Origin of the sequence: Meridianimarinicoccus sp. MJW13, assembly GCF_014901205.1 — a bacterium.
Lineage (GTDB): Bacteria > Pseudomonadota > Alphaproteobacteria > Rhodobacterales > Rhodobacteraceae > Meridianimarinicoccus.
The window spans coordinates 385,945-442,057 of record NZ_JACNMU010000002.1; the positions used below are offsets into that span (position 1 = coordinate 385,945).

Sequence of the window (56,113 nt, forward strand, 5' to 3'; positions counted from 1 at the left end):
CCGCGAAAAACCGCCCTGACAGGCATTTGTGATCGCCCCGGCCTTTGACCTTTTGCGACGCTGGGTTACCGTTTCAGCGTGAAACGCTGTATCCCAGCGCCGCGGAGGTCGGCATGACTTCTCCCTCCACCCGGATCCTCGATCCGGCCAAGCGTCTGCGCTGGCCGTTGCGGCTGACCCTTCTGGGGCTGGTGGCCGAACGTGGGGTGCGCGCCTTCTGGCCGCTCTGGGCCGTTCTGCTGACGGTCGTCGCGGTGGCCATGCTGGGGGTGCTGGAGCAGGCGCCGGTTGAACTCTACTGGGGTGCCTACCTGGGGGCTTCGCTGGCCGGGGTCTGGAGCCTGTGGTGGGCGCTGCGCCGGTTCCGCTGGCCGTCCTGGGTCGAGGCCGAAGAGCGGCTGGATGCCTCGCTGTCCGGACGCCCGATTGCGGCGCTGCGCGATGCGCAGGCAATCGGTGCCGGGGATGCCGGGTCGGAGCAGGTCTGGGCCGCGCATCGCTCGCGCATGGCGGCCAGGCTGTCCCGCGCCCGCGCCGTGGTGCCCGATCTGCACCTGTCGCGATTTGACCGCTATGGGCTGCGCTACACCGCGCTGACCCTGTTTGCGATAGCGCTTCTGTTCGGCTCGGTCCTGCGGCTCGATCCGGCGCACAACAGCCCGCTGGCGGGCTCGGGCACGGTGATCGCGGGCCCGTCTTGGGAAGGCTGGCTGACCCCGCCCGCCTATACCGGGCGGCCCAGCCTGTATCTGAACGACCTGCCGCCCGGCGCGCTGACCCTGCCTGCGGGCACCCGGATCGACCTGCGGCTCTACGGCAGGCCGGGCGATCTGGCGGTCTCGGAAACCGTCTCGGGCCGCACCGGCGAGCTGGACAGCGCCGCGGCCCCGTCGCAGGCCTTCGAAGTGACGCAAGCGGGCGAGTTGGCCATCCTTGGCGAAGGCGGGGCGGAATGGATCATCACGCTGGCCACCGATGCGCCGCCGCAGGTCGCGCCCGAGGGGCCGCTGGAAGTCAAAGTCGACGGCGAGTTTTCGCAGCCCTTTGCCGCCAGCGATGACTATGGCGTCGAGGCCGGAGAGGTCGAGTTCGCCCTTGATCTGCCGGCGGTGCCGCGCAGCTACGGTCTGGCCGCCGACCCCGACCCGCGCGCGCCGGTGATCGCCGCCCTGCCGATGCCGATCACCGGTGGGCGCGAGGCGTTCTCCGAGATCCTAGTCGAGGATTTCTCGAAACATCCCTGGGCCGGGCTGCCGGTGGTGATGACTTTCCGGGTGACCGATGCCGCCGGCAACACGGGCGCCAGCGATCCCCTGACCCTGACCCTGCCGGCGCGCCGGTTCTTCGAACCGCTGGCGCAGGCGCTGATCGAACAACGCCGCGATCTGCTGTGGGCGCGGGCCAACGCGCCGCGCGTGGCGCAGCTCTTGCGGGCGATTTCGCATCGGCCCGAAGACCTGTTCCAGATCCAGACCGATTATCTGCGGGTCCGCACCATCGCCCGCGCGCTGGAAGCCTCGGCACCCGCCGACATCGACCAGGAGTTGCAGGAGGACATGGCCGAAACCCTGTGGGAACTGGCCCTCAAGATCGAAGAAGGCGATCTATCCGATGCCATGGCGCGACTGCGCCGCGCGCAGGAAAAGCTGGCCGAAGCGATGCGCGACGGCGCCACGGACAGCGAAATCGATCAGTTGATGCAGGAACTGCGCGAAGCGATGCAGGACGTCATGCGCCAACTGGCACAGCAGCAGCGCGACAACGATCAGGAGCGTGAGTTCGCCGAAGGGCAGGAGATTACCGGCCAGCAGCTGGAAGACCTGCTCGACCGCCTGCAACAGCTGATGCAGGAAGGCCGGATGGCCGAGGCGCAGCAGTTGCTCGATCAGATCGCCCGGATGATGCAGAACATGCAGATGGCCCAGGGCCAGCCCGGCGGGCAGGGAAGCCAGGGCCAGCAGGCGCTGAACGGCTTGCGCGAGACCCTGCGCGACCAGCAGAACCTGTCCGACGATTCGTTCCAGGGGCTGCAGGGGCAGCAGCCGGGGCGCGAGCTGGGGCAAGGTCAGGGACAGCCCGGACAAGGCCAGCCCGGCCAGCCGGGGGGCGAAAACGGCGCCCCGCAGGGCACCGAGGGGCTGGCGCAGGATCTGGCCGACCGCCAGCAGGCGCTGCGCGACACCCTGCGCAACCAGCAGCAATCGCTGCCGGGTACCGGCGAAGGCTCGGACGCCGCGCGCGAGGCGCTGGAAGGGGCGGGCCGCGCCATGGATGAGGCCGAAGAGGCCTTGCGCCGCAACGATCTGGCCGGGGCCATGGACAGCCAGTCCGAGGCCATGGACCGCCTGCGCGACGGCATCCGCGATCTGGGCCGTGAACTGGCGCAGGAACAGCCGGGTCAGGGGCAGGGCGGCGAGCAGCTGGGCGAGACCGCCCCCGGCAACCGCCTTGATCCGCTGGGCCGCGAGGCCACTGGCGACGGTCAGTTCGGCACGCGCGAACGGCTGTTGCAGAACGAGGATGTCTATCGCCGCGCCCGCGACCTGCTGGACGAAATCCGCCGCCGGTCGGGCGACCAGTCCCGCCCCGAGGTCGAGTTGGACTACCTGCGCCGTTTGCTGGACCGGTTCTAGAGCGCCGAGCGTGGGGCCAGAAGCTGGCTGAGCGCCTCGATCAGTTGCGCCTGTACCCGGTTGCCATGGGCAATCACCAGATCCGCATAGGGCGTGCCTTGCGGCAGGATGGCCGCCACATGCGGCGCGGCCAGATATGCCCCCACCGCCAGACAGGCCAGCCCGGCGGTCAGCCCGAATCCCAGACGAAAGCCGGTCCGCCGCCGCCGTTGCGCGATCACCGCCAATTCGGTCGAGGAGATCGGCACTGGCAGATCGCGTCCAGGCCTTGCCTGTTCAGCGGTGGCCCCGGCCGCGGTCAGAAGCGGCGGCTGCGGGCTGCGGGTGGCAGCACCGGGATCTTCCACTGCCGCTTCGGTATCGGGCGTCAGCGGCGTCCCAGAGGTCTCTGCGGCCTTCAGGCGGGCCAGACGGGCGCTGGCGCCCGAGGGCGCGGCGGGTTCCGGCGTTGCGGCAGCGGGCGGCAGGACGTCCTCCTTGCCGGCGCGCACCGCCGCCTCGCGCTTGGCTTCTTCGCGCAGCACCGACAACAGGCTTGGGTCCAGTTCCCGCCGGGGCGAGGGCGCGCCGGTTTCCGTGTCCAGCCGGGCTGTCGTGTCGGGGGGCAGGGCGTCTTCGGCGTCTTCGGCGTCTTCTTCGTCACGCGCCTTGTCACGCGGCGCCACAACCGCTGCCGCGCCGGTCAGCGGAAGCTGGTACCAGGCGTGGGCGCAGCGGGCACATTGGACCTCGCGCCCGGCGGCGGGGATGGCCGCGTCGGGTATGTCGTATTTCGCCTGACAGTCAGGACAGATGATCCGCATGTGCTCGCTCAAGCGCCCTTTCGGTTCGGTGCGGCGACTATAGGCTTCCCGCCGCGCCGGCGCAAAGCATCGTGCGGTTGCGCTTGGCAGGGCGGGCAGGCATAGACAGGCGGAATTGACGCGGGAGGGGAACGGCGTGCAGGCGATTCAATGGCTTCGGTCACTGATCTTCAACGGCCAGATGTATCTGATGATGGCGGTTCTGGCGGTGGTCTATACCCCTTGGGCCATTTTCGACCGACGTGGCGCCTTCGCTGGCATCCGGGCCTATTGCCGCTATGTGCGCTGGTCGGCTGGCTGGATGATCGGCCTGAAGTCCGAGATTCGCGGCGAGGTCCCCCGCGACGAGGTGATGATCGCCTCGAAACATCAGAGTTTCTTCGACATCATCATGATCTGCTCGGTCGTGCCGCGGCCCAAGTTCATCATGAAGAAGCAACTGGTGCGGGCGCCGATCCTGGGCTGGTACGCCCTGCGCATCGGCTGCGTGCCGGTAGATCGCGGCAAGCGCGGGCCGGCGATGGAACAGATGGTCCGGGACGTGGCCGCCGGGCGCAGCTTGCCGGGCCAGCTTATCATCTATCCGCAGGGCACCCGCGTCGCACCGCGCGCCACGCTGCCGTACAAGATCGGCACCGGGGTGCTGTACCGCAAGCTGGGCCAGCCCTGCGTGCCCGCGGCCACCAATGTCGGGGTGTTCTGGCCGCGGTCGGGGGTGTTGCGCAAACCCGGTACTGCGGTGGTGGACTTTCTGGATCCGATCCCGCCGGGTCAGGAAATCGGGACCTTCATGACCGCGCTTGAGGAGGTTGTCGAGACCCGCTCGAAGCTTCTGATGGCCGAGGCCGGCCTGAAGTTTGACGCAACGTAATTTTTTTGCATCAGACGGCGTTCCGGCGGATCTATCACGTGGTTTTCACATGACTTGTTAGGGATTCTCGGTCTTAGTGGACGTATGGATTTCTCAGCTGCCAAGATGATTCCATGGAAAACGTGACCAAAGCCCTGATCCTCATCGCCGCTGGCGTTGTGCCCGTCGCCACTCTTGCGCAAGAGCCGGGGGAGTTCGGACTGGGCTTCGGCCTGTCCACCCTGGGCGCCACGCTGGAAGGCACCTATCGCGTCAGCGATCGCTTTGGCCTGCGCGTGCCGGTGGGCTACCTGTCGGTCGACGACAAGGAAACCGACGACGGCATCAAGTATGATTACGAGGCTCAGCTGGGCGGCATTGGCCTGCTGGGGGACTACTACACCGGGATCGGTGGGCTCAGGGTCACCGGCGGCGCCATGTTCAGCGGCTATGACGTGGATGGCACCGGGCGCGGCAGCGGAACCGTGGGCAACAACAGCTACAACAACGTGAACCTGCGCTACAGCGCCGACACCACGAACTCGGTGATGCCGATGATTTCGCTGGGCTACGACGGCCAGGTCAGCCCGCGCTGGACCCTCAGCGCCGATCTTGGGGCGATGTACACCGGGGGTTTTGATGTGTCGCTGACGGACAAGTCGGGGCAGGTGTCGCAAGCCGACCTGAACAAGGAAATCAAGGACGCCGAGGATGATGCCCCCAATGTCCTGCCCTATGTGAAGTTCACCGCGACCTTCCGCTTCTGACCGGCCCGCCGGATCAGCCGGCCAGCCCCTGACGGCCCATGTCCAGGTATTTCTTGCGCCGCGCTTTCACCAGCGCTGCGGCATCCATGCCTTCCATCTCTTCCAGAAGTTCCGAGATTGCACGGCCGACACGGCGGATGGTCTTCTTGGGATCGCGCTGCGCGCCGCCGACGGGTTCGGCGATGATCTGATCGATGACGCCCAGCTGCTGCAGGTCTTGCGCGGTCAGGCGCAGGGCCTCGGCGGCTTCACGCATCTTCTGGGCGTTCTTCCACAGGATCGAGGCGCAGCCTTCGGGCGAGATCACCGAATAGACCGAATGTTCCAGCATCGCGACCTTGTTGGCGGTGGCAAAGGCCACGGCGCCGCCCGAGCCGCCTTCGCCGATGATGACCGAGACCAGCGGCACGCCGATCTGCAGGCATTTTTCGGTTGAACGGGCAATGGCTTCGGACTGGCCGCGCTCTTCGGCACCCTTGCCGGGATAGGCACCGGGGGTATCCACCAGCGTCACCACCGGCAGGCGGAAGCGGTCGGCCAGATCCATCAGTCGCACGGCCTTGCGATAGCCTTCGGGCCGCGCCATGCCGAAATTGTGGTGCAGGCGGGTCTGGGTGTCATGGCCCTTTTCATGGCCGATCACCATCACCGGCTGATCGTTGAACCGCGCCAGCCCGCCCAGGACCGCCTGATCGTCGGCGAAGTTCCGGTCGCCGGCCAGCGGCGTGTATTCCGTGAACAGCTCGCGGATGTAGTCCTTGCAGTTCGGCCGGTCGGGATGCCGCGCCACCTGGCATTTGCGCCAGGGCGTCAGGTCGGAATAGAGCGTTTTCAGAAGGTCGGCGGCTTTCTTGTCCAGCCCCGCGGCCTCGCCCGCCACATCCATCCCTTCATTGGACCGCGCCAGGGCGCGCAACTCTTCGGCTTTGCCTTCGATTTCGGCGAGCGGTTTTTCGAAGTCGAGATAGGTATGCATGGCCACTCCAGGGATCGTCGGGCGGTATATGACCCTGCCGGCGGCGGATTGCAACGGCGGTACGCGGCGACCTTCACGGATCAGGGGTCAGGACCGATGGACGGGGGCCGAGTGGCCCCCGCCGGAACGCAGCCTTATTCGGCGGCGTCCTGGTAGTCTTCCAGCGGTGGGCAGGTGCACACCAGGTGGCGGTCGCCATAGACATTGTCCACCCGGCCCACGGGTGGCCAGTACTTGTCCACCCGGAACGCGCCCGCCGGGAAGCAGGCGGCCTCGCGGGTATAGGGGCGGTCCCATTCGGCCACCAGGTCGGCGGTGGTGTGGGGGGCGTTCTTCAGCGGGTTGTTGTCCCGGTCGATCCGCCCCTCGGCCACATCGGCGATCTCGTCGCGGATCGCCAGCATCGCCGCACAAAAGCGGTCCAGCTCGGCCTTGGTTTCCGATTCGGTGGGCTCGACCATCAGCGTGCCGGACACCGGCCAGCTCATGGTCGGGGCGTGGAAGCCGTGATCGATCAGCCGCTTGGCAATGTCATCGACGGTGATGCCCGCCTCGGCATAGGGGCGGGTGTCGAGGATGCACTCATGCGCCACGCGCCCGTTCTGGCCCTTGAACAGGATGTCGAAGGCGCCCTCCAGCCGCTTGGCGATGTAGTTGGCGTTCAGGATCGCCACCTTGGTCGCCTGCGTCAGCCCCTCGCCGCCCATCATCAGCACATAGGCCCAGGAAATCGGCAGGATCGAGGGCGAGCCATAGGGCGCGGCACTGACCGGGCCTTCACTGCCACCGGTGGCCGGATGGCCGGGCAGATAGGGCGCCAGATGTGCCTTTACGCCGATGGGGCCCATGCCGGGGCCGCCGCCGCCATGCGGGATGCAGAAGGTCTTGTGCAGGTTCAGGTGGCTGACGTCCGAGCCGATCTCGCCGGGTTTCGACAGGCCGACCATGGCGTTCAGGTTGGCGCCGTCCAGATAGACTTGGCCCCCGTACTTGTGGGTGATGTCGCAGACCTCGCGCACCGTGTCCTCGAACACGCCGTGGGTCGAGGGATAGGTGATCATGCAGGCGGCCAGGTTGTCGCCCGCCGCCTCGGCCTTCTTGCGGAAGTCGCCAAGGTCGATATCGCCGTTGGCGGTGCAGGCCACCACAACCACTTTCATGCCGCACATCTGCGCCGAGGCCGGGTTGGTGCCATGGGCATTGACCGGGATCAGGCAGATGTTGCGAAGGCTGTCGCCGCGCGCCCTGTGATAGGCGGCGATGGTCAGAAGTCCCGCGTATTCGCCCTGCGCGCCCGAATTGGGCTGCATCGACATGTCGTCATAGCCGGTGATGGTGCACAACGCTGCGCTGAGTTCCCTGATCAGGGTGGTATAGCCCTTCACCTGATCCACCGGGGCAAAGGGGTGGATCTTGGAAAACTCGGGCCAGCTCACCGGCATCATCTCGGCCGCCGAGTTCAGCTTCATGGTGCAGGAGCCCAGCGGAATCATCGCCCGGTCCAGCGCCAGATCGCGATCCGACAGACGGCGCATATAGCGCATCATCTCGGTCTCGGCCCGGTTCATGTGGAACACCGGATGGGTCATGAACGCGCTTTCACGGATCAGCCCGTCGGGCACCCGGTAGTGCGGGGTCCAGTCGTCATCCTTGCGGTCGATGCCGAAGGCGCGCCAGACGGCCTCGATGGTGGCGGGGCGGGTGCATTCGTCCAGCGAAATGCCGATGCGGTCCTCGCCGATCTTGCGCAGGTTGATGCCCTCGGCCAGTGCCGATTTCAGGATCACCCCCTGCATCGGACCGGTGTTGACGGTGACGGTGTCGAAATAGGCTTCCGGCTCCACCTGGAAGCCGCCTTCTTCCAGCCCGCGCACCATGCGCACGGTCTTGCGATGGATCCGCTGGGCGATGGCCTTCAGCCCCTTGGGCCCGTGGAACACACCGTAGAACGACGCGATAACCGCCAGCAGCGCCTGCGCGGTGCAGACGTTGGATGTCGCCTTCTCGCGCCGGATGTGCTGTTCGCGGGTCTGCAGCGACAGCCGGTAGGCGAGGTCGCCGTGGCTGTCCACCGAGACCCCCACCAGCCGACCGGGCATCGACCGCTTGTAGTTGTCGCGGCAGGCCAGATAGGCCGCGTGCGGACCGCCATAGCCCAGCGGCACCCCGAAACGCTGGGTCGAGCCGACGGCGATGTCGGCCCCCATGGCACCGGGTTCCTTCAGGATGGTCAGCGCCAGCGGATCGGCGGACAGGATGGCCGCTGCCTTGGCTGCGTGCAGGTCCGCGATCACATCGGTGAAGTCGCGCAGGTGGCCATAGGTGCCCGGATACTGGAAGATCGCACCAAAGACGGATCCCGGGTCCAGATCCTCGGGCGCGCCCACGACAATCTCGATCCCCAGCGGCGCGGCGCGGGTCTGCATGACGGCGATACTCTGCGGATGGCAGTTTTCGTCGACGAAGAAGGCCGTGGCCTTCGATTTCGACCCGCGTTGCGCCATGGTCATCGCTTCGGCACAGGCCGTGGCCTCGTCCAGCAGCGAGGCATTGGCGATCTCAAGCCCGGTCAGGTCCGAAATCATGGTCTGGTAGTTCAGCAGCGCCTCAAGGCGGCCCTGGCTGATTTCGGGCTGGTAGGGCGTATACGAGGTGTACCACGCCGGGTTCTCGAACACGTTGCGCTGGATCGCCGGGGGCATGACGGTGTCATGGTAGCCCATGCCGATCAGCGAGGTCAGAACCGTGTTCTGCTTGGCCACCTCGGCCATGTGATACAGAAGCTCGCGCTCCGACTTGGGGCGGCCCAGCTTCAGAGGCTCGGCCTGGCGGATGCTGGCCGGGACGGTTTCGTCGATCAGGTCGTCCAGGGACGCCGCACCGACCACTTTCAGCATCTCGGCCATTTCTTCCGGCGAAGGGCCGATATGGCGCCTGTTGGCAAAGTCATAGGGCAGGTAATCGGTGGGCGTGAAGGGCATGTCGCGGTCCTTATCCGATGAATTTCGCGTAGCCGTCGGCATCCATCATGTCATCCATCTGGGATGCATCCGATGCCTTCATCTTGAAGAACCAGCCGTCGCCTTGCGGGTCTTCGTTCACCAGTTCGGGGTTGGCAACGATGGCGTCGTTGACCTCGACGATGGTGCCGTCGATGGGGGCCATGATGTCCGAGGCGGCCTTGACCGACTCGATCACCACGATCTCGTCATCCTTGGCGACCTCGATATCGGTGTCGGGCATTTCGACGAACACCAGATCGCCCAATTGGGTGGCCGCATGTTCGGTGATGCCGACCACGATCAGACCATCTTCCTCGCGCAGCCATTCATGTTCTTCGGTGAATTTCATCTCGGATCTCCAGTGGGTCAGCGTTTATAGGTGGCAGGGCGGAACGGCATGTCCACCACGGTGGCGGGCAGGCGTTTGCCGCGCACCTCGCCATAGATCGTGCCGCCCGTGTCTGCGTGGGCGGCGGTGACATAGCCCATGGACATGGGCGCCTCGATGGTGGGGCCAAAGGCGCCCGAAGTGATCTGCCCGATGGGTTCGCCGCCGTCGGCCTCGGCAAAAAGCGGCGTGCCGGCGCGCATCGGCGCACGGCCGTCGGGGCGCAGGCCGACAAGCTTGCGGGCGGGACCGCCCGTCAGTTCGGCCAGGATGCGCGCGGCGCCGGGAAATCCGCCTTCGCGGGCACCCCCTGTGCGGCGCACCTTCTGGATGGCCCATGTCAGACCGGCCTCGACCGGGCTGGTGGTGGTGTCCAGATCCGAGCCGTAAAGGCACAGCCCGGCTTCCAGCCGCAGGCTGTCGCGGGCGCCAAGGCCGATGGGCGCCACCGCGTCGTTGTCCAGCAGGGCACGGGCGAAAGCCTCGGCCTGATCGCCGGGCATGGAAATCTCGAACCCGTCCTCGCCGGTGTAGCCCGAGCGCGAGATCCACAGCTCGCCGAAGGCGTTGTCTGTCACGATCACATCCATGAACCGCATGTCGCGCGCGGCGGGCGCAAGAGCGGCCAGCGCCTCCTCGGCTGCGGGGCCTTGCAGGGCGATCAGGCCGCGGTCGGGGATCGGGGTGATTTCGCAGGTGTCCGACAGATGCGCTTGCAGATGCGCCAGATCGGCGTCCTTGCAGGCGGCGTTGACCACAAGGAACAGGTGATCGCCGCGATTGGCGATCATCAGGTCATCCAGAATGCCGCCTTCGTCGTTGGTGAACATGCCATAGCGTTGCCGCCCGTCGGCCAGTCCGGCGATGGCGGCCGGCACCAGCGTTTCCAGCGCCAGCGCGGCATCGGCCACATCGCCCGATTTCGGCGTCAGCAGGATCTGACCCATGTGGCTGACATCGAACAACCCGGCTTCGGCGCGGCAATGCAGGTGTTCCTTCAGCACGCCGGGCTTGTATTGCACCGGCATGTCATAGCCCGCGAAGGCCGTCATCTTGGCCCCCAGCGACAGGTGCATGGCGTGTAGCGGTGTCTGTTTCAAATCGCCCATGTCGGCTCCTCTGGTCGGCGCCGGGCAGGGGACCGGCATCAGGCAGGTGCCATGCACCCGAGATGCCCCCTCTGTCCGATTGCCTGAGATCGTTATCCCTTCGGCGGACGCGTTTTGCGCCTCTCTCCAGAGTCTCTCTGCACGACGGTCCGGTTGCCTGAGAGTTTACCGGGGCGGTTGCTCCTTCGGCACTGGATCAGTCCAGATTCTCCCACCGTGCCTGAATCTGCTAGCCCAGCAAATTCGCTCAGGCAAGAGAAAATGTCTGATTTGCGTGCTGTTACGGCGCTGGTGCCCTTGCCCGTGGCGGTGGTGGCTGGAAGTCCCGCATTCTGGACTGTATGTAGCCCCGAAATCGGCACGCGACGGGCGTGGCGTCCAAGGCACCGGACAGGGGGTTTCATGTCGGGATCGAAGGAACTGGAAACAGAAGCGAACAAGCGCATTCTGGTGCTGGACGGGGCCATGGGGACGATGATTCAGCGGCACAAGCCCGATGAGTCCAGTTACCGGGGAACCCGATTCGCCGACCATCCGCGCGACGTGGGCGGCAACAACGAGTTGCTGAGCCTGACCCAGCCGCAAATGATCCGCGACATTCACGAGGATTTCCTGCGCGCCGGGGCCGATATCCTGACCACCAACACCTTCGGGGCCAACCGGATCAGCCAGGCCGATTATGGCATGGAGGAGCTGTCCTACGAGATGAACCGGGCCTCGGTGGAACTTGCGCGCGAGGCCATCGCCCGCGTCGGTGGCAAGCGGCGCTGGGTCGCGGGCGGCATCGGGCCGACCAACCAGACCGCCTCGATCAGCCCGGATGTGAACGATCCGGGCTATCGCGGGGTGACGTTCGACCAGCTGGCCGCCGCCTATGGCGAGGCCGCGCGGGGGCTGATCGAAGGCGGCTGCGATATCCTTCTGGTGGAAACCATCTTCGACACGCTGAACGCCAAGGCCGCGCTGTTCGCGATCGACAGCCTGCGCGACGAAGGGCTGGAGATTCCGCCCATCATCATCTCGGGCACCATCACCGACCGTTCGGGCCGGACCCTGACCGGGCAGACGCCCGAGGCCTTCTGGGTCTCCATGTCCCACGCCAAACCCTTTGCGGTGGGCCTGAACTGCGCCCTTGGCGCGGCCGAGATGCGCGCCCATGTGCGCACCATCGGCGAGGTCGCGGACACGTTGATCAGTGCCTATCCCAATGCCGGATTGCCCAATGAAATGGGCGGCTATGACGAGACGCCGGAAGAAACCGCCGCGCATCTGGAAGAATGGGCCAACAGTGGGCTTGTGAACCTTGTGGGCGGTTGCTGCGGCACCACGCCCGAACACATCGCGGCGATTGCCAAGGCGGTGGAGGGCAAATCGCCCCGCAAGGTGCCGGCCTCGCGTCAGCGCCTGCGCCTGTCAGGGCTTGAGATGTTCGAAGCGGAGGGCGCGGCATGAGCATCGCACGCTTCATCAACATCGGCGAACGCACCAACGTCACCGGCTCGGCCAAGTTCAAGAAATTGATCATGGCCGATGACTATCCCGCCGCGCTGGACGTGGCGCGGCAACAGGTGGAAAACGGCGCCCAGATCATCGACATCAACATGGACGAGGGATTGCTGGACGCCGAGAAGGCGATGACCACCTTCCTCAACCTGATTGCGGCGGAGCCCGACATTTCCCGCGTGCCGATCATGCTGGACAGCTCGAAATTCGAGGTGATCGAGGCCGGGCTGAAATGCGTGCAGGGACGCTGTGTGGTCAATTCGATCTCGCTGAAGGAAGGCGAAGCGGCGTTTCTGGAACAGGCCCGGATCGTGCGCCGTTATGGTGCGGCCGTGGTGGTCATGGCCTTCGACGAGGGCGGACAGGCCGAAACCGCCCAGCACAAGTTCGAGATCTGCAAACGGTCCTATGACCTGCTGACCCAGAAGGCGGGCTTCGATCCGTGGGACATCATCTTCGATCCCAACATCTTCGCCGTGGCGACCGGGATCGAAGAGCACAACGACTATGCGGTGGCATTCTTCGACGCCACGCGGATGATCAAGGAAGCGATGCCGCTGACCCATGTGTCGGGCGGTCTGTCGAACGTCTCGTTCAGTTTCCGGGGCAACAACGCGGTGCGCGAGGCGATGCATTCGGCCTTCCTGTACCACGCCATCCCGCTGGGGCTGGACATGGCCATCGTCAACGCCGGACAGATCACCGTCTATGACGACATCCCCGAGGAACTGCGCGAGCGGGTCGAGGATGTGCTGCTGAACCGCCGCGATGATGCCACCGACCGCCTGCTGGAGATCGCCGACAAGTACAAGGGCGCCGGAGAGGCGTCGAAGAAGGCCGATCCGAAATGGCGCGAGGCGCCGGTACAGGAGCGTCTGCGCCACGCACTGGTGCATGGCATCACCGATTTCGTCATCGCCGATACCGAAGAATGCCGTCTGGCCGCCGACAAGCCGCTGGACGTGATCGAAGGCCCGTTGATGGACGGGATGAACGTGGTCGGCGACCTGTTCGGCGAAGGCAAGATGTTCCTGCCGCAGGTGGTGAAATCGGCCCGCGTGATGAAGGCCGCCGTGGGCCATCTGATCCCCTATATGGAAGAAGAAAAGAAGCGTTCGGGCGACACGTCGGCCAAGGGCAAGATCCTGATGGCGACGGTGAAGGGCGATGTGCATGACATCGGCAAGAACATCGTCGGCGTCGTCTTGCAGTGCAACAATTACGACGTGGTCGATCTGGGCGTGATGGTGCCCGCCGAGGATATCCTGAACCGCGCGCGGGAAGAAAAGGCCGATATCATCGGGCTGTCGGGGCTGATCACGCCCTCGCTGGACCGGATGGTCGATGTGGCCTCGGAAATGACCCGGCAGGGCATGGATCTGCCGCTGCTGATCGGCGGGGCGACGACCTCGAAGAAGCACACGGCGCTGAAGGTTGCGCCGGAGTATGATCATGGCGTTGTGCATGTGGATGATGCCTCCAAGGCCGTTGGCGTGGTCTCGACCCTGCTCAGCGCCGCCCGCAAGCCCGATTTCCTGGCCCAGATCGCGGCCCAGCAGGAAGCCTTGCGTGTGGGCCGCGCCGATGCCGGGGACCGCGTCGGCACCAATCTGACCGACGCCCGCGCCAATGCCTTCGATGGCGGGTGGAAGACCTATTCGCCGCCCGCGCCGCAAACGCCGGGTCTGTCGGTCATTGACGACATGAGCATCGCGGATATCGAGCCCTACATCGACTGGTCGCCGTTCTTCTGGACCTGGGAAATGCGCGGCAAGTACCCGCAGATCCTTAAGCATCCGCAGATGGGGCCGACGGCGCGGGATCTGTTCGAAAACGCGCAGGCGATGCTGGCCCGGATCAAGGAAGAAGGCTGGTTCACCCCGCGCGGGGTGGTGGGCTTGTGGCCGGCCAACAGCGACGGCGACGACATCATCGTCTGGAGCGACGAGTCCCGCACGGCCGAGGCCACGCGCTTCCCGATGCTGCGCCAACAGGGCGGAAAATCCGCCGGACGGGCCAACATGTGCCTGTCGGATTTCGTCGCACCCATTGGCACGCCGGACTGGGTTGGCGGCTTCGCGGTCAACACCGGCCCCGAGGTTCACGAGATCGCCGAACGCTACAAGGCCGAGGGCAACGACTACGACTCGATCCTGGTGCAATCGCTGGGCGACCGACTGGCCGAGGCCTTTGCCGAGGCGCTGCATGCGCGCGTGCGCCGGGCGCTTTGGGGGTATGCGGCAGACGAAAAACTGTCGAATGACGATTTGATTTCAGAGACCTACCGGGGCATCCGCCCGGCGGCGGGCTATCCGGCCAGCCCCGATCACAGCGAAAAACGGCGCCTGTTCGACATGTTGGGCGCACCGGAGAACGCCGGTCTGGTCCTGACCGAAAGCTGCGCCATGTGGCCGGCCTCGGCGGTGTCGGGCCTGTATTTTGCCCATCCCGACAGCGCCTATTTCGGCATCGGTCGCATTGGCGAGGATCAGGCAGTGGACTATGCCCGGCGCAAGGGCGTTACCCTTGAGGAAATCGAGGGCTGGCTTGCGCCGAATTTGGGGTATAAGCCGAAATCGAAGCCAAGGACGACCGACAGCGCCGCCTGACCTTGCCCCACCCCGGTTCTGGCCGTGCCCAAGGAGAGATGAGATATGAGTGCGAAAAGCTGGCTGTTTACCAGTGAATCCGTGTCCGAAGGGCATCCCGACAAAGTTTGCGACCGCATTTCGGACGCCGTATTGGATGCTTTCCTGACAGCAGACCCGCATTCCCGTGTGGCCTGCGAAACCCTGGCCACCACCGATCATGTGACCATCGCCGGCGAGGTGCGCGGCCCCAATGAAGTGCGCCAGCGCGTCGAGGAAATCGCCCGCGATGCGATCCGCGACATCGGGTATGAGCAGGACGGGTTTTCGTGGAAGACCTGCGCCGTTGAAAACCTGCTGCACGAGCAATCCGCCGACATCGCGCAGGGCGTGGATGAAGGCAGCAAGGGCGAAGAGGGTGCCGGCGATCAGGGCATCATGTTCGGCTATGCCTGCACTGAAACCCCGGAACTGATGCCGGCACCGATCCTGCTGGCCCACCGCATTCTGCGGACCATGGCCGAGGATCGCAAATCCGGCGTGCAGCAGGGCTTTGGCCCCGATGCCAAAAGCCAGGTCACCCTGCGCTATGAAGATGGCAAGCCGGTTGCGGTGGATGCCGTCGTGGTCTCGACCCAGCACGCCGAGGAACTGGGCACCGAAGGCGTGCGCGAACTGGTCCGCCCCTATGTGACCGCCGCCATGCCCGAAGGCTGGCAGGTGTCCGACAAGCGCCTGATCGTGAACCCCACCGGGCGCTTCGTGATCGGCGGCCCCGATGGCGACGCCGGTCTGACCGGGCGCAAGATCATCGTCGACACCTATGGCGGCGCGGCTCCGCATGGCGGCGGCGCGTTCTCGGGCAAGGATCCCACCAAGGTGGACCGCTCGGCGGCCTATGTGGCGCGCTACCTGGCCAAGAACGTCGTCGCGGCGGGTCTGGCCGAGAAATGCCTGATCCAGTTGGCCTATGCCATCGGCGTACCGGAACCCGTGGCGGTCTATGTGGACACGCAAGGCACCGGCCGGGCGGATGAAGACGCGATCTCGAAGACCTTGCAGGAGATGGTGCGCCTGACCCCGCGCGGCATCCGCAACCAGCTGGACCTGCTGAAACCGATCTATGCCCGCACCTCGGCCTACGGCCACTTCGGTCGCGCCCCGGATCCCGATGGCGGGTTTTCCTGGGAAAAGACCGATCTGGCCGACGAACTGGCCCGGATCTACGGCACCGACAAGATCAGCGCCTGACCCAAGACCCGCGCCGTCCCATTGGGGCGGCGCGCGCGGTTTGGCGGGGTGCCCGCCTTGCCGGGTCCGGTGCGGGGTGCTAGCTGCACCTCCAACACACATGAAATGATGAGCTGCGGAGCAAGCACGTGACCGATTACATCGTCAAGGATATTTCGCTGGCCGGATTCGGCCGCAAGGAACTGAACATCGCCGAAACCGAAATGCCGGGGCTGATGTCCCTGCGCGAGGAATACGGCGAGAGCAAACCGCTGAAGGGTGCCCGTATCGTCGGCTCGCTGCACATGACCATCCAGACCGCGGTTCTGATCGAAACACTGGTCGATCTGGGCGCCGATGTCCGCTGGGCTTCGTGCAACATCTTTTCGACGCAGGACCACGCCGCCGCGGCCATCGCCGAGGCCGGTGTGCCGGTCTTTGCCGTCAAGGGCCAGTCGCTGGAAGAGCATTGGGACTACCTGGATCGCTCCTTCATGTTCCCGGACGGTCCGAACCTGATCCTCGACGATGGCGGCGACGCGACGCTGTATGTTCTGCTGGGCGCGCGCGCCGAAGCCGGCGAAGACATCATCCCGGTGCCGACCTCGGAAGAGGAAGAGGCCATCAAGGCGCAGATCGCCAAGCGCATGGCCGCAAGCCCCGGCTGGTTCACCAAGACCCGTGACCAGATCGTTGGTGTTTCGGAAGAAACCACCACCGGCGTGCACCGCCTGTACGAACTGGTCAAGGAAGGCCAGCTTCCGTTCCCGGCAATCAACGTCAACGACAGCGTCACCAAGTCGAAATTCGACAACAAGTACGGCTGCAAGGAATCGCTGGTCGACGGCATCCGCCGCGCCACCGACACCATGATGGCCGGCAAGGTTGCCGTGGTCTGCGGCTATGGCGACGTGGGCAAGGGCTCGGCGGCCTCGCTGCGTGGCGCCGGTGCCCGCGTGAAGGTGACCGAGGTTGACCCGATCTGCGCGCTGCAAGCTGCCATGGACGGGTTCGAAGTGGTGACGCTGGAGGACGAGGTCGCCAGCGCCGATATCTTCATCACCACCACCGGCAACAAGGACATCATCCGCATCGAGCATATGCGCGAGATGAAGGATATGGCCATCGTCGGCAACATCGGCCACTTCGACAACGAGATCCAGGTCGCGGCCCTGAAGAACCACAAGTGGACCAACATCAAGGAACAGGTGGACATGATCGAGATGCCCTCGGGCAACCGCATCATCCTGCTGTCCGAAGGCCGCCTGCTGAACCTCGGCAATGCCACCGGCCACCCGTCCTTCGTGATGTCGGCCAGCTTCACCAATCAGGTGCTGGCGCAGATCGAATTGTGGACGCGGGGCGACGCCTACAAGAACGACGTCTACATCCTGCCCAAGCACCTGGATGAAAAGGTCGCGCGCCTGCATCTCAAGCGGATCGGCGTGAAGCTGACGGAACTGAGCGCCGAACAGGCCGCCTATATCGGCGTGAAGCCGGAAGGCCCGTTCAAGCCCGAGCACTACCGCTACTGAGGCGGCCCGGGCAGCGCGGCCCCGCCCCGCTGCCCGTCACTTGCGAAAAACGAAGAACCCGAACGGGGCCCGGTCCGACAGGCCCAGCGGCGTGCCATAGGTGGTGCTGAGCGCTTCGGCAAACCCGTCGAACGGCGTCAGGAACCCCGGTTCCAGCTTCATCTGGCCGCAAACACGGTGCAGCATGTCCTTGGCCCGCAATCCCAGCGGCATCTCGGCGCCCGGGTTCAGGCAGGTCACTTCGGAAAAGCCCAGCGATCGGCCCAGTTTGGCCATTCGGTCGATCGAGAACTGGAACTTGTCCTCGACCTGCGCCAGCGCATCGCGATCGCCGATCAGGTTGCCATGCTTGATGGCCGACCGGCCTGCCACGGCGGTCAGCACCTGCCGCTCTTTCTTGTCAAAGACATGTCCGCTCATCTCTGCCGCCAGCAGGATGTTCTGCGCCAGCAGCGAGGCAAAGGCATGCACGTCGAGGATCGGTTCCCCGAACACGCAGGCACCGCCGGGTTTTGTCAGCTTGTGACATTGCGCCAGCGTGTCCTCGAACCGCGCGATGTGGTGCAGGATGGAATGGCCGATCACCGCGTCGAACCCGCCGGGGTGAAAGGGCAGGGCGTTGCCGTCGACCAGCGCCAGCGACACGTTCTCGGTCCCGGTGTCCGACAGGCGCCCGATCAGGCGCTTCAGGAACCCCGCCGAGATGTCGGTGGACAGGATGCTTTCGAAATATGGCTCCTGTGCCAGTCCGAGGGTCAGGTTGCCGGACCCGGCCCCGATCTCCAGCACATGCGCGGCGCGCCCGACGCCTGCGCCCTGCAACAGCCGCGCATAGGTGGCGGCGATCTGGTGCGAAGCCTGGCCGACCCCGTGGTCCGCGTCATAGCTGTCCAGATCCAGCAGCGTGTCGCGGCTGCGGTCAGCGCGCAGATCAAGGATGCCGTCCGTGCGGGGAAAAGGGGCCTTGCAGGCGGTGCAGTCGGTGGTTTCCGGCACAACCGGCACCCAGGACTGACAGGCAGGGCATTGAAACTGCGGGGCGGTGTCGGACATGGGGCAACTCGTGGACTGGCAGGGTTGGCGCGACCTTAGGGCCGGGGTCGGCGATTGTCACGCGGCCCTACCGGCACGGTAAAACCAGCCGCAAGGATGCGAGAGGGGTGCACGCCGCGCGTGTTTCTGGCATAGCTCGTCCCATACGCAAGACGCGGAGGATGGTATGAGTTCAGGTCTTTTGGCACTACTGGATGACGTGGTGGCGATTGCCAAGGTGGCGGCGGCCTCGGTGGATGATACCGCCGCGCTGGCGGCCAAGGCCGGGGCGAAATCGGCCGGCGTGGTGATCGACGACGCCGCCGTCACCCCGCGCTACGTGGTGGGTTTCACCGCCGAGCGTGAATTGCCGATCATCTACAAGATCACCCGCGGCTCCCTGCGCAACAAGCTTCTGGTGCTCTTGCCCGGCGCGCTGATCCTCAGCCTGCTGGCGCCATGGGCAATCACGCCGATCCTGATGTTTGGCGGGTTGTTCCTGTGTTTCGAAGGCGCCGAGAAGGTGCTGGAAATGCTGCACCCCCATGCTCACGGCCATGGCGAGGGAGAAGAGGCCGCCCCTGGCACGCCCGAGGGGCTGGAAGATCGGCGCGTCGCCAGTGCCATCAAGACCGATTTCATCCTGTCGGCTGAAATCATGGCCATCACCCTGTCGGCGGTGCCCGAAGCCACCTTCTGGCAGAAGGCGATGGTGCTGGCCCTGGTCGGCACCGGCATCACGCTGGTGGTCTACGGGTCGGTCGCGCTGATCGTGAAGGCCGATGACGTGGGCGTGGCCATGTCCCAGCGCGGGCGGCTGGGTATGACCCGATCTTTGGGGCGCGGGATCGTGCGTGTGATGCCGGGGTTCCTGAAACTGCTGGCGACCATCGGCACGGTGGCGATGCTCTGGGTTGGCGGCGGCATCCTGCTGCATGGCGCCGAAGTGCTTGGGCTGGCCGCGCCTGCGCATTGGGTGCATGACGCCGCACATGCTCTGGGGCATATGGCGGGCGACCTGGAGGGCGTGGTGTCGTGGCTGGTGACGGCGCTGCTGTCGGTGGCGGTCGGCTTCGTTCTGGGCCTGATCCTTGTGCCGATTGTTACAAAGGCGATCGTTCCGCTGGTGCAGGGGCTGCGCGGCAACAGGGGTTGACCCCTGCGGCGTGTTATTCTGTGACAAGCGGGCGGCTTTGCGCTATGCGCCCCGCAAAGCCGTTGCAGGAGACTTCTGATGAGTGAACGCGTGCCCCAGGTGGCCGGAATTGGCAACCCGCTGGTCGATGTGCTGGCCTCCATCGACCCCGAAGGTCCCGCCCGTCACGGGCTGATTGTGGGCGAGATGCATCTGGTCGATGCCGAGACCGCCGCCAAGCTTTACGCCGAGATCGGGCCGGGGGTGCAGCAATCGGGCGGCTCGGTCGCCAACACCATCGCGCATATCGGCGATCTGGGATTGCAGGGCACCTTTCTGGGGCAAGTGGCCGACGATGATCTGGGCGCGGTGTTCCGTCGGGACATGGCTGAACTGGGCATCACGGTGCCGGTGACCTCCCTGACCGATGGCACGGCAACGGGCCATTGCGTGGTGATGGTGACCCCGGATGGCGAACGCACCATGTCCACCCATCTGGGCGCCTGCGAGCGGCTGGTGCCGGGCGTGATGCCCGACGCGCTGCCGCCCGAAACCGAGATCCTGCTGATCGAGGGCTATCATTTCGACGTTCCCGAGGGGGCGGCCAACATCGCGCATGCGGTGGAGCTGGCCCATGGCGTCGGCGCGAAAGTGGCGCTGACACCCTCGGACCCGGCCTGTGTCGAACGTCAGCGCGACGCCATGCTGGCGCTGATCGAAGGCGATTGCGACATCCTTATCGGCAACGAGTTGGAACTGGCGGCATTGTCGTCGGCGCGCGATCCGATGAGCGCCCTGCACTGGGCGCTGGATCATGTCAGCACCGTCGCCCTGACCCGCAGCGAACATGGCGCGCTGGTCAGCGATGGCGGCCCGGTGGTTCAGATCGCAGCGGTGCCGGTGGCCAAGGTCGTGGACAGCACCGGTGCGGGCGATGCCTTTGCCGCCGGCTTCCTGGGCGGGCTGGCCATGGGCGAGGATGTGACCCAGGCGGGGGACCGTGGTGCCGCGCTGGCTGCACGGGTCATCTGCCACATGGGCGCGCGGCAAAGCCGGGTGTCCTGAAACGGCCGCTCTTCTGAACAAGGACCGGGGCGGCGCGGCGTGCCGCCCCTTGTCCGGTCAGTCCTTGCTGGGTTGGACCATCCAGTAAAGGATGATCAGCGTGCCGATGAGGGGCAGCAGGATCAGCAGCATCCACCAGCCGTTGCGGCCGATGTCGTGCAGGCGGCGGACCCCGACCGCGAGATAGGGCAAAAGCAGCGCAAGGCTGGCGATGGCCGAGATTGGCTGGCCAGCTTCGGGCCCGGTGCCGAAGATCACAGAGTCGAGGATACTGCCGCCCAACCCGACAAGGATCACGAACAGGACGAACCACCAGAACTCGGGCCGCGTCGCCCGTCCCGAGAAGGTGGCGTATTTGCTCAGGCAGGTCTGAATGGCGGTCTGGAAGTTCATCAGGTGTCTCCGGTCAGGTTTTCCGGCCGATCCTTGGTTCGGTTCCTTCCCGCAGGCGGCGAATGTTCGCGCTGTGGCGGTAAAAGACCAGGACGGCCAGGGCAATGGTCAGAAGCGTAAGCTCGGATTGTCCCAAGGCAAGGGCCCAGAGCGGAGAAAGTGCTGCCGCCGTCAGCGCCGCCAGCGAGGAATAGCGCAGAACGGCGGCCATCACGGCCCATGTGGCGCAGGCGGCCAGTCCCACCGGAAACGACAGCGCCAACAGCGTGCCCAGGAAAGTGGCCACCCCCTTGCCGCCCTTGAAGCCCAGCCAGATCGGGAAACAATGGCCCAGGAAGGCGGCGAAACCCGCCAGTTGCGCCGCGTCCTCGCCCGCCAGCGCGCGGGCGGTCAGCACCGCGATGGCGCCTTTGCCCGCGTCCAGCACCAGCGTCAGGAAGGCGGCCAGCTTGTTGCCGGTGCGCAGCACGTTGGTGGCGCCGATGTTGCCCGAGCCGATCTGGCGCAGGTCGCCCAGCCCGAAAACGCGCGCCATGACGATGCCGAAGGGCATCGAGCCCAGCAGGTAGGCCAGCAGCGCGGTCACGGCGAGGCCGGCAAGCGGGGTGGTCAGCGCCGGGATCATGTGCCGAACACCCGTGTGCCGCCGACCCATGTGCCGCGCACCCGGCCTTGCAGGCGGGCGCCGTCGAAGGGCGTGTTCTTGGATTTCGAATGCAGCGTGAACCGGTCCAGCACGAAGGGCGTGTCGGGGTTGAACAGCACCAGGTCCGCCGGGGCGCCATCGGCCAGCCGCCCGCCGGGCAGGCCCAGCCGCCGGGCGGGGTTCAGCGCCATGGCGCGAAACAGCCCCGGCAGGTCCATCTGGCCGGCGTGATACAGGCGCAGCGCGGCGGGCAGCAGGGTTTCCAGACCCACGGCGCCGCTGGCGGCTTCCTCGAACGGCAGGCGCTTGGATTCCTCGTCCTGCGGGGTGTGGAAGGAACTGAGCGTGTCGATCAGCCCCTCGCGCACCGCCTCGACCATGGCCATCCGGTCATCCTCGTCGCGCAGGGGCGGCTTGACCTTGAAGAACGTGCGGTAGTTGCCGACGTCCAGCGCGTTCAGCGTCAGGTGATGGATCGAGATCCCGGCGGTGACATCCAGCCCCGCCGCCTTGGCGCGGCGCAGGGCAGGCAATGCGGCGCGGGTGGTGATCTGGTCGGCGTGATAGCGCGCCGCGGTCATCTCGACCAACGCCAGATCGCGTTCCAGCCCCATGCGCTCGGCCATGGGCGACACCGACGGCAGACCGCGCAGGGTGGCGAATTTGCCCGACGATGCGGCTGCCCCGGCGCTGAGCCCCGGCTCTTGCGGATGCGCCACAACCAGCGCGCCCAGACCGGCGGCATAGCTCAGGCAGCGCGAGAACACCTTGGTGTCGGTCATCACCCGGTCGCCATCGGAAAAGGCGACGGCGCCGGCATCCTTCAGAAAACCGATCTCGACCATCTCGCGGCCGTCGCGGTTGCGGGTCAGGGCGGCCATGGGGGCGATGCGTACCGGGCAGGCGTCATAGCCGCGCCGCATGGCGAATTCCAGCGTTTCGGGATTGTCGATCGGGGTCGCGGTGTCGGCGCGGGTGACCATGGTCGTCACCCCGCCCGCGGCAGCGGCCAGACCGGCGGTCTTGAAGCTTTCCTTGTGGCGCTCGCCCGGTTCGCCCACCTTCACGCCCATGTCGACGATGCCTGGGGCCAGGCATTGGCCGTCGCAGTCCAGGACGGTGGCCTCGGGATGATCGGCGGGCGTGGTGGCGGCGGGCAGCACACGGGCGATCACGCCCCGGTCCACCAGAAGCGCGCCGGGTGCTTCGGTTCCGGCCTCGGGATCGATCAGGCGGGCGTTGTAGAAGAGTTGCGTCATAGGGCCTCTCGCTGCAGGCGGCGCATCCGGTCATAGACCGCGCGGCTGTCGGGGAGATGGGTAAATCCGATGCGGCGGCGTTTGCTGCCTTGTGCGGTTTTCACGAAGTCGGTGGCGAACCAGATGTGATCGGGCGGGCCTTCCTCGTGGTCCAGCGGTGTGACCGGGCCGATGGGATAGGCGTCAAGCGTGCGGCGTCCCAGCAGGTTGGTGGCAATGAAGGCGCGCCGGTTGGTCAGGGAATACCAGGTGTGGCGGCGGCGCCAGACCCCCAGCGCGATCTTGCCGCCCGCGCGGCTCAGACCCATCACCAGAAACGGCAGCCCCATCAGCGGAAACACCAGCCCCATGAAAGAGGCATCCGCGCCGATCCCCAGCGCCTTGGCCATCCAGAACAGCGAAAACACCGTCACCGCCAGCCCGAACAGGGTCTCGCGCAGGGTCTGGGCGCGCCAGTCAGGGCGCGGGTCGGGCTGACCCTGCCAAAGCAGCTCTTCCCCGGGTTCCAGGATGTCGTCCCAGCCATTGCCCGTCACGTCAGCCCCCCGCGCCCAGAAGTGCGACGGTCAGCACCAGCAGGCCAGCGGCCAGCAGGGCGGCCAACATCCATTTGCCGGCGGGGGCCTTCTGTGGCGGCTGCGCGGTCGTGGGCGGCGTGACCGCGACCGGGTCCACCTTGGCGCGCGCCAGCGGGCGCGCAGTGGCAGGCGCACGGGTGCTGTCCAACATCAGCAGCGGCGTCAGGACGGGGCCGGGGCGCAGGGTGACGTCGCCGCCGTCGAAGGCGCGGGACTGGGCGATCAACAGGGTGCCGTCAAGGGTGGCCAGCCGGGCGGCTTCGGCATCCAGTTGATCACGGGGCACGTCGTGGCCTTCGACCAGATAGGCGTGCAGGCCAAGATCCCGAATGTCGGACAGCGGCAGAACGGTCAGCCACCACGGATCGACCGAGGCCACGCCAAAGGCCTGTGCGGCCAGATCGGCGGCTTCGGGTGCCTCGGTGGCCAGCGCCGTGCGCAGGGCCGCGCCCTCGGCACTGTCGGTGTCCAGCCGGTACAGGCGCAGCACGCCGCTTTCATGGGGGGCGACGGTGGGGTCCAGATCCATCAGGCAGCCTCCGCTCGCAGGTTGCGGGCCAGCAGGTCCATCGCCGCCATGCGCACCGCGACGCCCATTTCCACCTGTTCCTGAATGACCGAGCGGTTGATGTCGTCGGCCAGCGTGCCGTCGATCTCGACCCCGCGATTCATCGGGCCGGGATGCATGACGATGGCGTCGGGCTTGGCATGGCCCAGCTTTTCGGCATCCAGCCCGTAGCGGTGATAGTATTCGCGCTCGGACGGAACGAAGCCGCCGTCCATGCGTTCCTTCTGAAGCCGCAGCATCATCACCACATCGCAGCCTGCGATGCCCTCGCGCATGTCGTCATAGACCTCGACCCCCAGGTCCTTCATCGGGCCGGGGATCAGCGTGGGCGGGCCCACAAGGCGGACGCGGTTTTCCATCTTGCCCAGCAGCAGGATGTTGGATCGCGCCACGCGGCTGTGGGCGATATCACCGCAGATGGCGATGTTCAGGCGGTGCAGGCGGCCCTTGGCGCGGCGGATGGTCAGCGCGTCCAGCAGCGCCTGGGTGGGGTGTTCGTGGCGTCCGTCGCCGGCGTTCAGCACCGCGCAATTGACCTTCTGGGCCAGCAGGTCCACGGCGCCCGAATGCGGGTGGCGCACCACCAGAAGGTCGGGATGCATGGCGTTCAGGGTCATCGCCGTGTCGATCAGGGTTTCGCCCTTCTTGATCGAACTGGCCTGCATCGCCATGTTCATCACGTCCGCGCCCAGCCGCTTGCCCGCCAGTTCGAAACTGGACTGCGTGCGCGTCGAGTTTTCGAAGAACATGTTGATCTGGGTCAGACCGGCCAGCACGTCGGAACGTTTCTGCGCCCGCCGGTTCAGGTCCACATAGCTGTCGGCCAGATCCAGAAGCGTCGTGATCTCGGTCGGGTGAAGCGGTTCAATGCCCAAGAGGTGCCGTCCGCGGTAGGTCATGCGCGCCCCGATCTGTCTGCGTGTCGCCGGGGTTATACGGGGGCGCGCCAAAGGCGGCAAGCGGCGCGGGCGCAATTGCGCGGGCCTTCGCGCGGCGATAGGGTCGCGGCCATGTATCACGGATCCGAAGCCGAAGCACTCAAGGCGCTGCTGGACTGGCAGGCCGAAATGGGTGCCGATCTTCCCATCGGGGAGGCGCCGGTGAACCGCTATGCCGATCCGGTGGCGCAGACGCCGCCCGCGCAGGCGGTTCCGGCGGCAGCGGTGGCCGCACCGATGGCCGCCCCGCAGGTCGACCCCGTGGCCGAAGCGCAGGCGATGGCCGAGGCCGCAAACGATCTGCCCGCCCTGCGCGCGGCGATGGAGGCCTTTGCCCATTGCGACCTGAAGCTGGGCGCGACGCAACTGGTGTTTTCCGACGGTGTGCCCGGCGCGCGGGTGATGATCGTCGGCGAAGCGCCGGGCCGCGAGGAAGACCAGCAGGGTAAGCCCTTCGTGGGCCGCGCCGGGCAGCTTCTGGACCGGATGCTGGCCGCCATCGGGCTGGATCGGCGGGCCGAGGAACCGGACCGCGCGGTCTATATCTCGAACATCCTGCCATGGCGGCCGCCGCAGAATCGCACGCCGACACCCGAGGAAATCGCCATGCTGGGCCCGTTCATCCGCCGCCATGTGGATCTGGCCGCGCCCGAGGTTCTGGTGCTGATGGGCAATGTCGCCTGCCAGGGCATGCTGGGCAAGAAAGGCATCAACCGCCTGCGCGGCACCTGGGGCGAGGCCACCGGCCGTCCGGCCCTGCCGATGTTCCACCCGGCCTACCTGTTGCGCAACCCGGCCGCCAAGCGCGAGGCTTGGGCCGATCTGCTAGCGTTGCGCGGGCGCCTGAACGGCTGAGGTCCGCCCGCGCCGCTGTGCCACAAGCACGCCGCCAAAGACGCAGGCCAGCCCGGCGATCTGCAGCGGGGTCACCGTCTCGCCCAGGATCAGTGCGCCCAGGATCATCGCGAAAACCGGGATCAGTTGCAGAAATACTCCCACCCGCGCCGGGCCCAGCACGCTGACCCCCCGGTTCCAGGAATACAGCGCCAGGATCGACGCCCCGATGGCGACGTAGGCCAGACCGAAGATCACCTCTCCTGACAGGGGGATCTGGTGAATCGGCGTGGGCGCGAAGGGGACAAGCATCAGCATCAGCAGGCTGCCCAGGGTCGCGAACAACCCCAGCGCCGACAGGGGCTTCAGCGGGATCTTGAAGCGCTGGTAGGCGACCGTATAGGCCGCCCAGGCCGTGGCCGCCCCCAGCAGGAACGCCGGACCGCGGATGCCGCTGACGCCCCCGACATCCCGACCGCTGAGCACCAGAAGCGCGCCCAGAAAGGCCAGCGCGCTGCCTGCGATCTGGCCGCCGGTCAGGGCGGTGCCATCCCAGAATCGCGCCAACAGCAGGATCAGGATCGGCGCCAGCCCGGTGATGATCCCGGCCTCGGCCACGGTGGCGGTCTGCAAGCCCGCATAAAGAAGCGTGTTGAAACCGGTGATGGCCAAGGCCGACAGCGCCAGGATCTGCAACGGCTGCGCGCGCAGGGCCGCGGCAATCGCGCGCCGGTCGCGCAGCACCAGTGGCAACAGGATCAGCGCCGCCAGCAGCCAGCGCAGGAAGTTCAGGTTGATCGGGTCGATCACCTCGCGCAGCGCCCGCGCGGTGATGAAATTCCCGGCCCACAGAAGCTGGGCCAGCGTGGCAAAAGCGGCGGCGACAAGCAGGGGGCGATTGGACATGGAGGCTCCGGGCAATGGCGCGGCGACCATGCCAGTGCGCACGGTGCGGGACCAGTGGAAAACACGCAGGCTTGCTGGACCTTGCGCCATGCCCCTGCTTAGGTGCGGCCAACGCAAGGAGACATCTCATGGCACGCATCGACGACAGCAAAGACTTCATCCCGGTCCGCATCGCGGTCCTGACCGTGTCCGACAGCCGGGCGATGGAAGACGACCGCTCGGGACAGGTGCTGGTGGACCGAATCGCAGCGGCTGGCCACCGGCTGGCCGACCGCAAGATCCTGCGAGACGAGCGTGCCGAGATCGCCGATCAGTTGCGCGCCTGGTGCGCCGACCCCGAAATCGACGTGGTGATTTCCACGGGCGGCACCGGTCTGACCGGCCGCGATGTGACGGTCGAGGCGCACCGCGATGTCTATGAAAAGGAAATCGAGGCGTTCGGCACGGTTTTCACCCTGCTGTCGATGGAAAAGATCGGCACATCGGCGGTGCAAAGCCGCGCCACCGGTGGTGTGGCGCAGGGCACCTATCTGTTTGCGTTGCCCGGCTCTCCGGGGGCATGCAAGGATGCCTGGGATGGAATTTTAAGCAACCAACTCGATTATCGGCACATGCCGTGCAATTTCGTGGAAATTTTTCCGCGTCTGGACGAACATTTGCGACGGAAGTAGCCGCGTGATCCGTTCAAGACACTGAAACTTGGATGCGCGGCCCGCGCGGACTAGATTTGACAGGGGTTCGGGAAAGCCGGACCCGATGTGAAGAGGACGTCACCTGATGCTGTTCCTGCGGCGCGCCCTGACCGGCGTTTTGCTCTTTGCACTGACCTTCGGGGCGCTCGGCTGGGCCGGGACCTCGGTCTATCGGGCTGTGCAGGCGATGTTGGCCGAAGAGGACCGTCAGCGCCCCGCGCGTGAGGTCGTGCTGGCGGTGAACGTGGTGACCGTGACGCCCGAGCGCGTGGTGCCGGTGATGGATGTGTTCGGTGAAATCCGCTCGCATCGCATTCTCGAGGTGCGCGCCACCAGCACCGGCAAGCTGGTCGAACTGTCGCCCGATTTCCGCGATGGCGGCGAAGTGACCGAGGGCGATCAACTGGCCCTGATCGATCCGGCCAAGGCCAAGGCCGACCTGGCGCTGGCCCGCGCCGACCTGGCCGAGGCCGAGGCCGATCTGCGCGATTCCCGCCGCGCGTTGGAACTGGCGCAGGATGAACTGGGCGTGGCCATCGAACAGGCCGATCTGCGGGCGCAGGCGCTGTCGCGGCAGAACGATCTGTCGGATCGCGGGGTCGGCAGTGTCTCTGCCGTGGAAACCGCCGCCCTGGCCGCTGCGCAGGCCCGGCAATCGGTGGTGTCGCGGCGGCAGGCCGTGGCTACGGCGGAAACCCGCATCGAACAGGCGGCGGCCAAGCGTGACCGCTCCCGCATCGCCATGGAGGAAGCCCAGCGGCTGCTGGACGAAAAAAGCATCCGCGCCAAGTTCACCGGTACCTTGTCGGATGTCACGGTGGTCGAGGGCGGGCTGGTCTCGGCCAATGAGCGCATGGCACGGCTGGTCGATCCTTCCGCCCTTGAGGTGGCCTTTCGCCTGTCCACCGCCCAATACGCCCGTCTTCTGGATGACAGCGGCGGCCTGCGCCGCGCCCCGATCGAGGTGCGGATGGATGTGGCCGGTCTGAACCTGCGTGCCGAGGGCGCCATCGAGCGGGTCAGCGCCGAGGTCGGCGAGGGTCAGTCCGGGCGCGAGGTCTTTGCCCGGCTCAGCACGTCCGTGGGCTTTCGCCCCGGCGATATCGTCACCGTGCAGATCCGCGAGGCGCCCATCGGTGGTGTCGCCCGTCTGCCGGCCCGCGCCCTTGGCAGCGACGGCGCGGTGCTGGTGGTGGGCGACGATGACCGGCTGCAGGCGCATCAGGTGGAACTGATCCGGCGGCAAGGCGACACGGTTCTGGTCCGTGCGCCCGATCTAGTCGGAGCCGAGGTGGTGGCGCAACGCATCCCGTCGCTGGGCACCGGTCTGAAGGTCCGGCCGATCCGTCCCGAAGGCACCGAAGCGCCCGAGCCCGAACCAATGGTCACCCTGACCCCCGAACATCGCGCCCGCCTGATCGCCGCGGTGCAGGGCAACAACCGGATGCCGGCCGAGGCGCGCGACCGGGTACTGTCGATCCTTGCGCAGGACGAGGTGCCCGCCCGCGTTGTCGAACGCATCGAAGAGCGGATGGGAGGCTAGGCCATGCACCTGCCCCAACTGCCCTCCGGTGACGCGATGCGCGGCGGCATCATCGCCTATTTCACCCGCCACGGCACCGCCGCCAACCTGCTGCTGGTGATCCTTGTAGTGCTGGGGCTGGCCGCCGCCCCCCAGATGCGCGCCCAGTTCTTTCCCGACGTGGTTCTGGAAGAAATCAACATCCGTGTCGATTGGGACGGGGCCGGACCCGAGGACGTGGACCGCGCCATCATCGGCCCGCTGCTGCCGGCGGTGCGCGACGTGGATGGCGCCGTGGAGACCACCGCCAATTCCCGCGAAGGCCGCGCCACCCTGTCGATGGAGTTCGAACCCGGCTGGGACATGGCGCAGGCGCAGGCGGATGTGGAAACCGCCGTCGCCTCGGTCATCGACCTGCCCGACGATTCCGATCCGCCCGAGGTCACCCGGCGGGCGTGGCGCGACCGGGTGACGGATGTGGTGATCACCGGCCCCGTCGGGGTCGAGCAACTGGCGCGGTTCGCCGACGACCTGACCCTGCGCCTGTTCGAGGCCGGGGTGACCCGCACCACCCTGCGCGGCGTCGCCGCGCCCGAGATCGTGGTCATCGTCGAAACCCGCGACCTGATCCGGCATGACACCTCGCTGGCCGAGATCGCCGCCGCAATCGGCGCCGAGGCCGCCGCCGAACCCGCCGGCGACGTCGATGCCGCCAATGCCCGTCTGCGCAGCGGCACCGAGCGGCGCAGCGCCGATGAAATTGCCACCATCGCCCTGCGCTCCGAACCCGATGGCACCACGCTGACCATCGGCGATATCGCCCGCCTTGAAACCGGCGGCGTGGATCGCGAACAGGCCTACTACGTGGGCGTCAATCCGGCGATATCGCTGCGCGTCGACCGTTCAGCCCAGGGCGACGCCATCAAGCTGCAGAACACCGTCGAGGAGGTGGCGCGCGAGATGGAGCTGGACCTGCCCGCCGGCGTCCACATCGACCTGATCCGCACCCGGTCCGAGGCCATCACCGGGCGTCTGAACATCCTGTTCACCAACGGGCTGACCGGGCTGGCGCTGGTGGTGGGGCTGCTGTTCCTGTTCCTCAACGCCCGCACCGCGCTGTGGGTGGCCGCCGGGATCCCGGTGGCGATGCTGACGGCGGTGGCGATCATGTACGCGGGCGGGGTGTCGCTGAACATGATCTCGCTGTTCGGGCTGATCATCACCCTCGGGATCGTGGTGGACGATGCCATCGTCGTGGGCGAGCACGCCGATTTTCGCGCCCGGCGGCTGGGCGAAAGCCCCGAGGACGCCGCCATCAACGCCGCCCGCCGCATGGCGCTGCCGGTGTTTTCGGCCACCATCACCACGATCATCGCCTTCTGGGCCCTGACTACCATCGGCGGCCGGTTCGGAGAGTTGATCCGCGACATTCCGATCACCGTGGTGGCGGTGCTGGCGGCCTCGCTGGTGGAATGCTTCCTGATCCTGCCGCACCACATGCGCCACGCGCTGATGCACACCGCGCAGGACCATTGGTACGACTGGCCCAGCCGAAAGTTCAATGAAGGCTTCCGCTGGCTGCGCGAGCATCTGTTCCGCCCGCTGATCGGGCTGGTCATCACCGCCCGCTACCCGGTGATTGCCGGGGTGCTGCTGATCCTGTCCACGCAGGTGGTGCTGTTCCTGGACGGCAAGGTGACCTGGCGGTTCTTCAATGCGCCGGAACAGGGTTCGGTCACCGGCAATTTCGCCATGGCCGAAGGCGCCACCCGCGAAGACACCTTTGCCCAGATGGTCGAGATGCAGCGCGCCGCCGAAGTGGTGGCCGAGCGTCTGGAAGCCGAACATGGCGCCAACCCGCTGGCCTATGTGCTGGCGCAACTGGGCGGCACCACCGGGCGCGGCATCGCCTCGGCCGAGAACAAGGACAACGATCTGCTGGGATCGCTGGCCATCGACCTGATCGACGCCGACCTGCGCCCCTATTCCGCCTTCGCCTTCGTCGCTGCCCTGCAGGAAGAAACCCGCCGCCTGCCGCAGACCGAGGAAATCAGCTTTCGCGGCTGGCGTTCCGGCCCCGGCGGCGATGCGCTGGACGTGCGCTTGTACGGCTCTGATCCGCGCCGCCTGAAGGAGGCCGCAGAAGCGCTGAAGCGCGAGGTGGTGATCTATCCCGAGGTCTCGGCGGTGCAGGACAGCATGTCGTGGGACAAGGACGAGATCATCCTCGACCTGACCCCGCAGGCCCGCGTTCTGGGCTTCACGATCGACGATGTCGGCCGGGTCCTGCGCCAGCGCCTGAACGGGATCGAGGCCGCGCGCTTCCCCGATGGCATCCGCACCGCCACGATCCGGGTCGAGGTCGCCGAGGAAGAACAGACCGCCGACTACCTGCAAAGCCTGCTGCTGCGCGCGCCGTCGGGGCAATACGTGCCGCTGGCCGACCTGGTCACCGTGCGGCAAGAGCCGGGGTTCTCGACCATCACCCGCAAGAACGGGGTGCAGACCATCACCGTCAGCGGCGACATCTCGGACGATGATGCCGCCCGCGCCGAGGAAATCCTCGAGACCCTGCGCGCCGAGATCCTGCCCAGGATCGAGGCCGAGTATCAGGTCAGCTGGCGCCTGTCGGGGCTGGCCGAACAGGAAAACGAATTCCTCTCCGATGCCTCGGTCGGTTTCACTCTGTGCCTGCTGGGGATCTATCTGACGCTGGCCTGGATCTTTGCCAGCTGGGCGCGGCCGCTGGTCATCATGGCGATCATTCCCTTCGGCCTGGTCGGCACGATCTGGGGCCACTACACCTGGGATGTGCCGCTGTCGATGTTCTCGGTGGTCGGGCTGATCGGCATGACCGGGATCATCATCAACGATTCCATCGTGCTGATCACCACCGTGGACGACTACGGCAAGACGCGCGGCCTGCGTCCGGCCATCGTCGATGCGGTCTGCGATCGTCTGCGCCCGGTGCTGCTGACCACACTGACCACGGTGCTGGGGCTGGCGCCGCTGCTGTACGAACGTTCGGTGCAGGCGCTGTTCCTGAAGCCCACGGTGATCACGCTGGTCTACGGGCTGGGCTTCGGCGTGGTGATGGTGCTGTTCGTGGTGCCGGCGCTGCTGGCGGCGGGGCAGGACTTCTCGCAAAGCCTGCGGGCCGGGCGGCGCGCGCTGCGGGCCGGGCGACGGGGCGGGGTGGCCGCCTGGGCCTCGGCGGGTCTGGCCGCGGCTCTGGCGGGTTGGTTTGCGGTGACGCTGGGCGCGCAGATCGTGACCGGGACCATGCTGCTGCCGCTGGGACCGCTGCCCCAGACCGGCGCCATCGGCCTGGCCTTCGCGATCTTCGCCGCGGGCGCTGTTCTGGTGACGGTGCTGGTCTACGTGATCGCCGCGACCTTGCAGATGCGGCGCCGGGCGGCCTGACCGCTCAGGAAGCGGAGCAGCCCTTCATCTCGACCGCGCGCGTCTGGCCCAGGACGGTCACCCGCAGGTCCGACCGGCTGAAGGCAAAGGGCTGGGCCTCGGGCGGCACCAGCTCGGCGGTGGCCACAAGAATGTGACCCTCCCGTGAACTCACGGGCGCCGAAATCCACAGGTCCTGCCGTCCGGTTTCAAACACCACCCGCTCGGTCGTGCCCTGCGGGGGCACGGCGATTCGCGCGGTCAGTTGCAAGCCATCGGCGATGGGATTCACCCGGCAGGACACCGTGCGCGGCCCGTCCACCCGGTCGGGTTGCGCGGCCAGCGCGCCGCGAATGGCGCCCTCGTGGCCCCGGTCGCCCTGGCCGACGGTGCCGCCAAACACCGCGTCCACCGGCACGCAGACATCGCGGCAGACACCGACCGAGGCCAGCCCGTCCAGCCGTACCGGGGCCGAGGCATCGCGCGGAAACAGCTCCACCGGCAAGACGAATTCATCCTTGTAGCCAAGGGTTTCGGCACCGGCGTCCTGGAAAATCTCGGGCCGGGGCCAATAAACCTGCACCGCCTTCAGATTGTCGGACGCGCCCCAGTCGAACTGCGGAGGAATGCCGCTGTCGCCGGGATTGCGCCAATAGGTCTTCCACCCGGCGTCCAGCGTGATCCGCAGCCCGGCCATCACGGTACCGCGCTCGGTCTGCCAGCCATCCAGAACGGTGATCCCGATCAGGTCGCCCATCTCCTGGGCCGCGACAGTCGACGCCCCGGCACAGAGGGCAAGGGCAGAGGTTGCAAGCAGGGTGCGAAGTGATGTCATGAGACCGGCTTGCCATGCCCCGATCCCCGAGAAAAGTCACAATCCGGAGAGTATCTTACCAAGGTGTCGCGCCCCCTTGAAGAAGGGGTGGTGTTTGCCCCATCCTTGAAGGATGACACAGGGTGATGACACAGCGATGGATCTCAGCGGCAAATTGCTGATCGCCATGCCGGGCATGGCCGACCCGCGCTTCCAGAAAAGCGTGATCTTCCTGTGCGCGCATTCGGACGAGGGCGCCATGGGGCTGGTGATCAACCACCCCGCGCGGGAATTGTCCTTCCCGCTGCTGCTCGAGCAACTGTCGATCGACCCCGGCGCGGATCAGGGGCCGATGCCCGTGGTCTACCTGGGCGGGCCGGTGGAGCACGCGCGGGGCTTCGTGCTGCACTCGGCGGACTATCACGGCGCGGCGGGCACCCTGCAGGTCGACGCCCGCTTCGGGATGACCGCGACGCAGGACATTCTCGAAGACATTGCGCGCGGCAGCGGCCCGCACGCCTGCCTGCTGGCGCTGGGGTACTCCGGCTGGGGGCCGGGGCAGATCGAAACCGAATTGCAGGAAAACGCCTGGCTTGTGGGCGAGGCCAACGAGCAGATCGTGTTTTCTGCCGACAGCGACGCCAAATGGACAGCCGCGCTGGCCCTCATGGGCATCGATCCGCTGACCCTGTCCGGTGCCGCCGGGCGCGCCTGAGCCGATACCCCCATTTCTTTTTGGCAAAAATACTCATCCGACCGCGCCACAATTCCCTCCCGCCAAACCCGGCATGACCCGCACCGGTCACGCGCGCGGCGCGGCGGCCCGCGTCAACCGATCATTGATGGCCGTTCCCAGCCCATGGTCGGGGATCGGCGAGACCGCGATGGTGGTGACCTCGGGCGTGTCCAGTTTATGCAGCATGGCAAACAGGTTGGCCGTCGCTTCCACCAGATCGGCGTTGCGCGACAGGTTCAGCACGGCACCCTCCACCGGGCCGAAGCCCAGCAGCGTTTCCCCCGTACGCGGCGCTTGTGCATTCAGGCGCAGGCGGGCGTTCGGGGCATAGTGCGATGTCAGCTGTCCGGGGGCCGAGGGCCGGTCGGGCTGATGGTCTGGCAACCGGGCCAAGGGCGCACCAAGGGCCGCTTCCAAAACCTCGGCGGGCAGGCCGCCGGGTCTGAGCAGCATCGGCGGTCCGGTCACGTCCAGAATGGTGCTTTCCACCCCCACCGCGCAGGCGCCGCCGTCCAGCACGGCATCGATGCGCCCCTCCAGCCCCTGCATCACATGGGCGGCGTGGGTCGGGCTGATCCGGCCCGAGGGGTTGGCCGAAGGCGCGGCCACCGGAATCGCCGCCGCGCGCAGCAATTCCTGCGCAAGGGGCGCGACCGGCACCCGCACGGCCACGGTCTCCAACCCGGCAGTGACCAGCCGCGACAACCCGCTTGCGGGGGTAACCGGCAGCACCAGTGTCAGCGGACCGGGCCAGAAGGCGGCGGCAAGGGCTTCCGCGGCGGGGCCGACCTGGGCGATGGTTCGGACCGCGTCCAGATCCGGCAGATGCACGATCAACGGGTTGAAGGATGGCCGCGCCTTGGCGGCATAGATCCCGGCCACCGCCGCATCGTCGCGCGCATCCGCGCCCAGCCCGTAGACCGTCTCGGTCGGGAAGGCGACGAGGCTGCCCGCACGCAACAGCGCGGCGGCCACGTTGATCCCCTCGGCATCCGGCGCCAGCATCCGGGTCTTGCGGTCAGGCGATTGTGACGCCGCGTCTTGATTGTGTGCCATGATCGCTTGATTAGTCTGGTGCCGGGACGGGCACAACAGGCCCGCTTTGTGCCGTTGCGCCTTTTGAGAGGAAGATGATGCCCTATACCGCCCCCGTGTCGGAGTTCAAGTTCACGCTGGATCACGTGGTGGATCTGGCTCAGGTCGCGGCCACCGACCGGTTTTCCGAGGCCACGGCGGATGTTTGCGAGGCGATCCTGACCGAGGCCGGGCGGCTTTGCGCTGACATCATGGCGCCGCTGAACCGGGCCGGCGACCTGACCCCCGCGCGGCTGGAAAACGGCGTGGTGCGGACCTCTCCGGGCTTTGCCGAAGGCTACAGGGCGATTGCCGAGGGCGGCTGGGTCGGCATCTCGGCCAGCCCCGAACATGGCGGCATGGGGCTGCCCTTTGCCCTGTCGGTGGCGCTGAACGACATGATGTCGGGGGCCTGCCTGTCGCTGCAACTGTGTCCGCTGCTCAGCCAGGGCCAGATCGAGGCGCTGGAAGCCCATGCCAGCGACGACTTGAAGGCGCTCTACCTGCCCAAGCTGATCTCGGGCGAATGGACCGGCACCATGAACCTGACCGAACCGCAGGCCGGGTCGGACGTGGGCGCGCTCAGTTCCAAGGCCGCGGACAACGGCGACGGCACCCATGCGATCACCGGTCAGAAGATCTTCATCTCGTGGGGCGATCACGACGTGGCCGAGAACGTCTGCCATCTGGTGCTGGCGCGGTTGCCCGACGGCAAGCCCGGCACCAAGGGGCTGAGCCTGTTCCTGGTGCCCAAGTTCATCCCCGACGAAGCCGGCAAACCCGGCGTGGCCAACAGCCTGAGCGTGGTCAGCCTTGAACACAAGATGGGCCTGCACGGCTCGCCCACCGCGGTGATGCAGTTCGATGGGGCCACGGGCTGGCTGGTCGGTGCCCCGCACGGCGGCATCGCGGCCATGTTCACCATGATGAACAACGCCCGCCTGAACGTCGGGGCGCAGGGTGTGGGAACCGCCGAAGGCGCCTATCAGCACGCGCTGGCCTATGCGCTGGAACGCAAGCAGGGCCGCACCCCCACCGGGCACCCCACCATCGTCGATCATGCGGATGTGCGGCGGATGCTGACAGCGATGAAGGCCGATATCTTTGCCGCGCGCGCCATCGAACTGGCCTGCGCCGTGGCCATCGACATGGAAACCGCCACAGGCTCGGCCGACTGGTCGGCGCGTGCCGCTTTCCTGACCCCCATCGCCAAGGCCTTCGGGACGGACGTTGGCATCGAGGTGTCCCGCGAAGGCGTGCAGGTGCATGGCGGCATGGGCGTGATCGAGGAAACCGGGGCGGCGCAATTCAGCCGTGACGTGCGCGTCACCGCCATCTACGAGGGCACCAACGGCATCCAGGCCATGGATCTGGTCGGCCGCAAGTTGATGGACGGGGGCGAGGCCGCCTATCGCCTGCTGGAAGAGATCGAAACCCAGGCCGAATCCGCCCGCACCCGCCTTCCGGACCTGGCCGACGCGGTCTGGAATGCCTCGGAAAGCCTGCGCGAAACCACCGAGTGGCTGGTCGGCCAGTCCGACGCCAATCAGCGGTTCGCCGGGGCGGTGGCCTATCTGCGGGCCTTTGCCCGCGTACTGGGCGCGCATTATCATCTGAAGGCGGCGCTGGCCGAGGGCGGCGACGGTCCGCGCACGGCCTTGGCGCGGATCTACATGGGACGGCTGTTGCCGGAATACCTGGGCCTGCTGGAGGAAGTGCGGGTCGGTGCCGATGACCTCTATGCGCTCAGCCTGGAAGATCTGGGCACGTGACCGCGTCGATCCGCCCCGGGATCGTGACACCCTTCCCCGAGGCCCCCGGGCCGGGAGAGGTGATCGCGGTGGCCGAGGGCGTGCTCTGGGCGCGGCTGCCGCTGCCCATGGCGCTGGATCACGTCAATATCTACCTGTTCGAAGACGCGGACGGCTGGACCGCAATTGACACCGGCATTGGCACCAAACGGTCGAAAGCGGCCTGGACGGCGCTGCTGGACGGGCCGCTGGCGGGCAAGCCGGTGGTAAGAGTCATCGTCACCCACCATCATCCCGATCACGTCGGGCTGGCGGGTTGGTTCCAGACAGACCACGGGGCCGAGTTGATCTGCACCCGCACCGCGTGGCTGTTCGCGCGGATGCTGACGCTGGATGAACAGCCCCAGGTGGCCCCCGAAACCGAAGCCTTCTGGCGCAGCGCCGGCATGGCGCCGGATATTCTGGAACAGCGCCTGTCCGAACGTCCCTTCAATTTTGCCGATGTGGTGACGCCCTTGCCGCTGGGCTTCACGCGAATCGCCGAAGGGGATGTGATCCGCTTCGGGGGGCGCGCCTGGGACGTGCGCATCGGCAATGGCCATGCGCCCGAACAGGCCACGCTCTGGAGCCGGGACGATGATCTGGTGCTGGGCGCCGACCAGCTTCTGCCGTCGATCTCGCCCAATATCGGTGTCTACGCGACCGAGCCCGAGGCCGATCCGCTGAGCGATTGGTTCGACAGCTGCCAACGCTTTGCGGACCTTGCCGAGGATCGCCATTTCGTGCTGCCGGGGCACAAGCTGCCCTTCACCGGCCTGCCGCTGCGGATGCGCCAGCTTGAAGACAATCATCATGGTGCGCTGGCGCGGTTGCGTGCCCATCTGGCCACGCCGCAGACCGCCGGGGACTGCTTTTTGCCACTGTTCAAGCGCGAAATCGGCGGTAGCGCCTATGGATTGGCATTGGTCGAGGCGGTGGCGCATCTGAACCACCTGTTGAAACGTGGCGAGCTGCGACGCTGGCGTCGGGACGACGGCGCGTGGCTGTGGCAGGCACTGTGACATTTTGTGCGCGGAATCAGGGGCGTGACACGCCTCTCTGGCTGCGCTAAAGCGGTTCGGGCGTAAAAGGGAGATCACCTATGTCTGATTACAAGCACGGCGAGATGGACATCAGTGTCCAGGAAAAGACCTTCGAGGGCTTCACCAAGACTGTGGCCTACGGGGCCGTGGTCTGCATCTGCATTCTGATCTTCATGGGTCTGGTCAACGGCTGATCCGACCCGGGCGCGCCGAGATGCGGTTATCTTCAGTCTTGTGTCGCGCCCTCGTTCTGATGGCGGGATTGGTTGTTCTTGGTGCCTGCGCGCAGCCGACGCCGCAGGCGGGCCCTGTCGAGATCGCGCAGGCCCGCTATGTGTCCAGCGCGCCGCCGTCGCTGACGCTGGTCACCTCGATCCGCAACGCCGATGACAGCGGCGCCCATTCGGCGCTGATCATCAACGGGCCGGAACGGGTGGTCTTCAACCCCGCTGGAAGCTGGCGGCATCCGCTGGCGCCCGAGCGCGGTGATGTCCATTACGGGTTCACCCCCGGCATGGAAAACTGGTTCTTCAACTATCACGCGCGGATCACCTATCGCATCAAGGCCCAGACCCTTGAGGTGCCGCCCGAAGTCGCCGCGCAGGCGCTGGCGCTGGTGCAGCAGGTGGGTTCGGTCGGGCCGGCGCGCTGTACCTTGTCGATCACAGGCGTGCTGCGGCAACTGCCCGGCTTCGAGGATTTCCCGATGACCTGGCGGCCGCGCAAGGCCGAGCGGTCGTTCGATGCCTATCCCGGTGTTGTTACGCGGCTGTACGTGGATGACAGCCCCGACGACTGGTCGGACCTGGACCTGGAATTCAACGACTAGACCTGTTGCGGGGCGGGGGATCGCCTCCGGCGGGAGTATTTGTCCCAAGAAGAACGGGTCAGGGGATCAGGGCCAGAAGCGCGAAGAGCGTGACCATACCCACCAGCACCGAAGCCACGACGTTGCGCGTATAGAGGCCGACGCCAAGGGTGACCGCGGCGGCGGCCAGGCGGGCCGGATCCAGTGTGCCGCCGGTGGCCTCGGGCCACAGGATCAGCGGCGCCACGAGGCCCGGCATCACCGCCACCGGCGTGTAGCGCAGCAGGCGCAACAGCCAGTTCGGCAGCGGGCGATCGCCCACCAGTCCCAGAAACGAGAAGCGGATCAGGAAGGTGCCGATCCCGAGGCCGACGATCACGGCCCAGACGGTGGCATCGGATTGGGTCATGCGCGACGCTCCATCCAGATCTCGCAGGCCGCCCCGGCGGCCATGGCCAGCACGGCGGCCACGATCAGGCCCAGGCTGTAGGGGATCCAGCTGAAGGCCAGCGCCATGCAGGTGGACGTGAGGGCTGCCACCACATGCGGCAGGGTTTTCAGCGCCGGGGCAATCAGGGCCAGGAAGGTGATGGGCACCGCGAAATCCAGCGGCAGCCCCGGCGGGATCGCGGCGCCCAGGACCGCGCCCAGCAGCGTCGCGGCGTACCAGGGAATGGCGATCATCGTGAAGGCGCCGAGGATATAGGCGACGCGGTCGCTGACGGTCATTGCCGGCGGGCTTTCGAAGCGCGCGATTGACACCGCATAGGTCTGGTCAACCAGACCGTAGCAGATGAGCAGCCGCTGCCACAGTGGCGCCGCACCGAGGTAGGGCACAAGCGAGGCCGAGTACATTGCCATCCGCAGGTTGACGGCCAGCGCGGTCAGCAGCGCGATCAGCGTCGGCGCATCTTCGACCATCAGTTGCACGGCTGTGAACTGCGCAGCGCCGGCGATCACCAGCATGGAGAACCCCATGACCTGCGCCAGATTCAGACCGGCCTCGGTGCCGACCACGCCAAAGAGCAAGGCGAAGGGGATGATGACCAGCAGGAACGGGGCGCCGGCCACCGCACCTTTGCCGAAACTGCCTGCGATGACACCGCCTTGGGATGAATTCGCGCTGGAACCTGTCACGGCGACTCCTTAACGTCCTGTGAACAATCCCGAGCTACGCCAAGCAGGCAGGAGAGGCAATTGTCCGAGCGACCCGAAACACGCGCATTGCTGATCGCTCCAGACCCCAAGGCCCCCGGTTTGACCCGTGCGGTCACCGGCGTGGATCACACTGGCCAGCCCTGCGACCTGTCGGTGGTCGAGGAGCGGCCATTGACCATCTATCTGAACAGCCGCGAGATCGTGACGGCGATGACCATCGGGGATTATCCCGAATATCTGGGCGTCGGGTTCCTGCGCAACCAGGGGATGCTGCGCGACAGCGATGTGATCACCGGCGTCGATTTCGATGCCGAGTTGGAAGTGGTGGTGGTGCGCACCGCCGAACAGACCGACCATGAGGACAAGCTGAAGAAGAAGACCCGAACCTCGGGCTGCGCCGTGGGCACGGTCTTTGGCGACATGATGGAGGGGCTGGAGGGGCTGGAACTGCCGCCTGCGCAGGTGCGGACCTCGGACCTTTATGCGCTGGCACGGCAGATCAACACGCTGCCCAGCCTCTACCTTGAGGCCGGGGCGATCCATGGCTCGGTGCTGTGCAAGGGAGATCAGCCGCTGGTCTACATGGAAGACGTCGGTCGTCACAACGCGGTGGACAAGATCGCGGGCTGGATGGTGACCGAAGGCGCCTCGGGCGCGGACAAGGTGCTGTATACCACCGGGCGGCTGACCTCGGAGATGGTGATCAAGACCGCGCTGATGGGCATTCCGGTGCTCGCCTCGCGCTCGGGCTTCACGGCCTGGGGGGTAGAGATCGCGCGGCAGGTGGGGCTGACCCTGATCGGCCGGATGCGCGGCCAGCGGTTCGTCTGCCTCAGTGGGGCAGAACGGCTGGTCTGGGACGCGGATCCGGAGGCCCAACCGGCCGAGGACCGCCGCCACCGCCGCAAGGGGGCACCGGCATGAGTTTTGGTGTGCTGAACCTTGGCGGCGTGATTCTTTCCGGCGGTCAGGCGCGGCGCATGGGCGGCGGCGACAAGGGCGCGCTGGTGCTGGGGGGGCGCAGCCTGCTGGACCGGGTGATCGACCGCCTGGGGCCGCAGGTGGGGCCGATGATGCTGAACGCCAACGGCGATGCGGCGCGCTTTGCCGAATACGGGTTGCCGGTCCGGGGTGACAGCCTGCCGGGGTATCCGGGCCCGCTGGCGGGGGTTCTGGCCGGTCTCGACTGGGCAGCCGAGGCGGGGCTGACCCATATCATCACCGCCGCCGCCGACACGCCGTTCTTTCCCGCCGACCTTGCGCCGCGTCTGGCGCGCGCCGCCGAACGCGCCGCCACGCCGATTGCGCTGGCTGCCACGCAGGAAGGCGGGCGGATGACCCGGCACCCGACCTTCGGGCTGTGGCCCGTGGCGCTGCGCGCCGATCTGCGGGCCGCGCTTGAGGATGGTTTGCGCAAGGTGGTGCTGTGGACCGACAAGCATGGCGCGGCCTCGACCGCATTCCACGACGACGCCTTCTTCAACATCAACACGCCCGAGGATCTGGCCCGCGCCGAGCGGATGGTGCGCGAGGGCGTGCAATGAGGCTGTTCGGCGTCGCGGGCTGGAAGAACGCGGGCAAGACCGGGCTGATGGAACGGTTGGTGACCGAAATCACCGGGCGGGGGCTCAGCGTCTCGACGGTGAAACACGCCCATCACGCCTTCGACGTGGATCATGCGGGGCGCGACAGCCATCGGCACCGGCAGGCGGGGGCGAGCGAGGTTCTGGTGGCCTCGGGCCATCGCTGGGCGTTGATGCATGAACTGCGCAACCGGGCAGAGCCGCCGTTGGAACTGCTGCTGGACAAGCTGTCGCCGGTCGATCTGGTGCTGATCGAGGGCTACAAGCGCGAGCGGCATCCCAAGATCGAAGCCTGGCGGCAGGCGGCCGGACACGCGCTGATCGCACCCGAGGATCCGACGATCCGCGCCGTGGCCTCGGACATGGTGTTGCCCGATCTGACGGTGCCTCGGTTCGATCTGGACGATACTGGCGCCATTGCGGATTTCATCCTGGCCGAGGTCGGGCTGTGACGCGATTCGACACGGTGCTGGTGGTCGATTGGTCCGGCGGCAAGGATCGCGGGGCCACGCCCAAGGCTGATGCCATCTGGACCTGTGTCGCCCGGAATGGCGATGCCGAGCCGCCGGTCTATCACCGCAATCGTCAGGTGGCCGAAGCCGCCCTGCGGGAGTTTCTTAAGGCCGAACTGCGCGCCGGTCGCCGGGTTCTGGCCGGCTTCGATTTTGCCTTCGGCTATCCGGCGGGATTCGCCGAGGCGCTGACCGGGCGCGCCGATGCGCTGGCCCTGTGGGAGTGGGTCGAGGCGCGGATCACCGACACGCCCGAGAACAACAACCGTTTCGATCTGGCCGCAGAGATCAACGCCCGCTTCCCTGGCGACGGGCCGTTCTGGGGCAATGGCCTGAAGCGCGAGATCGTGGGGCTGCCGCGCGGCACAAGCGGGCTGGACCGCGCCGCCACCGGATTGGCGGAACGTCGTCAGGTCGAAAGACACCTGCCCGGGGCGTTCTCTTGCTGGCAGTTGGCCGGGGCTGGGGCCGTGGGCTCGCAGACCCTGATGGGGCTGCCGGTTCTGGCGCGGCTGCGGCGCGCGCTGGCCGGGCGCATCGCGGTCTGGCCGTTCGAGCCAAGTGTCGAGGCGAGTGTGGTTCTGGCCGAGGTCTACCCCTCGATTCTGGCCGAGGCGGTCTTAGCGCAGATGGCCGAGGATCCTGCCGCCATCAAGGACGCGGTGCAGGTCGAGGTGCTGGCCCGCGCACTGTCCCGGCTGGCCGCAAGCGACGGCCTTGGTCCGCTTTTGTCCGCCGCGCCGACCGGGGCACTGGCGGAAGGCTGGATTCTGGGCGCCGGGGCCGAAGCGCAGTTGCGTCAGGCGGCGCGGGGCGATCAGCCGCTGCGCCCGCCACCGCTGCGCAACGATTGTTTCGCCCTGCCGCAAGGCGTCGTTTGGACACCGGTGGCCGACGCTCTGGACGCCCTGCGCGCCCGGATCCGCCCGGTGACCGGCACTGAACGCCTGCCCTTGTCGCAGGCCCTTGGCCGGGTATTGGCTGAACCCGCCGTCGCCCGGCGCGCCAACCCGCCCGGCGCCAATTCGGCGGTGGATGGCTATGGTTTTGCCGGGGCTTCGATCGGCGCGGGGCCACAGGTTCTGCCGCTGGTGGACGGCCGCGCCGCCGCCGGGGCACCGTTTCATGGCCGCGTCCCCGAGGGCCACGCGATCCGCATCCTGACCGGGGCGCTGCTGCCCGAGGGGGTCGATACCGTGGTGCTGGAGGAAGACTGCGCGCTTGGCGGCGGGCAGGTGGCGTTCGAGGGTCCGGTGAAGCCCGGCGCAAATGCCCGCAAGGCCGGCGAGGATGTGCAGGCCGGGGCCGAGGTTCTGGTCGCAGGCCGCCGGCTTGGCCCGCCGGACCTGGCGCTGCTGGCCGCCACCGGGCTGGCCGAGGTCGCGGTTCACAGGCCGCTGCGGGTGGGCGTGGTATCAACCGGTGACGAGTTGGTGGCGCCGGGGGAAGACATGGATCCCGGCAAGACCTTCGACGCCAACCGTCCGATGTTGCTGGGGCTGATCGCGGACTGGGGGCATACGGCGGTGGACCTGGGGCAGGTCGCCGACACGCGCGATGCCGTGCGCGCGGCGCTGGATGGCGCGGCGGCGCAGGTGGATGCGGTGCTGACCTCGGGCGGGGCTTCGGCAGGAGATGAAGATCACGTCTCGGCCCTGCTGCGCGAAGAGGGGAACTTGCAGACCTGGCGCGTGGCAATGAAACCGGGGCGGCCACTGGCGCTCGCGCTATGGCAGGGGGTGCCGGTGGTCGGCCTGCCGGGCAACCCGGTGGCGGCCTTCGTCTGCAGCCTGGTTTTCGCGCGTCCGATGCTGGCGGCGCTGTCCGGGCAGGGCTGGCCCGTGCCGCAGGGATTCAGCGTTCCGGCCGCATTTTCCAAGCGCAAGAAGGCCGGGCGGCGGGAATATCTGCGCGCGCGGCTGGATGCGAATGGGCGGGCAGAGGTCTTTGCCTCGGAAGGCTCGGGCCGGGTCTCGGGGCTAAGCTGGGCTTGCGGATTGGTGGAACTGGACGAAGACGCCCGCGAGATTTCCCCCGGCGATCCGGTGCGCTTCGTGCCCTATGGCAGCTTTGGGGTGCGGGGCGGGTAGGGGAGCCTTCCCCCGATGACCCATCTCCCCCGGGACCATTGCCCGACAGCTGTGCTCAGCGCGGGCCGAACATGTCGGCGGCCGCGCCCAGCAGCAGGAAGGCGCGGGCGCTGCGGGTGGCAGTGAGGGCGGTAATGGCGGGCTCGTCCAGATCCGGAAGACGGCTGGTGATCAGGTGATCGAAGCGGCGCAGGAAATGGTGGACCGTGTCGCGGTAAACCGTGTTGGTGTGCAACTGTCGGCGGCATTTTTCGGCTTCGGGCGTGTCCTGGAAAAGGGCCAGCCCGATGGCTACATCGTGGCGTGCGCCCTCGGCGAAGGCCTGCCAGGTGGCCGCATCGGGCAGCGCGCCGTCGATGTCATCGACGTAGATGCCATCCTGGGACAGCAGCGTCAGCATGTCCTGCGCGGCCTGAACCACCTGCCGGGACTGCGGATCCTTCAGGGCGCGGGCGAGCGAGCGGAACCCCTCGGCATCATCCTGCGTTTCGGGGAAATGCAGGGCGCGGATCAGGTCGGTCAGGGCCAGCGGTTGCGCCGGCACCGGATCCATCGGCAGCGCCGGTTGCGGATCTGACAGCGGCATGGCCGAAACCGACAGCGGCACGGGATCGGACGTGCGCGGCGGCGGCGTCTTTTCCGGGCGCACCTGCGGTGCGGTCTGCTGTGCTTTCAGGACCTCCAGTTCGGCGCGCGCCTGATGCAGGGCGCGGGCCAGGGCGGTGGCAAGGCAGATCAGCACCAATGGCAGGACAAGGCCAAGGACCGTGCCCAGCAACCCGTCGCCCGCACGCGGCAACACGAGCAGGTAAAGGGCCGCCCAAACAAGCGCCGTGCCGGCACCGATGGCGATGATCGCCGTGGCCCCTGTGCGCCGGGACGACGGGCCCGGGGCGGGACCCGAGTGGGGACGCCCCGTCCGGTCGCTGTCAGCCATAGACAATGGTCAGAATTTCATAGGCCCGATCCCCGCCGGGGGTGCGCACCTCGACGCTGTCGCCCTCTTCCTTGCCGATCAGGGCACGGGCCAGCGGCGACTTGATGTTCAGTCGGCCCTTCTCGATGTCGGCTTCGGGTTCGCCGACGATCTGATAGGTCTTCTCTTCCTCGGTATCCTCGTCCAGCAGCGTCACGCGGGCGCCGAACTTGATGGCGCCGGACAGCTTCGAGGTGTCGATAATGTCGGCACGGCCAAGGATGGATTCGACTTCCTTGATGCGGCCTTCGATGAAGCTCTGCTTTTCGCGGGCGGCATGATATTCGGCGTTTTCCGACAGGTCGCCATGTTCGCGCGCCTCGGCAATGGCCTTGATGACCGCCGGGCGTTCCACCGACTTGAGGGTTTTTAGTTCTTTGTCCAGCGCGGTGTGGCCCGCGCGGGTCAGCGGTATCTTTTCCATGAGTCTCTTTATCCTGCCTGCGTCCCGATACTGCCCGGGACGGACGCGACCAAGCCCAACCTGAACAAATGGCAGACCGGATTGCAAGGGGCGGAATGCGGCGGTGGCACCGGCCTGCCGGGTGCTACCCAAGGTCGCGCGACGGGCGGGCAAAAGGCGCAACGTCGCAATTGACCCTGCGGCCCGACGCAGTCGATAACCCCGGTGAGCCAAAGTCAGGTGTCCGGGTCCCGACGGGATCGAGACCCCGCACAGCAGAGGATTGAGCCTATGATTGAGATCGAACGCGAAGAGATGGAGTATGACGTCGTCATCGTAGGCGCCGGACCGGCAGGTCTGTCGGCCGCGATCCGTCTGAAACAGCTTGATCCCGAACTTCAGGTCGTGGTGCTGGAGAAGGGCTCGGAAGTGGGGGCGCATATCCTGTCGGGCGCGGTTCTGGATCCCTGCGGTCTGAACAAGCTGATCCCCGACTGGAAAGAGAAGGGCGCCCCGATCACCGTGCCGGTGAAACAGGACAACTTCTATATGCTGGGCGAGGCGGGACAGATCCGTGTGCCCAACTTCCCGATGCCGCCGCTGATGAACAATCACGGCAACTACATCGTGTCGATGGCCAATGTCTGCCGCTGGATGGCCGAGCAGGCCGAGGCGCTGGAGGTTGAAATCTTCCCCGGCATGGCCTGTTCCGAACTGGTCTATGGCGACAATGGCGAAGTTGCCGGCGTGGTTGCCGGTGAATTCGGCAAGGACGCCGACGGCACCCCCGGTCCGGCCTATGAGCCGGGCATGGTGCTGAAGGGAAAATACGTCTTCCTGTCCGAAGGCGTGCGCGGATCGCTGTCAAAGCAGGCCATCGCGAAATTCGATCTGGACGCGGATGCCGAGCCCCAGAAATACGGCATCGGCATGAAGGAAATCTGGGAGATCGATCCCGACAAGCATCACGAGGGCACCGTCACCCACACCATGGGCTGGCCGCTGGGCGCGAACGCCGGGGGCGGTTCCTTCATCTATCATCTTGACAACAATCAGGTTTACGTCGGTTTCGTTGTTCACCTGAACTACAAGAACCCGTATTTGTCGCCCTATATGGAATTCCAGCGGTTCAAGCATCACCCGATGGTGGCCGAGCTGCTGAAGGGCGGCAAACGCGTGGCCTATGGGGCGCGGGCTATCTCGGAAGGCGGCTGGCAGTCGCTGCCGAAGCTGGCGTTCCCTGGCGGGGCGCTGCTGGGCTGTTCGGCGGGTATGGTCAACGTGCCGCGCATCAAGGGCAACCACAACGCGATGCTGTCGGGCATGGCTGCTGCCGAAGCCGCCCATGCCGCCCTGGCCGAGGGCCGGTCGGGCGACACGCTGGACGGATACGACGCCGACGTGCGGTCGGGGCCGATCGCCAAGGACCTGAAGAAAGTGCGCAACGTCAAGCCGCTGTGGTCGAAATACGGGCTGACGACATCGCTGATGGTTGGCGGTATGGACATGTGGACCAACACGCTGGGCTTTTCGGTTCTGGGCACGCTGGGCCACGGAAAAACCGATGCGGAAGCCACCGAGCGGTCGATCCGGCACACGCCCATCGACTATCCCAAGCCCGATGGCACGCTCAGCTTCGACCGGCTGACCAATGTCAGCTTCGCGGCGACCAACCACGAGGAAAGCCAGCCCGCGCATCTGAAACTGACCGATCCGGATCTGGCGGTGACGGTCGACTGGAACAAGTATGCAGGTCCGTCGACCCGCTATTGCCCGGCGGGTGTCTATGAATTCGTGCAGGACGAAGGGGCCGCGCAGCCGCGCTTTGTCATCAACTTCCAGAACTGCGTGCACTGCAAGACCTGCGACATCAAGGATCCGGCCCAGAACATCACCTGGACCACGCCGCAGGGGGGCGACGGGCCGAATTACCCGAACATGTGATGGTGTGGCCGGGGCGACAGCCCCGGCCCGCATTGCCAATGGGGCGGGCGCGCACTAGCCTTTCCGGATGAAGACGTCTGACGGAGTACCCCCTTGCGCCTGACACGCCCCCTGTTCGCCCTGGCCCTGGCCGCGCAACTGACCGCCTCGGCGGCGGCTGCCGGGTCTTCCGGCGCCTATCTTGCGGCCCGCCACGCGGGCATCAACAACGACTATGTGGCGGCGGCGGAGTATTTCACCCGCGCCCTGTCCCGTGATCCCAACAATCCGGGGCTGATGGACAACGTGGTGACGGTCAACGTCAACGCCGGCTGGATCGATCGGGCCGTGCCGGTGGCAAGGGTCATGATCGATTCCGAGATGCCCAGCCAGGTGGCCGCCATGGTCGTTCTGGCCGACATGGCGGCGCAGGGCGAGTTTTCCCAGATCGTCGAAAGCTTCGAAAGCGGCCGATCCGTCGGCGCGCTGGTGGACGGTCTGACCGCCGCCTGGGCAATGCTGGGGGCCGGGCAGGTGAGCCTGGCGCTGGAGAAATTCGACGAAGTCGCCAGCCAGCAGGGGCTGAAGTCCTTCGCGCTGTATCACAAGGCGCTCGCGCTGGCCTCGGTCGGGGATTTCGAAGGTGCGGACGATATCTTCTCGGGCCGCGCCGAAGGGCCGTTGCAGGTCTCGCGCCGGGGCGTTCTGGCCCATGTGCAGGTGCTTAGCCAACTGGATCGCAACGAAGGCTCCATCGATCTGATCGAACAGGCATTCGGCGCCAATCCCGCACCGATCTTCGCGCAGCTTCTGGAAGACCTGGCCACCGGCCAGCAAGTGCCCTTCACGCTGGCCACCGATGCCACCCAAGGCATTGGCGAGGTGTTCCATTCCATCGCCTCGGCACTGGTGGGCGAGGCCGCCGATGGCTACACGCTGGTCTATGCCCGGCTGGCGTCGCACCTGAACCCCGGCAACGTCGACTCGCTTCTGCTGATCGCGGCGCTGCTGGAGGATCTTGAGCAATACGATCTGGCCACCCGCGCTTACGACGCCGTTCCGCACGATCATGCGGCCTTCGTCACCGCCGAAATCGGCCGCGCCGACGCGCTGCTGGCCGCTGGCCGTGACGATGCCGCCGTCGAGGTGCTCAAGCAGCTGGCCAAGGCGCATCCGGAGCTGCTGCAAGTGCAGAACAAGCTGGGCGACACCCTGCGCCGTCTGGATCGGTTCGAAGAAGCGCAGCCGGTCTATGATCGCGCCATCGCCCTGATCGAGACCCCCGAGGCCAACAGCTGGCCGGTGTTTTTCTCACGCGGGATCACGCTGGAACGTATCGGACAATGGGAGGCCGCCGAGGTCGATTTCCGCAAGGCGCTGGAATTGCAGCCCGAACAACCGCAGGTCCTGAACTACCTTGGTTACAGCCTGGTCGAGATGCAGACCAACCTTGACGAGGCGCTCGACATGATCGAACGCGCCGTCGCCGGGCGGCCCAACGATGGCTATATCACCGACTCGCTGGGGTGGGTGCTGTACCGGATGGGCCGCTATGACGAAGCAGTCGGCCATATGGAACGCGCCGCCGCGCTGATGCCCACGGATCCGATCATCAACGACCATCTGGGCGATGTCTATTGGTCGGTGGGCCGCCAGATCGAGGCGCAATTCCAGTGGCGCCGGGCCTTGTCCTTCGACCCCGAAGAAGACGAGGCCGACCGCATTCGCCGCAAGCTGGAAGTCGGGCTGGATCAGGTTCTGGAAGACGAGGGAGCCGCCCCCCTTGGCGTTGTCGAAGACGGCTGAGGCTTTTGCGCCGGCCAAGGTCAACCTGACACTGCATGTCACCGGACAGCGGGCCGATGGCTATCACCTGCTTGATTCGCTGGTGGTCTTCGCGGGCGTGGGCGACCGTCTGCGCGGGCAGTTGGCCCCGGAAACGCGGCTGCGTGTGACCGGTCCGCGTGCGGCGGGGGTGCCCACCGATGGCAGCAATCTGGTTCTGAAGGCGGCGCGCCTGTTCCGTCCCGAGGTGCCGGCTTCCCTGACCCTGGAAAAGCACCTTCCCGCCGCTGCCGGGATCGGCGGCGGATCGTCTGACGCGGCGGCCTGCCTGCGCCTGTTGGCCCATCTGGGCACGCGGGCGTTGCCGTCAGAGGCCGATCAGTTGCGCCTTGGAGCCGATGTGCCGGTATGCCTTGCGGGCGATCCCCTGCGGATGGCGGGGATTGGCGAGGCGCTGTCGCCGGTGCTGGAGCTGCCGCCGCTCTGGCTGGTTCTGGTCAATCCCGGTGTTGACGTGCCGACCCCGGCGGTGTTCCGCGCCCTGACAAGCAAGACCAACCCGCCGATGCCGGATATTCCGTCTTTCCGCGATGCAAAGGCGATTCTGGCGTGGCTCGCGGCGCAGCGCAATGATCTTGAGGCCCCGGCCCGCGCACAGGCACCGGTCATCGACACCGTGCTTGCGGCACTGGCCGCGCAGCGCGGGTGCGGACTGGCGCGCATGTCGGGATCGGGGGCCACCTGTTTCGGGCTGTTTGCCATGGCCGCCGCAGCCGACGCCGCCGCCGGGGCGCTGGCCCGCGCGCAGCCGGACTGGTGGGTCACGGCGGCCCCGGTGCTGGGCCGCGCGCCGGATCAGTTGATCCGCGCCACCACATAGTCGGCAAGGTCTTCCAGCATTTCGCGCAGGGCGGTTTGCGGGACCTGCGCCAGCGCGGCCTTCGCGGTCGCGGCCCAGGCCAGCGCATCGTCGCGGGCGGCGGCCATGGCACCATGCTTGTCCAGCAGGGACAGGGCGTGGTCCAGATCGCCGTCGCGCTGGTCGCCCTTCTCGATCACCCGGCGCCAGAAGGCGCGCTCTTCGTCATCGGCCTTGGCCACGGCCTTGATGACCGGTAGCGTCAGCTTGCGCTCGCGGAAGTCGTCGCCGACGTTCTTGCCGATGGTGGCGGTGCTGCCGCCATAGTCGAGCAGGTCATCGACGATCTGGAAGGCCATCCCCAGCGCATCGCCATAGGTGTGCAGGTCGCGCACGATGGCCTCATCCGCCCCGGCAATCACGCCGCCGACCTCGGTCGCGGCGGAAAACAGCGCCGCCGTCTTGCCGCGAATGACCTTCGTGTAGATCTCTTCGGTGGTGGCAAGGTTCTGGGCGGCGGTCAGTTGCAGCACCTCGCCTTCGGCGATGGTGGCCGAGGCGCTGGACAGGATGTCCAGCACCCGCAGCGAACCGGTTTCGACCATCAGCTTGAACGAGCGCGCGAACAGGTAATCGCCCACCAGTACCGAGGACTTGTTGTCCCACAGCAGGTTGGCCGTGGGCCGTCCGCGCCGCTGGTCGCTTTCGTCCACCACGTCATCGTGCAGCAGGGTCGCGGTGTGAATGAACTCCACCGTGGCCGCCAGCAGCAGGTGATCCTCGCCCTGGTAGCCGCACATGCGTGCGGTGGCCAGGGTCAGCATCGGCCGCAGGCGCTTGCCCCCGGCCTCGACAAGATGGGCTGTGATTTCGGGAATGCGGGGCGCGTGTTCGGACACCATTCGGGCCCGGATCAGCGCATTCACCCGCTCCATGTCGTCGGCCAGTTCCGCGCTCAGGCGCTCCATCGGTTTCACAGAGGCGGTATCGAGGCTCATCACGGTTCCGTATGCTGTCTCGACAAGCCGGGTGGCCTGTCATAACTGTCTGATATGAAGGAGCTTCTGCGTACCAACGATCCGACGGTGCTGGCCTTCGCCTCGGCACTCCTTCGAGGTGAGGATATAGACTGCTTTCCCATCGACGTCCACATGAGCGTGCTGGAAGGTTCGGTGGGCATCCTGCCGCGCCGAATCATGGTGCGGGCGGCTGATCACTTCCGCGCCCGTGCAATCCTTGTGGACAATGGCATCGATCCCGAAGGGTAAGACCATGACCGACGATCTGACCCGCGATCTGCTGCTGGGCGGGCGCGTGGTGATCTGGCAGCCCCGAAAGGGCTTTCGGGCCGGAGTGGACGCGGTGCTTCTGGCCGCGGCGGTGCCGGCACGGCCCGGCCAGTCGGTGCTGGAACTGGGCTGCGGTGTCGGAACCGCCAGCCTGTGCCTTGCCACCCGTGTGCCGGATCTGGCGGTGTTCGGTGTGGAGCTTCAGCCCGCCTATGCCGATCTGGCCCGGCGCAATGCCACCGAGACCGGCGTCGATCTGACCGTTGCCACCGCGGATATTGCGGCGCTGCCTGCCGATCTGCGCAACCGCAGCTTCGATCATGTGTTGGCCAATCCGCCGTATTATCAACGCAGTCAGGGGCCGGCTTCTGAAGACGCGGGGCGCGACATCGCGCTGGCTGGCGACACGCCGCTGGCGGCCTGGGTCGAGGCAGCGACGCGTCGGCTGACCCCCGGCGGCTGCCTGACGATGATCCAGCAGGCCGACCGTCTGCCTGACCTTCTGGCAGCGCTGGACCGGCGCCTTGGTGCGGTCGAGGTGCTGCCCCTGGCCCCGCGTGAGGGGCGTCCGGCGCATCTGGTGCTGCTGCGGGCGATCAAGGGCCGGCGTACGCCGTTTTCGCTTCGGGCGCCGCTGGTGCTGCACGCGGGGCCCCGGCATCTGAGCGATGCCGAGGATTACCGCGCCGAGGTGGCCGACGTGTTCCGAAATGTCGCACCTTTGCCCGGGTTTTCCAGCGATTCAAACGGGTGAATTGCGGGCGCAATTCCTAAATCTATACGAGCGGTGTCTGTTTTTCGTGACAGCCGCTGAATTCTGTGGTCGTCTGATCACGTTCAAACATGAAAGGGAGAATTCGATGTCGATGAATGCGCATCTTCAGGAGCTTCGCAGAAAGCACCAGGTCCTCTCCAGTGAAGTGGAGCGCGCCCAACGAAGTCCCAGCATCGACGACCTTCAGGTGGCGGCCCTCAAGAAGCAGAAGCTTCAGATCAAGGAAGAAATCCACCGCCTGTCCGGTCAGGACTAGACAGTCCGTCCCGCCTGGCGGGACATCGGGTTCAAGATTGAAAGCATGCCCCTGGGCATGCTTTTTTCATGGTGTCGCGGGATGGATCGTCCGATGCGCCGTCAGGTTTTCGATCTGCGCCAGTTCCGCCCGCAGCCAGGTCAGAAAGGCCCGGATCGGGGGGCGGTCTTCCGTGCCGGGCACGCAGAGGAACCGAAACCGGGACCGTGTGGCAAACGTGTCCTTCAGTGGCGCCACAAGGTGGCCGTCGCGCAGGGCCGGTGCGGTCAGGGTGACGCGGCCAAGAATGATGCAGGCCCCGGCAATGGCCGCATTGGACGCGTGATCTGCGTGCGAGAACGACGGGCCGGGCGTGGGCGCATCGGTGACGCCCACGGCCTTCAGGTAGGCGGGCCAGTTCATCATCGGCTCCAGTTGCAGCGTGTCCTCCTGCCGTGCCAGAGGGAAACGCAGCAAGTCGGACGGCTGTGTCACTTGCCGGGCCAGATGCGGCGCCATCATCGGCGTGAGCCAGTCTGTCGTCAGATCGGTGCTGTGCATGCCCGGCGGGGCCGCGACCCCGTATCGGATGGCCACATCCACGCCGTCCCGCACGAGATCGGCCAGACGCAGCGTGGCCAGCAGCCGCAGCTCGACCTCGGGATGGGCCTGGGCAAAGTCATACATGCGGGGCGCCAGCCAGGTGGAGGTGAAGGCCGGACCGGCGGTCACTGTCAGCACGTTTTCATCCTGAACCCGCCCGGCGGCGGCCCAGGCGCTGTGAAGGGCGGCGAAGCCATCGGCAACACCGGGCTGCAGGCGCGCGCCGGCCTCGGTGAGGGCAACGGCGCGGGTCAGGCGATGAAACACCGGCTGGCCAAGGTGGCTTTCCAGCGACTTGATCTGAAAACTCAGCGCGGCGGGGGTGACGTTCAACTCGTCTGCCGCGCGGGCAAAACTCAGGTGACGGGCGGCGGCCTCGAAGGCGCGCAGGGCAGTCAGGGGCGGCAGGCGGTCGGACATACAGTTAAGTAAAACTAATCTGTATGCATGAAAAGTCTCGTTTGTGCGGTGGCGTGGAAAAGATCACCTTGAGGGCACCCCCAAAGGAGATTGTCATGGCCATGTTTGAAACCACGCCGACCTGCCAAAGCCGCCTGGCCTTCCGCCGCGCGCATGCCGCCCGTTCCGCAGTCTTCCGCGCGCTGGTTGCTGCACTGTTCGGGCGCGGCTGAGCAAAAAAAGGGGGGCCGACCCGGCCGGGTCAGCCCCAATCTGCCAAAGCCGACTTGGCTCAGGTCATCAACTGGCCGCCGTTGGCCGAGAGGGTCGAACCGGTGATGAAGGCTGCGTCATCCGAAGCCAGGAAGGTCACGCAGCGTGCGATTTCTTCCGGCTCGCCCAGACGTCCCACCGGGATCTGCGGCAGGATCACGCCGTCCATCACCTTCTCGGGGATGGTGCTCATCATGTCGGTGTTGATGTAGCCGGGGCAGATGGCGTTCACGGTGATGTTGGCGCGGGCACCTTCCTGGGCCAGCGCCTTGGTGAAGCCCAGATCGCCGGCTTTCGCCGCGGCATAGTTGACCTGTGCGAACTGGCCCTTCTGGCCGTTCACCGACGAGATGTTGATGATGCGGCCGAACTTGCGCTCGCGCATGCCGGGCCAGACGTTGTGGGTCATGTTGAACACGCCCGTCAGGTTGGTGTTGATGACCTGCGACCACTGCTCGGGCGCCATCTTGTGGAAAGGCGCATCGCGGGTGATGCCGGCGTTGTTCACCAGAATCTCGACCGGGCCGAGATCGGCTTCGATCTGTGCGATGCCGGCCTTGCAGGCCTCATAGTCGGCCACGTCCCACTTGTAGGTCTTGACGCCGGTTTCGGCGGTGAAGGCGGCGGCCTTCTCGTCGTTGCCCGCATAGGTGGCTGCGACCTGATAGCCCGCCGCTTGCAGTGCTTTCGAGATTGCGGCGCCGATGCCGCGCGATCCGCCGGTGACGAGTGCTACTCTTGCCATGGTTGTCCCTCCAGTTTGGCTTAAAATCTTGTAACTCTGTTACGAAGTTGATCTGTCCTGAGCAACATTGTTGCGCTTGGTAAATTGACGCAACCTGCCGGCTGCACGGAGCCTTTTGAAAAAAAGGGTGCCTTGCGGGCACCCTTTTAGTCGTGTGCTTTCGCGGATCAGGGACGCTCCACGCAGAGCGCAACGCCCATGCCGCCGCCGATGCACAGCGTGGCGAGGCCCTTCTTGGCATCGCGGCGCTGCATTTCGAACAGAAGCGTGTTCAGCACCCGCGCGCCCGAAGCGCCGATCGGGTGACCGATGGCAATGGCACCGCCGTTCACGTTCACGATCGACGGATCCCAGCCCATGTCCTTGTTCACGGCGCAGGCCTGCGCGGCGAAGGCTTCGTTGGCTTCGACCAGGTCCAGATCGTCGACCGACCAGCCGGCCTTGTCCAGCGCCTTGCGCGAGGCGTAGATCGGGCCAACACCCATGATGGTCGGGTCCAGGCCGGCAGTGGCGTAGGACGCGATGCGGGCCAGCGGGGTGATCCCGCGCTTTTCGGCTTCGGCGGCGGACATCAGCAGCACGCCGGCGGCACCGTCGTTCAGGCCCGAGGCGTTGGCGGCGGTGACCGATCCGTCCTTGGTAAAGGCCGGACGCAGTTTCTGCATGGCTTCCATGGTGGCGCCGTGGCGGATGTATTCATCCGCGTCCACCACGATCTCGCCCTTGCGGGTCTTCACGGTGAAGGGGATGATTTCATCGACGAACTTGCCGGCCTTCTGGGCGGCTTCGGCCTTGTTCTGCGAGGCCACGGCGAATTCATCCTGCTGTTCGCGGGTGATCTGCCACTGGTTCGCCACGTTCTCGGCGGTCTGGCCCATGTGGTAGCCGTTGAAGGCATCCCACAGGCCGTCCTTGATCATCGTGTCGATGTACTTCATGTCGCCCATCTTCTGACCCGCGCGCAGGGCGGCGGCATGGGGGCTCATGGACATGTTCTCCTGGCCGCCGGCGGCGACGATCGAGGCATCGCCGAGCATGATGTGCTGGGCACCCAGAGCGACGGCGCGCAGACCCGAGCCGCACACCTGGTTGATGCTCCAGGCTGCGCTTTCCTGCGGCAGGCCGGCATTGATATGCGCCTGACGGGCCGGGTTCTGGCCCTGGGCCGCGGTCAGCACCTGACCGAGGATGGTTTCGGATACGTCCGATTTGTCAATTCCGGCGCGGGCGACAAGACCCTCCAGCATGGCGGCGCCAAGGTCGTGCGCGGGGGTATTCGCAAACGATCCGAGGAAGCTTCCAACCGCTGTGCGGCCAGCCGATGCGATTACGACGTCGGTCATGGGTATTCCTTCCGTTGTCTCTCGACAGGCGGCGCATTCCGGTTTCGGGGGGAACCGCCTGACCCGCCTTGGATAGGCGGTGGACCCCGGCGGAGCAACTGACTTTGTGTCTCAGCGTGCCAGCGGGGTTCCGAGAGAACAGGGGACGGAGGGGGCAATCGGCCAACTGGGCCTGGGGCCGGGCCGCCCGAAGGCATAGCCCTGCAGGCAGTCGACGCCACGGGAGGCGAGGTATGCGGCTTGCGCATGGCTTTCGACCGATTCTGCAACGGTCAGCAGGTCGAAGTGCCGGGCCAGTCCCAGCAGCGCGTCGAACAGCACCTGGTTGTCGCGATCACGCTCGACATCGCGGGAATACTGACCGTCGATCTTCAGGATGTCGAAACGCAGGGCGCGCAGGGTGCTGAAACAGGTGCTGCCCGCGCCGAAATCGTCCAGCGCCAGCGACAGGCCCAACCCGCGCAGCCGGTCGAAGATCGCGGGCATGTCCGGCGTGGTCAGGCGGCTGCATTCGGTAACCTCGACGATCAGGCGTTCGGCCAG

General features: G+C 66.5%; 50 protein-coding genes, 1 pseudogene and 2 riboswitches (1 of these 53 cut by a window edge). Of the genes and pseudogenes, 27 read left to right on the plus strand and 24 right to left on the minus strand.

Features of this window, described 5'->3' with window-relative positions:
* Positions 1 to 113: 113 nt before the first annotated feature.
* A complete protein-coding gene (locus tag H8B03_RS04900) occupies positions 114 to 2,633 on the plus strand; it encodes a TIGR02302 family protein (RefSeq protein WP_193140609.1) in 2,520 nt (839 codons plus the stop codon).
* Here the strand turns inward: H8B03_RS04900 and H8B03_RS04905 are convergent.
* Positions 2,630 to 3,448 carry a zinc-ribbon domain-containing protein gene (locus tag H8B03_RS04905; protein ID WP_193140610.1) on the minus strand — a complete coding sequence of 273 codons (819 nt, stop codon included), beginning with the start codon at positions 3,446 to 3,448 and terminating at the stop codon, positions 2,630 to 2,632. The genes H8B03_RS04900 and H8B03_RS04905 overlap by 4 nt on opposite strands.
* Before the next feature lie 169 nt (positions 3,449 to 3,617).
* On the opposite strand from H8B03_RS04905, the gene H8B03_RS04910 reads away from it, so the two are divergent.
* Together H8B03_RS04910 and H8B03_RS04915 are read left to right on the plus strand one after the other, a co-directional pair.
* Complete coding sequence (locus H8B03_RS04910) at positions 3,618 to 4,307, plus strand: 1-acyl-sn-glycerol-3-phosphate acyltransferase (protein WP_193140762.1); 690 nt, start codon at positions 3,618 to 3,620, stop codon at positions 4,305 to 4,307.
* A 113-nt stretch (positions 4,308 to 4,420) separates the two neighbouring features.
* Positions 4,421 to 5,053 (plus strand): hypothetical protein, encoded by a 633-nt coding sequence (locus H8B03_RS04915; protein ID WP_193140611.1) that lies wholly within the window; start codon positions 4,421 to 4,423, stop codon positions 5,051 to 5,053.
* A gap of 13 nt (positions 5,054 to 5,066) precedes the next feature.
* On the opposite strand, the gene H8B03_RS04920 is transcribed toward H8B03_RS04915, so the two are convergent.
* The 4 genes from H8B03_RS04920 to gcvT all read right to left on the minus strand — a co-directional run bounded on the left by H8B03_RS04920 (position 5,067) and on the right by gcvT (position 10,528).
* Positions 5,067 to 6,029 (minus strand): acetyl-CoA carboxylase carboxyltransferase subunit alpha, encoded by a 963-nt coding sequence (locus H8B03_RS04920; protein WP_193140612.1) that lies wholly within the window; start codon positions 6,027 to 6,029, stop codon positions 5,067 to 5,069.
* Between the two features lie 134 nt (positions 6,030 to 6,163).
* Positions 6,164 to 9,010, minus strand: a complete 2,847-nt coding sequence (gene gcvP / locus H8B03_RS04925) for an aminomethyl-transferring glycine dehydrogenase (RefSeq protein WP_193140613.1) — start codon at positions 9,008 to 9,010, stop codon at positions 6,164 to 6,166.
* A 10-nt stretch (positions 9,011 to 9,020) separates the two neighbouring features.
* Complete coding sequence (gene gcvH / locus H8B03_RS04930; RefSeq protein ID WP_193140614.1) at positions 9,021 to 9,380, minus strand: glycine cleavage system protein GcvH; 360 nt, start codon at positions 9,378 to 9,380, stop codon at positions 9,021 to 9,023.
* 17 nt (positions 9,381 to 9,397) lie between these two features.
* Positions 9,398 to 10,528 (minus strand): glycine cleavage system aminomethyltransferase GcvT, encoded by a 1,131-nt coding sequence (gene gcvT / locus H8B03_RS04935; protein WP_193140615.1) that lies wholly within the window; start codon positions 10,526 to 10,528, stop codon positions 9,398 to 9,400.
* A gap of 69 nt (positions 10,529 to 10,597) precedes the next feature.
* Positions 10,598 to 10,660, minus strand: a riboswitch (glycine riboswitch).
* A 3-nt stretch (positions 10,661 to 10,663) separates the two neighbouring features.
* Positions 10,664 to 10,752: riboswitch (glycine riboswitch) on the minus strand.
* Positions 10,753 to 10,930: 178 nt separating this feature from the next.
* On the opposite strand from gcvT, the pseudogene metH reads away from it, so the two are divergent.
* From metH to ahcY, 3 genes and pseudogenes are all read left to right on the plus strand, one after another.
* Positions 10,931 to 14,640, plus strand: a pseudogene (gene metH / locus H8B03_RS04945) (methionine synthase).
* Positions 14,641 to 14,685: 45 nt separating this feature from the next.
* On the plus strand, positions 14,686 to 15,870 hold the full coding sequence (gene metK, locus H8B03_RS04950) for a methionine adenosyltransferase (protein WP_193140618.1): 1,185 nt from the start codon (positions 14,686 to 14,688) through the stop codon (positions 15,868 to 15,870).
* Positions 15,871 to 15,998: 128 nt separating this feature from the next.
* Positions 15,999 to 17,384, plus strand: a complete 1,386-nt coding sequence (ahcY, locus tag H8B03_RS04955; protein ID WP_193140619.1) for an adenosylhomocysteinase — start codon at positions 15,999 to 16,001, stop codon at positions 17,382 to 17,384.
* A gap of 36 nt (positions 17,385 to 17,420) precedes the next feature.
* Here the strand turns inward: ahcY and H8B03_RS04960 are convergent, their stop codons facing one another.
* Entirely contained in the window at positions 17,421 to 18,437 is a 1,017-nt protein-coding gene (locus tag H8B03_RS04960) for a class I SAM-dependent methyltransferase (RefSeq protein WP_193140620.1), read from the minus strand.
* 166 nt (positions 18,438 to 18,603) lie between these two features.
* Here H8B03_RS04960 and H8B03_RS04965 point away from each other — a divergent pair, with 166 nt between their 5' ends.
* Positions 18,604 to 19,572, plus strand: a complete 969-nt coding sequence (locus H8B03_RS04965; RefSeq protein ID WP_193140621.1) for a DUF808 domain-containing protein — start codon at positions 18,604 to 18,606, stop codon at positions 19,570 to 19,572.
* Between the two features lie 78 nt (positions 19,573 to 19,650).
* Positions 19,651 to 20,616, plus strand: coding sequence for an adenosine kinase (locus tag H8B03_RS04970; protein ID WP_193140622.1), 966 nt, complete (start codon positions 19,651 to 19,653; stop codon positions 20,614 to 20,616).
* A 57-nt stretch (positions 20,617 to 20,673) separates the two neighbouring features.
* Here the strand turns inward: H8B03_RS04970 and H8B03_RS04975 are convergent, their stop codons facing one another.
* The 6 genes from H8B03_RS04975 to H8B03_RS05000 are packed head-to-tail and all read right to left on the minus strand — an operon-like array spanning position 20,674 to position 24,959.
* Positions 20,674 to 21,009, minus strand: coding sequence for a DUF805 domain-containing protein (locus H8B03_RS04975; RefSeq protein WP_193140623.1), 336 nt, complete (start codon positions 21,007 to 21,009; stop codon positions 20,674 to 20,676).
* Between the two features lie 13 nt (positions 21,010 to 21,022).
* Positions 21,023 to 21,631 (minus strand): glycerol-3-phosphate 1-O-acyltransferase PlsY, encoded by a 609-nt coding sequence (plsY, locus tag H8B03_RS04980; protein WP_193140763.1) that lies wholly within the window; start codon positions 21,629 to 21,631, stop codon positions 21,023 to 21,025.
* Complete coding sequence (gene pyrC, locus H8B03_RS04985; protein WP_193140624.1) at positions 21,631 to 22,914, minus strand: dihydroorotase; 1,284 nt, start codon at positions 22,912 to 22,914, stop codon at positions 21,631 to 21,633. The genes plsY and pyrC overlap by 1 nt, the downstream gene beginning before the upstream one ends.
* Positions 22,911 to 23,450 carry an aspartate carbamoyltransferase catalytic subunit gene (locus H8B03_RS04990; protein WP_193140625.1) on the minus strand — a complete coding sequence of 180 codons (540 nt, stop codon included), beginning with the start codon at positions 23,448 to 23,450 and terminating at the stop codon, positions 22,911 to 22,913. Before H8B03_RS04990 ends, pyrC begins: the two co-directional genes overlap by 4 nt.
* Before the next feature lies 1 nt (position 23,451).
* Positions 23,452 to 24,021 carry a hypothetical protein gene (locus H8B03_RS04995; protein WP_193140626.1) on the minus strand — a complete coding sequence of 190 codons (570 nt, stop codon included), beginning with the start codon at positions 24,019 to 24,021 and terminating at the stop codon, positions 23,452 to 23,454.
* A complete protein-coding gene (locus H8B03_RS05000; RefSeq protein WP_193140627.1) occupies positions 24,021 to 24,959 on the minus strand; it encodes an aspartate carbamoyltransferase catalytic subunit in 939 nt (312 codons plus the stop codon). Before H8B03_RS05000 ends, H8B03_RS04995 begins: the two co-directional genes overlap by 1 nt.
* Before the next feature lie 111 nt (positions 24,960 to 25,070).
* Here H8B03_RS05000 and H8B03_RS05005 point away from each other — a divergent pair, with 111 nt between their 5' ends.
* Positions 25,071 to 25,853, plus strand: a complete 783-nt coding sequence (locus tag H8B03_RS05005) for a uracil-DNA glycosylase family protein (RefSeq protein ID WP_193140628.1) — start codon at positions 25,071 to 25,073, stop codon at positions 25,851 to 25,853.
* Here the strand turns inward: H8B03_RS05005 and H8B03_RS05010 are convergent.
* Positions 25,824 to 26,738: a DMT family transporter gene (locus tag H8B03_RS05010; RefSeq protein WP_193140629.1), complete on the minus strand. Its 915-nt coding sequence runs from the start codon at positions 26,736 to 26,738 to the stop codon at positions 25,824 to 25,826. The two genes, H8B03_RS05005 and H8B03_RS05010, sit on opposite strands and share 30 nt — an antisense overlap.
* A 128-nt stretch (positions 26,739 to 26,866) precedes the next feature.
* On the opposite strand from H8B03_RS05010, the gene moaB reads away from it, so the two are divergent.
* The 3 genes from moaB (at position 26,867) to H8B03_RS05025 (ending at position 32,375) form a co-directional block, all read left to right on the plus strand.
* Entirely contained in the window at positions 26,867 to 27,409 is a 543-nt protein-coding gene (gene moaB, locus H8B03_RS05015) for a molybdenum cofactor biosynthesis protein B (protein ID WP_193140630.1), read from the plus strand.
* A 106-nt stretch (positions 27,410 to 27,515) separates the two neighbouring features.
* Positions 27,516 to 28,973: an efflux RND transporter periplasmic adaptor subunit gene (locus H8B03_RS05020; RefSeq protein WP_193140631.1), complete on the plus strand. Its 1,458-nt coding sequence runs from the start codon at positions 27,516 to 27,518 to the stop codon at positions 28,971 to 28,973.
* A gap of 3 nt (positions 28,974 to 28,976) precedes the next feature.
* Positions 28,977 to 32,375 (plus strand): efflux RND transporter permease subunit, encoded by a 3,399-nt coding sequence (locus H8B03_RS05025; RefSeq protein ID WP_226925695.1) that lies wholly within the window; start codon positions 28,977 to 28,979, stop codon positions 32,373 to 32,375.
* 4 nt (positions 32,376 to 32,379) lie between these two features.
* On the opposite strand, the gene H8B03_RS05030 is transcribed toward H8B03_RS05025, so the two are convergent.
* Positions 32,380 to 33,189, minus strand: coding sequence for a protein-disulfide reductase DsbD domain-containing protein (locus H8B03_RS05030; RefSeq protein ID WP_193140632.1), 810 nt, complete (start codon positions 33,187 to 33,189; stop codon positions 32,380 to 32,382).
* Positions 33,190 to 33,325: 136 nt separating this feature from the next.
* Here H8B03_RS05030 and H8B03_RS05035 point away from each other — a divergent pair, with 136 nt between their 5' ends.
* Complete coding sequence (locus tag H8B03_RS05035; protein WP_193140633.1) at positions 33,326 to 33,883, plus strand: YqgE/AlgH family protein; 558 nt, start codon at positions 33,326 to 33,328, stop codon at positions 33,881 to 33,883.
* An 87-nt stretch (positions 33,884 to 33,970) separates the two neighbouring features.
* On the opposite strand, the gene H8B03_RS05040 is transcribed toward H8B03_RS05035, so the two are convergent.
* Positions 33,971 to 34,960: an L-threonylcarbamoyladenylate synthase gene (locus H8B03_RS05040; RefSeq protein WP_193140634.1), complete on the minus strand. Its 990-nt coding sequence runs from the start codon at positions 34,958 to 34,960 to the stop codon at positions 33,971 to 33,973.
* A gap of 77 nt (positions 34,961 to 35,037) precedes the next feature.
* Here H8B03_RS05040 and H8B03_RS05045 point away from each other — a divergent pair, with 77 nt between their 5' ends.
* The 4 genes from H8B03_RS05045 (at position 35,038) to H8B03_RS05060 (ending at position 38,640) form a co-directional block, all read left to right on the plus strand.
* Positions 35,038 to 36,750: an acyl-CoA dehydrogenase gene (locus tag H8B03_RS05045; RefSeq protein WP_193140765.1), complete on the plus strand. Its 1,713-nt coding sequence runs from the start codon at positions 35,038 to 35,040 to the stop codon at positions 36,748 to 36,750.
* Entirely contained in the window at positions 36,747 to 37,790 is a 1,044-nt protein-coding gene (locus H8B03_RS05050; RefSeq protein ID WP_394355446.1) for an MBL fold metallo-hydrolase, read from the plus strand. The genes H8B03_RS05045 and H8B03_RS05050 overlap by 4 nt, the downstream gene beginning before the upstream one ends.
* A gap of 80 nt (positions 37,791 to 37,870) precedes the next feature.
* Entirely contained in the window at positions 37,871 to 38,005 is a 135-nt protein-coding gene (locus H8B03_RS05055) for an aa3-type cytochrome c oxidase subunit IV (protein WP_193140635.1), read from the plus strand.
* A 59-nt stretch (positions 38,006 to 38,064) separates the two neighbouring features.
* Positions 38,065 to 38,640, plus strand: coding sequence for a hypothetical protein (locus H8B03_RS05060; protein ID WP_193140636.1), 576 nt, complete (start codon positions 38,065 to 38,067; stop codon positions 38,638 to 38,640).
* Between the two features lie 58 nt (positions 38,641 to 38,698).
* On the opposite strand, the gene H8B03_RS05065 is transcribed toward H8B03_RS05060, so the two are convergent.
* Positions 38,699 to 39,028, minus strand: a complete 330-nt coding sequence (locus tag H8B03_RS05065; RefSeq protein ID WP_193140637.1) for an AzlD domain-containing protein — start codon at positions 39,026 to 39,028, stop codon at positions 38,699 to 38,701.
* Positions 39,025 to 39,756, minus strand: a complete 732-nt coding sequence (locus H8B03_RS05070; RefSeq protein WP_394355447.1) for an AzlC family ABC transporter permease — start codon at positions 39,754 to 39,756, stop codon at positions 39,025 to 39,027. Before H8B03_RS05070 ends, H8B03_RS05065 begins: the two co-directional genes overlap by 4 nt.
* 60 nt (positions 39,757 to 39,816) lie before the next feature.
* Here H8B03_RS05070 and H8B03_RS05075 point away from each other — a divergent pair, with 60 nt between their 5' ends.
* The 4 genes from H8B03_RS05075 to glp are packed head-to-tail and all read left to right on the plus strand — an operon-like array spanning position 39,817 to position 43,962.
* Entirely contained in the window at positions 39,817 to 40,701 is an 885-nt protein-coding gene (locus H8B03_RS05075; RefSeq protein ID WP_193140638.1) for a formate dehydrogenase accessory sulfurtransferase FdhD, read from the plus strand.
* Positions 40,698 to 41,321 carry a molybdenum cofactor guanylyltransferase MobA gene (mobA, locus tag H8B03_RS05080; protein ID WP_193140639.1) on the plus strand — a complete coding sequence of 208 codons (624 nt, stop codon included), beginning with the start codon at positions 40,698 to 40,700 and terminating at the stop codon, positions 41,319 to 41,321. Before H8B03_RS05075 ends, mobA begins: the two co-directional genes overlap by 4 nt.
* Positions 41,318 to 41,812, plus strand: coding sequence for a molybdopterin-guanine dinucleotide biosynthesis protein B (gene mobB / locus H8B03_RS05085; RefSeq protein ID WP_193140640.1), 495 nt, complete (start codon positions 41,318 to 41,320; stop codon positions 41,810 to 41,812). The genes mobA and mobB overlap by 4 nt, the downstream gene beginning before the upstream one ends.
* Complete coding sequence (gene glp / locus H8B03_RS05090) at positions 41,809 to 43,962, plus strand: gephyrin-like molybdotransferase Glp (protein WP_193140641.1); 2,154 nt, start codon at positions 41,809 to 41,811, stop codon at positions 43,960 to 43,962. Before mobB ends, glp begins: the two co-directional genes overlap by 4 nt.
* Before the next feature lie 55 nt (positions 43,963 to 44,017).
* Here the strand turns inward: glp and H8B03_RS05095 are convergent, their stop codons facing one another.
* Both H8B03_RS05095 and greA read right to left on the minus strand, forming a co-directional pair.
* Complete coding sequence (locus tag H8B03_RS05095; protein ID WP_193140642.1) at positions 44,018 to 44,899, minus strand: hypothetical protein; 882 nt, start codon at positions 44,897 to 44,899, stop codon at positions 44,018 to 44,020.
* Positions 44,892 to 45,362: a transcription elongation factor GreA gene (greA, locus tag H8B03_RS05100; protein WP_193140643.1), complete on the minus strand. Its 471-nt coding sequence runs from the start codon at positions 45,360 to 45,362 to the stop codon at positions 44,892 to 44,894. Before greA ends, H8B03_RS05095 begins: the two co-directional genes overlap by 8 nt.
* 270 nt (positions 45,363 to 45,632) lie before the next feature.
* On the opposite strand from greA, the gene H8B03_RS05105 reads away from it, so the two are divergent.
* From H8B03_RS05105 to H8B03_RS05110, 3 genes are all read left to right on the plus strand, one after another.
* On the plus strand, positions 45,633 to 47,285 hold the full coding sequence (locus H8B03_RS05105; protein ID WP_193140644.1) for an electron transfer flavoprotein-ubiquinone oxidoreductase: 1,653 nt from the start codon (positions 45,633 to 45,635) through the stop codon (positions 47,283 to 47,285).
* Positions 47,286 to 47,378: 93 nt separating this feature from the next.
* Positions 47,379 to 49,070 carry a tetratricopeptide repeat protein gene (locus H8B03_RS18925; RefSeq protein ID WP_226925696.1) on the plus strand — a complete coding sequence of 564 codons (1,692 nt, stop codon included), beginning with the start codon at positions 47,379 to 47,381 and terminating at the stop codon, positions 49,068 to 49,070.
* The gene (locus H8B03_RS05110) at positions 49,054 to 49,929 is read left to right on the plus strand and encodes a 4-(cytidine 5'-diphospho)-2-C-methyl-D-erythritol kinase (RefSeq protein WP_226925731.1); all 876 of its coding nucleotides are present in this window, start codon (positions 49,054 to 49,056) and stop codon (positions 49,927 to 49,929) included. The genes H8B03_RS18925 and H8B03_RS05110 overlap by 17 nt, the downstream gene beginning before the upstream one ends.
* On the opposite strand, the gene H8B03_RS05115 is transcribed toward H8B03_RS05110, so the two are convergent.
* Complete coding sequence (locus H8B03_RS05115; protein ID WP_193140646.1) at positions 49,905 to 50,906, minus strand: polyprenyl synthetase family protein; 1,002 nt, start codon at positions 50,904 to 50,906, stop codon at positions 49,905 to 49,907. The two genes, H8B03_RS05110 and H8B03_RS05115, sit on opposite strands and share 25 nt — an antisense overlap.
* A gap of 54 nt (positions 50,907 to 50,960) precedes the next feature.
* On the opposite strand from H8B03_RS05115, the gene H8B03_RS05120 reads away from it, so the two are divergent.
* The 3 genes from H8B03_RS05120 (at position 50,961) to H8B03_RS05130 (ending at position 52,228) form a co-directional block, all read left to right on the plus strand.
* Complete coding sequence (locus tag H8B03_RS05120) at positions 50,961 to 51,176, plus strand: DUF2007 domain-containing protein (RefSeq protein ID WP_193140647.1); 216 nt, start codon at positions 50,961 to 50,963, stop codon at positions 51,174 to 51,176.
* Positions 51,177 to 51,180: 4 nt separating this feature from the next.
* Positions 51,181 to 51,951, plus strand: coding sequence for a tRNA1(Val) (adenine(37)-N6)-methyltransferase (locus H8B03_RS05125; RefSeq protein WP_193140648.1), 771 nt, complete (start codon positions 51,181 to 51,183; stop codon positions 51,949 to 51,951).
* Between the two features lie 106 nt (positions 51,952 to 52,057).
* Positions 52,058 to 52,228, plus strand: a complete 171-nt coding sequence (locus H8B03_RS05130; protein ID WP_193140649.1) for a YdcH family protein — start codon at positions 52,058 to 52,060, stop codon at positions 52,226 to 52,228.
* A 66-nt stretch (positions 52,229 to 52,294) separates the two neighbouring features.
* Here H8B03_RS05130 and gcvA read toward each other — a convergent pair whose 3' ends face one another.
* The 4 genes from gcvA to H8B03_RS05150 form a co-directional block, all read right to left on the minus strand.
* Complete coding sequence (gene gcvA / locus H8B03_RS05135) at positions 52,295 to 53,230, minus strand: transcriptional regulator GcvA (protein WP_193140650.1); 936 nt, start codon at positions 53,228 to 53,230, stop codon at positions 52,295 to 52,297.
* A 271-nt stretch (positions 53,231 to 53,501) separates the two neighbouring features.
* Entirely contained in the window at positions 53,502 to 54,227 is a 726-nt protein-coding gene (gene phbB, locus H8B03_RS05140; RefSeq protein ID WP_193140651.1) for an acetoacetyl-CoA reductase, read from the minus strand.
* 167 nt (positions 54,228 to 54,394) lie between these two features.
* Positions 54,395 to 55,570: an acetyl-CoA C-acetyltransferase gene (locus H8B03_RS05145; RefSeq protein WP_193140652.1), complete on the minus strand. Its 1,176-nt coding sequence runs from the start codon at positions 55,568 to 55,570 to the stop codon at positions 54,395 to 54,397.
* 111 nt (positions 55,571 to 55,681) lie between these two features.
* Positions 55,682 to 56,113: the 3' portion of an EAL domain-containing protein gene (locus tag H8B03_RS05150; RefSeq protein ID WP_193140653.1), read on the minus strand. Its footprint extends 384 nt past the window's final position; the window shows 432 of its 816 coding nt (coding positions 385–816); its start codon lies beyond the right edge, outside the window — the gene reads right to left on this strand; its stop codon occupies positions 55,682 to 55,684.

Bases quoted from the DNA above. Each gene is read 5' to 3' on its own strand.
- H8B03_RS04900 (WP_193140609.1), top strand. From the start codon at position 114: ATGACTTCTCCCTCCACCCGGATCCTCGATCCGGCCAAGCGTCTGCGC.
- H8B03_RS04910 (WP_193140762.1), top strand. From the start codon at position 3,618: ATGTATCTGATGATGGCGGTTCTGGCGGTGGTCTATACCCCTTGGGCC.
- H8B03_RS04915 (WP_193140611.1), top strand. From the start codon at position 4,421: ATGGAAAACGTGACCAAAGCCCTGATCCTCATCGCCGCTGGCGTTGTG.
- H8B03_RS04920 (WP_193140612.1), bottom strand. From the start codon at position 6,029: ATGCATACCTATCTCGACTTCGAAAAACCGCTCGCCGAAATCGAAGGC.
- gcvP (WP_193140613.1), bottom strand. From the start codon at position 9,010: ATGCCCTTCACGCCCACCGATTACCTGCCCTATGACTTTGCCAACAGG.
- gcvH (WP_193140614.1), bottom strand. From the start codon at position 9,380: ATGAAATTCACCGAAGAACATGAATGGCTGCGCGAGGAAGATGGTCTG.
- gcvT (WP_193140615.1), bottom strand. From the start codon at position 10,528: ATGGGCGATTTGAAACAGACACCGCTACACGCCATGCACCTGTCGCTG.
- metK (WP_193140618.1), top strand. From the start codon at position 14,686: ATGAGTGCGAAAAGCTGGCTGTTTACCAGTGAATCCGTGTCCGAAGGG.
- H8B03_RS04960 (WP_193140620.1), bottom strand. From the start codon at position 18,437: ATGTCCGACACCGCCCCGCAGTTTCAATGCCCTGCCTGTCAGTCCTGG.
- H8B03_RS04965 (WP_193140621.1), top strand. From the start codon at position 18,604: ATGAGTTCAGGTCTTTTGGCACTACTGGATGACGTGGTGGCGATTGCC.
- H8B03_RS04970 (WP_193140622.1), top strand. From the start codon at position 19,651: ATGAGTGAACGCGTGCCCCAGGTGGCCGGAATTGGCAACCCGCTGGTC.
- H8B03_RS04975 (WP_193140623.1), bottom strand. From the start codon at position 21,009: ATGAACTTCCAGACCGCCATTCAGACCTGCCTGAGCAAATACGCCACC.
- pyrC (WP_193140624.1), bottom strand. From the start codon at position 22,914: ATGACGCAACTCTTCTACAACGCCCGCCTGATCGATCCCGAGGCCGGA.
- H8B03_RS04995 (WP_193140626.1), bottom strand. From the start codon at position 24,021: ATGGATCTGGACCCCACCGTCGCCCCCCATGAAAGCGGCGTGCTGCGC.
- H8B03_RS05000 (WP_193140627.1), bottom strand. From the start codon at position 24,959: ATGACCTACCGCGGACGGCACCTCTTGGGCATTGAACCGCTTCACCCG.
- H8B03_RS05005 (WP_193140628.1), top strand. From the start codon at position 25,071: ATGTATCACGGATCCGAAGCCGAAGCACTCAAGGCGCTGCTGGACTGG.
- H8B03_RS05010 (WP_193140629.1), bottom strand. From the start codon at position 26,738: ATGTCCAATCGCCCCCTGCTTGTCGCCGCCGCTTTTGCCACGCTGGCC.
- moaB (WP_193140630.1), top strand. From the start codon at position 26,867: ATGGCACGCATCGACGACAGCAAAGACTTCATCCCGGTCCGCATCGCG.
- H8B03_RS05020 (WP_193140631.1), top strand. From the start codon at position 27,516: ATGCTGTTCCTGCGGCGCGCCCTGACCGGCGTTTTGCTCTTTGCACTG.
- H8B03_RS05025 (WP_226925695.1), top strand. From the start codon at position 28,977: ATGCACCTGCCCCAACTGCCCTCCGGTGACGCGATGCGCGGCGGCATC.
- H8B03_RS05030 (WP_193140632.1), bottom strand. From the start codon at position 33,189: ATGACATCACTTCGCACCCTGCTTGCAACCTCTGCCCTTGCCCTCTGT.
- H8B03_RS05035 (WP_193140633.1), top strand. From the start codon at position 33,326: ATGGATCTCAGCGGCAAATTGCTGATCGCCATGCCGGGCATGGCCGAC.
- H8B03_RS05040 (WP_193140634.1), bottom strand. From the start codon at position 34,960: ATGGCACACAATCAAGACGCGGCGTCACAATCGCCTGACCGCAAGACC.
- H8B03_RS05045 (WP_193140765.1), top strand. From the start codon at position 35,038: ATGCCCTATACCGCCCCCGTGTCGGAGTTCAAGTTCACGCTGGATCAC.
- H8B03_RS05055 (WP_193140635.1), top strand. From the start codon at position 37,871: ATGTCTGATTACAAGCACGGCGAGATGGACATCAGTGTCCAGGAAAAG.
- H8B03_RS05060 (WP_193140636.1), top strand. From the start codon at position 38,065: ATGGCGGGATTGGTTGTTCTTGGTGCCTGCGCGCAGCCGACGCCGCAG.
- H8B03_RS05065 (WP_193140637.1), bottom strand. From the start codon at position 39,028: ATGACCCAATCCGATGCCACCGTCTGGGCCGTGATCGTCGGCCTCGGG.
- mobA (WP_193140639.1), top strand. From the start codon at position 40,698: ATGAGTTTTGGTGTGCTGAACCTTGGCGGCGTGATTCTTTCCGGCGGT.
- mobB (WP_193140640.1), top strand. From the start codon at position 41,318: ATGAGGCTGTTCGGCGTCGCGGGCTGGAAGAACGCGGGCAAGACCGGG.
- H8B03_RS05095 (WP_193140642.1), bottom strand. From the start codon at position 44,899: ATGGCTGACAGCGACCGGACGGGGCGTCCCCACTCGGGTCCCGCCCCG.
- greA (WP_193140643.1), bottom strand. From the start codon at position 45,362: ATGGAAAAGATACCGCTGACCCGCGCGGGCCACACCGCGCTGGACAAA.
- H8B03_RS05105 (WP_193140644.1), top strand. From the start codon at position 45,633: ATGATTGAGATCGAACGCGAAGAGATGGAGTATGACGTCGTCATCGTA.
- H8B03_RS05115 (WP_193140646.1), bottom strand. From the start codon at position 50,906: ATGAGCCTCGATACCGCCTCTGTGAAACCGATGGAGCGCCTGAGCGCG.
- H8B03_RS05120 (WP_193140647.1), top strand. From the start codon at position 50,961: ATGAAGGAGCTTCTGCGTACCAACGATCCGACGGTGCTGGCCTTCGCC.
- H8B03_RS05125 (WP_193140648.1), top strand. From the start codon at position 51,181: ATGACCGACGATCTGACCCGCGATCTGCTGCTGGGCGGGCGCGTGGTG.
- H8B03_RS05130 (WP_193140649.1), top strand. From the start codon at position 52,058: ATGTCGATGAATGCGCATCTTCAGGAGCTTCGCAGAAAGCACCAGGTC.
- gcvA (WP_193140650.1), bottom strand. From the start codon at position 53,230: ATGTCCGACCGCCTGCCGCCCCTGACTGCCCTGCGCGCCTTCGAGGCC.
- phbB (WP_193140651.1), bottom strand. From the start codon at position 54,227: ATGGCAAGAGTAGCACTCGTCACCGGCGGATCGCGCGGCATCGGCGCC.
- H8B03_RS05145 (WP_193140652.1), bottom strand. From the start codon at position 55,570: ATGACCGACGTCGTAATCGCATCGGCTGGCCGCACAGCGGTTGGAAGC.